This window comes from Chryseobacterium lacus, assembly GCF_003336205.1.
Lineage (GTDB): Bacteria > Bacteroidota > Bacteroidia > Flavobacteriales > Weeksellaceae > Chryseobacterium_A > Chryseobacterium_A lacus.
The window spans coordinates 288357-346027 of record NZ_QPIE01000004.1 but is presented as its reverse complement, the minus strand read 5'-3'; the positions used below and the strand labels follow the sequence as shown (position 1 = coordinate 346027).

At 40.7% G+C, this 57671-nt stretch carries 57 protein-coding genes, 1 tRNA gene and 2 pseudogenes (2 of these 60 cut by a window edge); 30 read left to right on the top strand and 30 right to left on the bottom strand.

The genetic code is table 11. The annotated features are described in order from the left end of the window. The 3 genes from DQ356_RS07090 to DQ356_RS07080 form a co-directional block, all read right to left on the bottom strand. Positions 1-32: the start of a tetracycline-inactivating monooxygenase Tet(X2) gene (locus tag DQ356_RS07090; protein WP_008651082.1), read on the bottom strand. It extends 1135 nt beyond the left edge of the window; the window shows 32 of its 1167 coding nt (coding positions 1-32); its start codon is at positions 30-32; its stop codon lies off the left edge, out of view. A 153-nt stretch (positions 33-185) separates the two neighbouring features. After that, positions 186-956 carry a lincosamide nucleotidyltransferase Lnu(I) gene (gene lnu(I), locus DQ356_RS07085; protein WP_114303769.1) on the bottom strand — a complete coding sequence of 257 codons (771 nt, stop codon included), beginning with the start codon at positions 954-956 and terminating at the stop codon, positions 186-188. Positions 957-1235: 279 nt separating this feature from the next. Next, positions 1236-1865 (bottom strand): hypothetical protein, encoded by a 630-nt coding sequence (locus tag DQ356_RS07080; protein ID WP_228420676.1) that lies wholly within the window; start codon positions 1863-1865, stop codon positions 1236-1238. Between the two features lie 216 nt (positions 1866-2081). On the opposite strand from DQ356_RS07080, the gene DQ356_RS07075 reads away from it, so the two are divergent. The 4 genes from DQ356_RS07075 (at position 2082) to carB (ending at position 9551) form a co-directional block, all read left to right on the top strand. Then, positions 2082-3152 carry a tyrosine-type recombinase/integrase gene (locus DQ356_RS07075; protein ID WP_114303767.1) on the top strand — a complete coding sequence of 357 codons (1071 nt, stop codon included), beginning with the start codon at positions 2082-2084 and terminating at the stop codon, positions 3150-3152. 1048 nt (positions 3153-4200) lie between these two features. Continuing rightward, positions 4201-5085 (top strand): aspartate carbamoyltransferase catalytic subunit, encoded by an 885-nt coding sequence (locus DQ356_RS07070; protein WP_114303799.1) that lies wholly within the window; start codon positions 4201-4203, stop codon positions 5083-5085. A 58-nt stretch (positions 5086-5143) separates the two neighbouring features. Continuing rightward, a complete protein-coding gene (locus tag DQ356_RS07065) occupies positions 5144-6226 on the top strand; it encodes a carbamoyl phosphate synthase small subunit (RefSeq protein ID WP_114303766.1) in 1083 nt (360 codons plus the stop codon). Positions 6227-6371: 145 nt separating this feature from the next. Further along, positions 6372-9551: a carbamoyl-phosphate synthase large subunit gene (carB, locus tag DQ356_RS07060; protein ID WP_114303765.1), complete on the top strand. Its 3180-nt coding sequence runs from the start codon at positions 6372-6374 to the stop codon at positions 9549-9551. Between the two features lie 99 nt (positions 9552-9650). Here the strand turns inward: carB and azu are convergent, their stop codons facing one another. Then, the gene (gene azu, locus DQ356_RS07055) at positions 9651-10184 is read right to left on the bottom strand and encodes an azurin (RefSeq protein ID WP_114303798.1); all 534 of its coding nucleotides are present in this window, start codon (positions 10182-10184) and stop codon (positions 9651-9653) included. Between the two features lie 197 nt (positions 10185-10381). On the opposite strand from azu, the gene DQ356_RS07050 reads away from it, so the two are divergent. From DQ356_RS07050 to DQ356_RS07035, 4 genes are all read left to right on the top strand, one after another. Beyond that, positions 10382-10999, top strand: coding sequence for a helix-turn-helix transcriptional regulator (locus DQ356_RS07050; protein WP_114303764.1), 618 nt, complete (start codon positions 10382-10384; stop codon positions 10997-10999). Positions 11000-11413: 414 nt separating this feature from the next. Beyond that, positions 11414-11833, top strand: a complete 420-nt coding sequence (locus tag DQ356_RS07045; protein WP_114303763.1) for a c-type cytochrome — start codon at positions 11414-11416, stop codon at positions 11831-11833. Further along, positions 11787-13118: a cbb3-type cytochrome c oxidase subunit I gene (locus DQ356_RS07040; protein ID WP_114303762.1), complete on the top strand. Its 1332-nt coding sequence runs from the start codon at positions 11787-11789 to the stop codon at positions 13116-13118. Before DQ356_RS07045 ends, DQ356_RS07040 begins: the two co-directional genes overlap by 47 nt. Positions 13119-13155: 37 nt before the next feature. Beyond that, positions 13156-13740: a DUF2911 domain-containing protein gene (locus tag DQ356_RS07035; RefSeq protein ID WP_114303761.1), complete on the top strand. Its 585-nt coding sequence runs from the start codon at positions 13156-13158 to the stop codon at positions 13738-13740. A gap of 22 nt (positions 13741-13762) precedes the next feature. On the opposite strand, the gene DQ356_RS07030 is transcribed toward DQ356_RS07035, so the two are convergent. Both DQ356_RS07030 and DQ356_RS07025 read right to left on the bottom strand, forming a co-directional pair. After that, positions 13763-14266 (bottom strand): GNAT family N-acetyltransferase, encoded by a 504-nt coding sequence (locus DQ356_RS07030; protein WP_228420674.1) that lies wholly within the window; start codon positions 14264-14266, stop codon positions 13763-13765. A gap of 95 nt (positions 14267-14361) precedes the next feature. Further along, the gene (locus tag DQ356_RS07025) at positions 14362-14589 is read right to left on the bottom strand and encodes a DUF2007 domain-containing protein (protein ID WP_114303759.1); all 228 of its coding nucleotides are present in this window, start codon (positions 14587-14589) and stop codon (positions 14362-14364) included. 216 nt (positions 14590-14805) lie between these two features. Between DQ356_RS07025 and DQ356_RS07020 the strand changes: the two genes are divergently transcribed. From DQ356_RS07020 to DQ356_RS07010, 3 genes are all read left to right on the top strand, one after another. Next, on the top strand, positions 14806-15285 hold the full coding sequence (locus DQ356_RS07020) for a BON domain-containing protein (RefSeq protein WP_114303758.1): 480 nt from the start codon (positions 14806-14808) through the stop codon (positions 15283-15285). 6 nt (positions 15286-15291) lie between these two features. Continuing rightward, a complete protein-coding gene (locus DQ356_RS07015) occupies positions 15292-15711 on the top strand; it encodes an SH3 domain-containing protein (RefSeq protein ID WP_114303757.1) in 420 nt (139 codons plus the stop codon). A gap of 102 nt (positions 15712-15813) precedes the next feature. Next, on the top strand, positions 15814-17367 hold the full coding sequence (locus tag DQ356_RS07010; RefSeq protein ID WP_114303756.1) for a M20/M25/M40 family metallo-hydrolase: 1554 nt from the start codon (positions 15814-15816) through the stop codon (positions 17365-17367). A 71-nt stretch (positions 17368-17438) separates the two neighbouring features. Here DQ356_RS07010 and DQ356_RS11225 read toward each other — a convergent pair whose 3' ends face one another. Beyond that, positions 17439-17591: a hypothetical protein gene (locus DQ356_RS11225; protein WP_166413071.1), complete on the bottom strand. Its 153-nt coding sequence runs from the start codon at positions 17589-17591 to the stop codon at positions 17439-17441. A gap of 183 nt (positions 17592-17774) precedes the next feature. Between DQ356_RS11225 and DQ356_RS07005 the strand changes: the two genes are divergently transcribed. After that, a complete protein-coding gene (locus DQ356_RS07005) occupies positions 17775-18749 on the top strand; it encodes an SDR family oxidoreductase (protein ID WP_114303755.1) in 975 nt (324 codons plus the stop codon). 13 nt (positions 18750-18762) lie between these two features. Here the strand turns inward: DQ356_RS07005 and DQ356_RS07000 are convergent, their stop codons facing one another. Next, positions 18763-21432, bottom strand: coding sequence for a cation-translocating P-type ATPase (locus DQ356_RS07000; protein WP_114303754.1), 2670 nt, complete (start codon positions 21430-21432; stop codon positions 18763-18765). Positions 21433-22230: 798 nt separating this feature from the next. On the opposite strand from DQ356_RS07000, the pseudogene DQ356_RS06995 reads away from it, so the two are divergent. Together DQ356_RS06995 and DQ356_RS06990 are read left to right on the top strand one after the other, a co-directional pair. Next, positions 22231-22785, top strand: a pseudogene (locus DQ356_RS06995) (type I restriction-modification enzyme R subunit C-terminal domain-containing protein); the annotation flags it as partial. A 326-nt stretch (positions 22786-23111) separates the two neighbouring features. Then, positions 23112-23909, top strand: coding sequence for a tetratricopeptide repeat protein (locus tag DQ356_RS06990; RefSeq protein ID WP_114303752.1), 798 nt, complete (start codon positions 23112-23114; stop codon positions 23907-23909). Positions 23910-24045: 136 nt separating this feature from the next. Here DQ356_RS06990 and DQ356_RS06985 read toward each other — a convergent pair whose 3' ends face one another. From DQ356_RS06985 to DQ356_RS06965, 5 genes are all read right to left on the bottom strand, one after another. After that, positions 24046-24447, bottom strand: coding sequence for a cytochrome C (locus DQ356_RS06985; RefSeq protein ID WP_114303751.1), 402 nt, complete (start codon positions 24445-24447; stop codon positions 24046-24048). Positions 24448-24458: 11 nt separating this feature from the next. Beyond that, positions 24459-24719 (bottom strand): hypothetical protein, encoded by a 261-nt coding sequence (locus DQ356_RS06980; RefSeq protein WP_114303750.1) that lies wholly within the window; start codon positions 24717-24719, stop codon positions 24459-24461. Position 24720: 1 nt separating this feature from the next. After that, positions 24721-25713, bottom strand: coding sequence for a cbb3-type cytochrome c oxidase subunit II (locus DQ356_RS06975; RefSeq protein WP_114303749.1), 993 nt, complete (start codon positions 25711-25713; stop codon positions 24721-24723). Next, positions 25713-27449 (bottom strand): cbb3-type cytochrome c oxidase subunit I, encoded by a 1737-nt coding sequence (locus tag DQ356_RS06970; protein WP_114303748.1) that lies wholly within the window; start codon positions 27447-27449, stop codon positions 25713-25715. The genes DQ356_RS06975 and DQ356_RS06970 overlap by 1 nt, the downstream gene beginning before the upstream one ends. Before the next feature lie 95 nt (positions 27450-27544). Beyond that, positions 27545-28138 carry a Crp/Fnr family transcriptional regulator gene (locus DQ356_RS06965; RefSeq protein ID WP_114303747.1) on the bottom strand — a complete coding sequence of 198 codons (594 nt, stop codon included), beginning with the start codon at positions 28136-28138 and terminating at the stop codon, positions 27545-27547. 688 nt (positions 28139-28826) lie between these two features. Here DQ356_RS06965 and DQ356_RS06960 point away from each other — a divergent pair. The 5 genes from DQ356_RS06960 to DQ356_RS11175 all read left to right on the top strand — a co-directional run bounded on the left by DQ356_RS06960 (position 28827) and on the right by DQ356_RS11175 (position 33156). Beyond that, positions 28827-29906 (top strand): glycosyltransferase, encoded by a 1080-nt coding sequence (locus DQ356_RS06960; protein WP_114303797.1) that lies wholly within the window; start codon positions 28827-28829, stop codon positions 29904-29906. After that, positions 29906-31045: a UDP-galactopyranose mutase gene (gene glf, locus DQ356_RS06955; protein WP_228420672.1), complete on the top strand. Its 1140-nt coding sequence runs from the start codon at positions 29906-29908 to the stop codon at positions 31043-31045. The genes DQ356_RS06960 and glf overlap by 1 nt, the downstream gene beginning before the upstream one ends. Continuing rightward, positions 31026-32213 (top strand): glycoside hydrolase family protein, encoded by a 1188-nt coding sequence (locus tag DQ356_RS06950; RefSeq protein ID WP_185123774.1) that lies wholly within the window; start codon positions 31026-31028, stop codon positions 32211-32213. The genes glf and DQ356_RS06950 overlap by 20 nt, the downstream gene beginning before the upstream one ends. Beyond that, a complete protein-coding gene (locus DQ356_RS06945) occupies positions 32182-32667 on the top strand; it encodes an adenylyltransferase/cytidyltransferase family protein (RefSeq protein WP_114303796.1) in 486 nt (161 codons plus the stop codon). Before DQ356_RS06950 ends, DQ356_RS06945 begins: the two co-directional genes overlap by 32 nt. Positions 32668-32970: 303 nt before the next feature. Then, entirely contained in the window at positions 32971-33156 is a 186-nt protein-coding gene (locus DQ356_RS11175; RefSeq protein ID WP_126723247.1) for a hypothetical protein, read from the top strand. A gap of 20 nt (positions 33157-33176) precedes the next feature. Here DQ356_RS11175 and DQ356_RS06940 read toward each other — a convergent pair whose 3' ends face one another. The 7 genes from DQ356_RS06940 to DQ356_RS06910 form a co-directional block, all read right to left on the bottom strand. Then, positions 33177-33587: a hypothetical protein gene (locus DQ356_RS06940; protein WP_114303745.1), complete on the bottom strand. Its 411-nt coding sequence runs from the start codon at positions 33585-33587 to the stop codon at positions 33177-33179. After that, positions 33584-34561, bottom strand: a complete 978-nt coding sequence (locus DQ356_RS06935) for an RHS repeat-associated core domain-containing protein (RefSeq protein ID WP_228420670.1) — start codon at positions 34559-34561, stop codon at positions 33584-33586. Before DQ356_RS06935 ends, DQ356_RS06940 begins: the two co-directional genes overlap by 4 nt. Positions 34562-34621: 60 nt before the next feature. Further along, positions 34622-35185, bottom strand: coding sequence for a hypothetical protein (locus tag DQ356_RS06930; protein ID WP_114303744.1), 564 nt, complete (start codon positions 35183-35185; stop codon positions 34622-34624). Beyond that, a complete protein-coding gene (locus tag DQ356_RS06925; protein WP_114303743.1) occupies positions 35167-36420 on the bottom strand; it encodes an RHS repeat-associated core domain-containing protein in 1254 nt (417 codons plus the stop codon). The genes DQ356_RS06930 and DQ356_RS06925 overlap by 19 nt, the downstream gene beginning before the upstream one ends. Before the next feature lie 69 nt (positions 36421-36489). After that, positions 36490-36846, bottom strand: coding sequence for a hypothetical protein (locus DQ356_RS06920; RefSeq protein ID WP_114303742.1), 357 nt, complete (start codon positions 36844-36846; stop codon positions 36490-36492). A 3-nt stretch (positions 36847-36849) separates the two neighbouring features. Continuing rightward, positions 36850-37929 carry an RHS repeat-associated core domain-containing protein gene (locus tag DQ356_RS06915; RefSeq protein ID WP_114303741.1) on the bottom strand — a complete coding sequence of 360 codons (1080 nt, stop codon included), beginning with the start codon at positions 37927-37929 and terminating at the stop codon, positions 36850-36852. A gap of 3 nt (positions 37930-37932) precedes the next feature. Continuing rightward, positions 37933-39672 carry an RHS repeat domain-containing protein gene (locus tag DQ356_RS06910; protein ID WP_114303740.1) on the bottom strand — a complete coding sequence of 580 codons (1740 nt, stop codon included), beginning with the start codon at positions 39670-39672 and terminating at the stop codon, positions 37933-37935. Positions 39673-40315: 643 nt separating this feature from the next. Between DQ356_RS06910 and DQ356_RS06905 the strand changes: the two genes are divergently transcribed. The 4 genes from DQ356_RS06905 to DQ356_RS06890 all read left to right on the top strand — a co-directional run bounded on the left by DQ356_RS06905 (position 40316) and on the right by DQ356_RS06890 (position 43097). Further along, positions 40316-41038: a hypothetical protein gene (locus DQ356_RS06905; protein WP_114303739.1), complete on the top strand. Its 723-nt coding sequence runs from the start codon at positions 40316-40318 to the stop codon at positions 41036-41038. Between the two features lie 198 nt (positions 41039-41236). Continuing rightward, positions 41237-41497: a DUF2089 family protein gene (locus DQ356_RS06900; protein ID WP_185123773.1), complete on the top strand. Its 261-nt coding sequence runs from the start codon at positions 41237-41239 to the stop codon at positions 41495-41497. Positions 41498-41501: 4 nt separating this feature from the next. After that, positions 41502-42080, top strand: coding sequence for a hypothetical protein (locus DQ356_RS06895; RefSeq protein ID WP_126723245.1), 579 nt, complete (start codon positions 41502-41504; stop codon positions 42078-42080). A gap of 324 nt (positions 42081-42404) precedes the next feature. Continuing rightward, complete coding sequence (locus DQ356_RS06890) at positions 42405-43097, top strand: HAD family hydrolase (protein WP_114303736.1); 693 nt, start codon at positions 42405-42407, stop codon at positions 43095-43097. A gap of 30 nt (positions 43098-43127) precedes the next feature. On the opposite strand, the gene DQ356_RS06885 is transcribed toward DQ356_RS06890, so the two are convergent. The 6 genes and pseudogenes from DQ356_RS06885 to lptB all read right to left on the bottom strand — a co-directional run. Continuing rightward, complete coding sequence (locus DQ356_RS06885) at positions 43128-44519, bottom strand: type III PLP-dependent enzyme domain-containing protein (RefSeq protein ID WP_114303735.1); 1392 nt, start codon at positions 44517-44519, stop codon at positions 43128-43130. Positions 44520-44789: 270 nt separating this feature from the next. Continuing rightward, complete coding sequence (locus DQ356_RS06880) at positions 44790-45422, bottom strand: thiamine diphosphokinase (RefSeq protein ID WP_185123772.1); 633 nt, start codon at positions 45420-45422, stop codon at positions 44790-44792. Between the two features lie 103 nt (positions 45423-45525). Further along, positions 45526-46095 carry a cob(I)yrinic acid a,c-diamide adenosyltransferase gene (locus DQ356_RS06875; protein ID WP_114303733.1) on the bottom strand — a complete coding sequence of 190 codons (570 nt, stop codon included), beginning with the start codon at positions 46093-46095 and terminating at the stop codon, positions 45526-45528. Positions 46096-46130: 35 nt separating this feature from the next. After that, entirely contained in the window at positions 46131-46712 is a 582-nt protein-coding gene (locus DQ356_RS06870; RefSeq protein ID WP_114303732.1) for a hypothetical protein, read from the bottom strand. A 63-nt stretch (positions 46713-46775) separates the two neighbouring features. After that, positions 46776-48494, bottom strand: a complete 1719-nt coding sequence (locus DQ356_RS06865) for an ABC transporter ATP-binding protein (protein WP_114303794.1) — start codon at positions 48492-48494, stop codon at positions 46776-46778. Positions 48495-49039: 545 nt separating this feature from the next. After that, a pseudogene (lptB, locus tag DQ356_RS06860) lies at positions 49040-49765 on the bottom strand (LPS export ABC transporter ATP-binding protein); the annotation flags it as partial. A 129-nt stretch (positions 49766-49894) separates the two neighbouring features. On the opposite strand from lptB, the gene DQ356_RS06855 reads away from it, so the two are divergent. Next, entirely contained in the window at positions 49895-50221 is a 327-nt protein-coding gene (locus DQ356_RS06855) for a TM2 domain-containing protein (protein WP_114303730.1), read from the top strand. A gap of 22 nt (positions 50222-50243) precedes the next feature. Here the strand turns inward: DQ356_RS06855 and hemB are convergent, their stop codons facing one another. After that, complete coding sequence (gene hemB, locus DQ356_RS06850) at positions 50244-51236, bottom strand: porphobilinogen synthase (RefSeq protein ID WP_114303729.1); 993 nt, start codon at positions 51234-51236, stop codon at positions 50244-50246. A gap of 130 nt (positions 51237-51366) precedes the next feature. On the opposite strand from hemB, the gene DQ356_RS06845 reads away from it, so the two are divergent. From DQ356_RS06845 to DQ356_RS06830, 4 genes are all read left to right on the top strand, one after another. After that, positions 51367-51717, top strand: coding sequence for a T9SS type A sorting domain-containing protein (locus DQ356_RS06845; RefSeq protein ID WP_114303728.1), 351 nt, complete (start codon positions 51367-51369; stop codon positions 51715-51717). 82 nt (positions 51718-51799) lie between these two features. Then, positions 51800-52201: a VOC family protein gene (locus DQ356_RS06840; RefSeq protein ID WP_114303727.1), complete on the top strand. Its 402-nt coding sequence runs from the start codon at positions 51800-51802 to the stop codon at positions 52199-52201. Continuing rightward, positions 52198-52545 (top strand): hypothetical protein, encoded by a 348-nt coding sequence (locus DQ356_RS06835; RefSeq protein ID WP_114303726.1) that lies wholly within the window; start codon positions 52198-52200, stop codon positions 52543-52545. The genes DQ356_RS06840 and DQ356_RS06835 overlap by 4 nt, the downstream gene beginning before the upstream one ends. Before the next feature lie 51 nt (positions 52546-52596). After that, positions 52597-52670: transfer RNA gene (locus DQ356_RS06830), tRNA-Pro, on the top strand. Positions 52671-52753: 83 nt separating this feature from the next. Here the strand turns inward: DQ356_RS06830 and DQ356_RS06825 are convergent. Continuing rightward, positions 52754-53578: a CvfB family protein gene (locus DQ356_RS06825; protein ID WP_114303725.1), complete on the bottom strand. Its 825-nt coding sequence runs from the start codon at positions 53576-53578 to the stop codon at positions 52754-52756. A 50-nt stretch (positions 53579-53628) separates the two neighbouring features. On the opposite strand from DQ356_RS06825, the gene DQ356_RS06820 reads away from it, so the two are divergent. Further along, positions 53629-53853 carry a KTSC domain-containing protein gene (locus DQ356_RS06820; protein ID WP_114303724.1) on the top strand — a complete coding sequence of 75 codons (225 nt, stop codon included), beginning with the start codon at positions 53629-53631 and terminating at the stop codon, positions 53851-53853. Continuing rightward, complete coding sequence (locus tag DQ356_RS06815; RefSeq protein WP_114303723.1) at positions 53825-54862, top strand: catalase family protein; 1038 nt, start codon at positions 53825-53827, stop codon at positions 54860-54862. Before DQ356_RS06820 ends, DQ356_RS06815 begins: the two co-directional genes overlap by 29 nt. Positions 54863-54938: 76 nt before the next feature. Here DQ356_RS06815 and lpdA read toward each other — a convergent pair whose 3' ends face one another. Then, positions 54939-56342, bottom strand: coding sequence for a dihydrolipoyl dehydrogenase (lpdA, locus tag DQ356_RS06810; RefSeq protein WP_114303722.1), 1404 nt, complete (start codon positions 56340-56342; stop codon positions 54939-54941). A gap of 190 nt (positions 56343-56532) precedes the next feature. Continuing rightward, positions 56533-57671 carry the 3' portion of a glutamate-1-semialdehyde 2,1-aminomutase gene (gene hemL / locus DQ356_RS06805; RefSeq protein WP_114303721.1) on the bottom strand. The gene runs 145 nt beyond the window's last position, so only the last 1139 of its 1284 coding nucleotides appear in the window; its start codon lies beyond the right edge, outside the window — the gene reads right to left on this strand; the stop codon is at positions 56533-56535.

The window sequence follows — 57671 nt, the reverse complement described above, 5'->3', positions numbered from 1 at the left end:
ATTTGTTTGTCTGTATCTATTCGCATTGTCATTCAAAAATGGCACATAACGGTCAAGTATAAGCGTAGTGCGGGATTTCGGAGCAATTCACTGTCCGCCCACCACAAAGTTTCTTAGGAGCAAAAATGCTCAAATTTAGCAGTTCAGCCCGCATTACGCTTATACAATGTTGGCGGTAGTTTTTTTTATTCAATTCTCCTTAATACCCCCTTTAATTTTGCTTCAACTCCAAGATTATCAAAAAGTTTTTCAGTCAATGTTAATGTCTTCTTGAAAGCTGTTTTAATATCTGTCGGATCTAATTCTGATGTTGTCTCCTGAAATAACGAATACCAATCTGGGTCTATGTCTTTTTCCAAGCTTTTTGTTGGACTTTCCCAATGTTTGGTTTGGTATGTTTCAATTCTTATTAACCAAAGTAAATATTTTTGAACATTTGATAAGCTTTGGTAAGCGTGAGCAAATTCCTGTCGTTTAATTAAGTTGCTTGTTGTAAGTAAAACATTCAACAATGATTGGCTCAACCACAGGATATTTTCATTTGTTGTTCGATCAGGTACTTTAGTTTTTATTTCTTTGAGCGTGTTAGTCAATAAATCTTCTTTATCTACTAAAATCATCTTGCCAAAGTCGCTAAACTCTACCAAACCGTCCCACGATTTGATAACTTCCATTTGGTCGTTTGTCAAAAAATGAAACTCCCCCCTTATCATATTTTCAAAAATGGCAACTTCACTTCCATACTCGTTGGTAAAATATAATGCCAAAGGATGAATTTGGCTTACCCAATTTTCAGCGGAAAAATTTTCTTTATCCTTCAAGAAGATGTAGAATTCAATATCTGAATATTTGTCCCCTTCATTTTTGGTAAATGACCCGTACATAAATACGGCAGAAATATTTTTATCATTTTTAGCTATTGACTTTGTTTTGTCAATCATTTGTAACTGTGTCATTTTCTAATTTTTTAATATTAACAATCGCCCTTTCTACTTTGCGTATTAAAGGATATTTCAATTCTTATTCTATCTTACAGTTACTTATAGCTTCATTTTCTTGAATGTTTTTCGTTGTTAATTGTTTCTTCAAATTACCGCCAACGTTTTCGGGCTTTGCGTTCGGGCGGGTTTTGGAGCACAAAATTGTCAACTAGCAATGCACTTGAATAGAAGCACAAAGCTCTAAGTTTGCACGTCATCCCGCCTGACGCAAAACCCGTGTTAGCAGATGGTTTTTTATTGCCAATTTACTGGATATTGCATATAATCGAGAAATCCATTAGTTTCAAAAAGTATATCATAACCTTGACTTGTCAAATAATAATGACAAACTTTCACTTCATTATTTCTTTTCGGAAAAGTCAAAACAGCAGGGCATAATTTTGCTTTGTCAACTTTCATAGCAAAAACTTCGTAATTTTCGTCAATTTTCTTCTTGCTGAAAAGACCTAATGAACGATCATTAATGAATCTAGCAATTTTAATATCTTTTATTGAATATTTAAACATTTCATATTTTATTCCTTCATATTTTGCTGTATTTTCATTCATTGTTGAAGAAATTGTTATAGAATCATTTGCTATATTTTTGATTACTCCAGATTTATATCTTTTTCCATCAGAAAATTCAAGGTCATAAATCCCTTCCATTCTTATTGCAAATCCATCTTTAGCAGGGTTCCAACTTTTAGAAGGATCAATTTTTTTACCTTTTTTTTGGATTATTAAAACATTTCCAGGCTCATATTTACAATCAAAATGTTTCCCATAATTTTCCATGTAATCCAAACTGTCCTGAACAGATTCAAATTGGGCAAATGTTGAATTTGAAATAAGTAGTAATAAAATTTTAATTATATTTTTCATAGTTGTTTCACGGTTGTTTGAATAAACTTTCTGCTAACACCCAAATGTACGCATATATTTTAAATAAGCAACAATAAGTGTTAAAATTAATAAATAAATGCAATCCATTGTTTTTTAAATAATTATATCTACTTTTGATCGGGGAAAGGGAATACATAACAGGAATACCTGAGTGATATTAAGAAATTTTAACACATACAAAATACGCATCTTTTTATGAATTTTTCTGACAAATATTTTCAGTTTGCATTGGGATATCATCACGGAAAAGAGGTGATATGGATAACATTTGATAAAAATAATGAACTTATTCAATTTCTGCGGCAAAATACGAGGGCACGATGGTCTGCATCACAAAGAAAATGGTATGTAGCCGACAACAAACACTACCGCCAACTTTTCGGCTTGGAAGAAAAGATTACGGGCAAAGAAGTTATTTCAAAAATACATTTGGTGAATCTTCCGGAGTTCACGCGCTTCCAGGAGCACCTGAAACTGAAAGCGTACAGTCCCAATACCCTCCGCACCTACTCTATCGCATTTGCACAGCTGCTGTATCTTCTGAAAAATTTCCCCGTACAGAACCTGAGCCCGGAACGGTTGCGCTCCTACTTCCTCTACTGTCATGAAAAACTGCAGCTGTCGGAAAATGAAATCCATAGCCGCATCAACGCAGTAAAGTTCTACTATGAACAGGTGTTGCACCAACCGAAAATGTTTATTGATATCCCCAGGCCGAAGAAGAAACAAACGCTCCCAAAAATGCTGAGCAAAGCTGAAGTGAAAAAAATACTCAACCAGGTAGATAATCCCAAGCACAGACTGATGTTGCAGATATGCTACGGCATGGGACTTCGGGTAAGCGAAGTGGTCAATTTAAAAATTGCCGATATTGACAGTCATCATAAAACAGTGAGGATAGAACAGGCGAAAGGAAAGAAAGACCGCATGGTGGTATTGCCTGAAATTATTTTGGTTGATCTGAGAAATTATTACCTACAGTACCGACCGAAAATTTTCCTGTTTGAAGGACAATACGGTGATGCTTATTCCGTACGTTCACTTCAAGCTGTCTTTAAAAATGCAATGAACAAAGCGGGAATTATAAAGAACGTAGGCATACATGGCTTGCGCCACAGTTTCGCTACTCACCTCTTGGAAACAGGAACCGATATCCGTTTTATTCAGGAACTTTTAGGCCACAATTCCATTAAAACCACACAGATCTATACCCATATTACCGATGTCCAGAAATGGAACATTAAAAGTCCGCTTGATATGCTGTAGACATGCTTTTCGACGCACAGTATTCTTTTTATTTATTAACCTGTATAGTTATTTCAGGACGGGTCAAGGACAGGTCACTCGGGTGGGTCATAAGGTAACTACGGGGTAACTACGGGGTATGTACGGGGTATGTACGGGTGAAGTATGGAGGTAAAGAATTTTGGGGATGCAAAGTCCCTGTTTCAGGGGTTTTATGGGAGCTAGGAAAAGGATTTGCACAACCATTTACACCCAAATGTTCCGAAGAAGACAACCGATCTAGGAGCTTTTTTTTAGCAAAAGGGTCCAGTCTTGAAACCTAACAAAATGGTTCGCCGATTCCATTAAAAATAATATACAAGGAGAGAGATAAAAGTCGGATATAAAAAATACCCATCCTAAATCCGCGCTGGCTTCGAGAGCCTCAGCCACCCGAGCCGACCAAGGCAACCTTCACCATTCACCATTCACCAGTCAAGTCTTTTCCCCTTTGCCTTTTGCCTTTTACATTTTAACTTTTACCTTAGAAGAGCAAATCAGCAAATTCGCTCCCTAAACAACTAATCGATTAATCAATTAACCTTCTCAAAACAATAACCCGCTTCAACTCTTTGCCTGTTTTAAATCTTTGCCTGTCTTAAATCTGTGAGAATCTGCAAAACTTGTGAGAACTAAAATCCGCGCTGGCTTCGAGAGCCTCAGCCACCCGAGCCGACCAAGGCAACCTTCACCACTTACCATTCATTAGTCAAGCCTTTGCCTTTTGCCTTTTACATTTTACCTTAGAAGAGCAATCAGCATGTTCGCCCCCTAAACAACTAACCGATTAATCAATTAACCTTCTCAAAACAATTAACCGATTAAACTATTAACCAGTTTTCTTTTTTTCAACTCTCCCTCTTTTTATTTTTTTCGTTTTGAATATATTCCTATCTTTGCAGCCAATGGAAACATTGCAAAATACATTTCCGGAAACACATTCAGAAAACGGCTTTGCCGATAACAACAATATTTATTTTAGGTAACGAAGCCATTGCGGCTTCGTTTTTTTTTGAAAAAGAATAAAAAAATGAACACGATTTCAGAACTTTCCAAAGAACAAATACTCCGCACTTTAGACGATGCACTGGAGTTTGCAAAAGGCAAAACAATGAAGATAGCCGGACAGGTTTTTGTATCCAATCTGTTTTTTGAAGACAGCACCCGCACCAAAATCAGCTTTGATATGGCGGAAAGAAAACTGGGCCTTGAAGTCATCCCTTTTGACACCGCTACTTCCTCTGTCAATAAAGGCGAAACACTGTACGACACGGTGAAAACTCTGGAAAGCATCGGCGTTCAGCTGGCCGTCATCCGACACAGCAAAAATGAATTTTATCGTGATTTGAAAGGAATTTCTATCCCCGTCATCAATGCCGGCGACGGTACCGGAAACCATCCCAGCCAAACGATGCTGGATCTCATGACCATCCGCCAGGAATTCGGAGATTTTAGGAATCTGAAAATAGCGATTGCAGGAGATATAAAACACAGCCGCGTGGCCAATTCATTTTCTGATGCGCTCCGAATGCTGGGAGCCAAAGTATATGTTTCCGGTCCCCGGGAATGGTTCGATGTCGGTAGCTTTATGAACGGTTCTTACGTGGATATGGATGATTTAATTCCTGAAGTAGATGTCATCATGCTCCTTAGAATTCAGCACGAAAGACATGCTCAAAGCTTCAGCACAGAGGAATATCTTCAACGCTACGGACTGACCAAAGCCAGAGAACAGAAAATGAAACCGAATGCCATCATTATGCATCCCGCACCTGTAAACCGCGGTGTGGAAATAGACAGCGATCTGGTGGAATGCCCGCGTTCCCGGATTTTTACCCAAATGGAAAACGGTGTTTATGCAAGAATGGCGATCCTGAAAAACACCCTGGAAAAGAACGGATATAAGTTTTCGTAAATCAAAATAGCTCTTCATTAAAAAACGTCACAGGCACTTAGATCACTAATAAAAGAGAATGAAAAAGAAATTAATATTGGCCTCCGGAGAAGTTTTTCATGGTACCGGATTTGGAGCACAAGCCGAAACAGAAGGAGAAATCGTATTCAACACCGGAATGACGGGATATCAGGAATTGATTTCCGATCCGTCTTACTGTGGGCAGATCGTTTGCATGACCTATCCGCTCATAGGAAATTACGGAATCAACCGTGATGATTATGAAAGCATGGAACCCGCCATTAAAGGGCTCATCGTAAAGGAACTCTGCGACTTGCCGTCCAACTTCAGGACCCAAATGACGCTCGATGAACTTTTTAAAAAGAAAAACCTCTCAGGAATCTCAGGAATCGATACCCGAAGACTAACCCGCATCATCAGAAATCAAGGTTCTGTAAAAGGGAAAATTGTAGATGTCAATGCCGATGAACAAACGGCCATCTCATACCTGAATACAGCAGAATCCCCTACCAATCAGGTGGAAACAGTTTCTACAAAAACAGCCTATGCAGCCCCGGGAAGAGGTTTGAAAGTGGTTCTGGTTGATTTCGGTTCCAAACTGGGAATCATCCGTGAACTCTCTCAGCGGGATTGCGACATAACGGTGGTTTCTCAAAACACCACGGCGGAAGAAATTCTGCTGATGGATCCAGACGGCGTGATGCTTTCCAACGGACCTGGAGATCCGCAGGATGTGAAAGGTGCCAAAGAAATGATCAATAAAATCCTTGGAAAAGTGCCCATTTTCGGAATCTGTCTCGGACATCAACTCATTGCCTTGGCGTGTGGCGCAAAAACCTTTAAACTGAAATTCGGACATCGCGGTGGCAATCATCCCGTGCTGGATCTTGAAAAAAATAAAGTGGCCATCACTTCTCAGAATCACAGTTATGCTGTGGAGCAGAAATCTCTTGAAAATACCGATCTCATCGAAACCCATATCGCCCTGAACGATAGAACCAATGAAGGTCTAAAACACAAAATACACCCCTGTTTCTCAGTACAATATCACCCCGAAGCCAGTCCCGGACCGGAAGATGCCAACTATCTATTTGATGAGTTTATTGAAATGATGCACCAATTTAAAAATGTAACAGTGTAACAATTTCACACCTCACAATATAACAATTTATCATATTGAATATTGTGAATTGTAATTTACAAATATTAAGGACCAGCTTAAAAAATGACAGTTAATGCAATGGTTGCATTGCTAAACTGCTACATTATTACATTAATATATATTTATGAAAAGAACAGATATAAAAACCATCTTAGTAATAGGTTCCGGCCCCATCATCATCGGTCAGGCAGCAGAATTTGATTATGCGGGAACACAGGCCTGTCTCGCACTGAAAGAGGAAGGATACCGCGTCATCCTCATCAATTCCAATCCTGCTACCATCATGACGGATGTGGAAATTGCAGACAAAGTCTATATAGAACCCATCTCACTTCCTTTCGTGAGCCACATCATCAGAAAAGAAAGGCCGGATGCGCTGTTGCCCACGTTGGGCGGACAAACCGGGCTGAATATGGCGGTAGAATTGCAGAATTCCGGTATTCTGGAAGAGTGCGAAGTGGAGGTTTTGGGTACAAAACTTTCAGCCATCAATCAGGCAGAAGACCGCGATCTTTTCCGGGAATTAATGAAAGAACTCAATGAACCCGTCCCCGACTCCGATATCGTAACCACAGTGGAAGGTGCTTTGCATTTTGCTGAAAACATCGGCTATCCTGTAATTGTTCGCCCCGCATTTACCATGGGAGGAACAGGTGGCGGAATTGCAGACAATGAAATCCAGCTTCGGGAAATAACCGAGCTTGGTTTGAAACATTCACCAGTAACGCAGTGTCTTATTGAGAAATCCATCGCGGGATACAAAGAAATAGAATACGAAGTAATGCGGGATGCCAATGATAACGCCATCGTGGTGTGTAACATGGAGAATATCGATCCCGTCGGCGTACACACCGGCGACTCTATTGTGGTAGCACCTTCCCAGACTTTGTCGGACAGAGAATATCAGTTATTGAGAAACGCTTCGCTGAAAATCATTCGTGCCCTCGGAATTGAAGGAGGTTGTAACGTTCAGCTGGCATTAGATCCCCACTCTTTTAATTATTATATCATTGAAGTAAATCCAAGAGTTTCGCGTTCATCGGCATTAGCGAGTAAAGCGACCGGTTATCCGATTGCCAAAATTGCTGCTAAAATTGCGGTCGGCCTCACCCTCGATGAAATCATGAACCCCGTCACCGGGAAAACATACGCCTGTTTCGAACCGGCACTCGATTACGTGGTAACCAAAATTCCGAGATTCCCTTTTGATAAGTTTGAAACGGCTGACAGAAGGCTTTCTACGCAAATGAAAGCGACCGGCGAGGTAATGGCCATCGGCAGAAATTTCGAAGAAAGTATCCAAAAAGCCATCCGTTCTCTGGAAACGGGAATGCGCCACTTGGGTTTGAAAACCAAACAGGCCGAAGCCCTCACAGATGAAGAAATTGAACGCAGAATAAAAGTGTGTGACGATGAAAGATTATTCATTATCGGAGAGGCTCTGCGCAAAGGCTACGATTGGGAAACTATTGTGGAATGGAGTAAAATAGATAAATTCTTTATCTGGAAACTGAAAAAGCTGGTTGATTTTGAAAAAGTAATCGTTGAGAATAAATTCGATGTTGAAATTTTAACAGAAGCCAAGAAATTAGGATTCTCCGACATCAATATTGCGCACCACTGGGGCGTAAAACAGCGTGAAGTGTTCAATTTCAGAAAGGAAAACGGAATCATGCCGGTGTACAAAATGGTGGATACCTGCGCAGCTGAATTTGAAAGTGAGACACCGTATTTCTACGGAACGTATGAGGAAGAAAACGAAAGCGTTGCTTCTGACAAAGAGAAAATTATCGTTCTGGGTTCCGGTCCTATCAGAATTGGGCAGGGCGTGGAATTCGATTATGCTACGGTTCACTCAGTTTGGGCCATCAAGGAAATGGGATATGAAGCGATCATCATCAACAATAATCCCGAAACTGTTTCCACAGACTTTTCTATTTCAGATAAATTATATTTCGAGCCTTTAACAGAAGAAGATGTCATGAACATCATTGAGCTGGAAAAACCGAAAGGCGTCATCGTTCAGTTCGGCGGACAAACTGCGATTAATCTGGCGGATAAACTGGCTGCACACGGCGTTCAGATTTTGGGAACTTCGCTGGAAGATCTTGACCGTGCTGAAAACCGCGATAAATTCGAGAAAGCTCTGGAAGAAATGGGAATTCCGCAACCCAAAGGCAAAACTTCGTACTCCAAAGAAGGCGCGGTGGAAATTGCCAACGAAATCGGTTATCCAGTGCTGGTTCGCCCAAGTTATGTTTTAGGCGGACGTGCCATGGAAATCGTATATAATGAAACTGAACTGTCGCATTACATGGAACATGCAGTAGAAGTGGATCCAGAAAAACCAGTGTTAGTGGACAAGTACATGATCGGTAAAGAAGTGGAAGTAGATGCCATCTGTGACGGCGAAACCGTCGTGATTCCCGGAATTATGGAACACATCGAAAGAGCCGGCGTTCACTCGGGCGACTCGATTGCGGTGTATCCGCCACAGAATATCAACGAAAAATGCATGCAGCAACTCGTGGATTACACCGAAAGGCTTGCAAAAGGCCTGAATGTCATCGGTTTAATGAATATTCAGTACGTTCTTTTTGAAAATCAGGTGTATGTCATCGAAGTGAATCCAAGATCTTCGAGAACCGTCCCTTTTCTTTCTAAAATCACCAATGTCCCGATGGCAAATCTGGCAACCAAAGCCATTTTAGGACAGAAACTGAAAGAATTGGGTTACAAAAACGGACTGGTTCCGGAAAAAGAAGGCGTGTTTGTAAAAGTTCCCGTATTCTCTTTCTCAAAACTGACCAAAGTAGATACTTCTCTCGGCCCGGAAATGAAATCTACCGGCGAAGTAATGGGGAAAGACACAACGCTGGAAAAAGCACTATACAAAGGTTTCGTGGCTGCAGGACGAAAAATGCCACTGCACGGCTCTATCCTTTTTACAGTGGCCGACAAGCATAAGGAAGAAGTTTCCGAATTTGCGAGGCGCTTCCATGAAGTGGGATTCAGGATTTGGGCCACAGAAGGAACGGCAAAATTCTTCCAGGAGAAAGGAATTCCTGTAAAAATCGGTTACAAAATCGGTGAAGAAGACGTTAACCTGATTGACCTGATTCAAAAAGGAAAAGTCCAGTACGTGGTGAATACCACCACCAAAGGCAAACAAGCCGAAAGAGACGGCTTCCAGATCCGCAGAATGTCGGTAGAAAACGGCGTTCCCTGTCTCACTTCCATGGATACCGTCGAAGCGATTCTGAAGGTGATTGAAAGTATGAGTTTTAAAATGGAACAGATGTGATGATGATGCCACGCTGAGACATGCATAGAAAACGCGCCTGAATCATCGGGCGCGTTTTGTTAATATGATGTTTTTATCCTTATTTCGGATCTCGTGTGCTTATTCTACAATCAGTTTACCATTCATCATGGAAGCATGCCCCGGGAAGGAGCAGATATAATCGTAAGTGCCTGCTTCAGGAGCGGTAAACTCAATAGTTACGCTCTCTCCGCCCCCGATGGTTTTGGTATGTGCAATCACTTCTGTTAACAGACTTTCCGGAACTTCAAAATCAGGAGCTTTACCTTCCTGTACTGCTTTGGTCGCGAATGCATTAACATCGGTACCTTGGCTCAGCAATACAAAATTGTGGCCCATTGATGATTTCGGCAGTTTGCCCACATGGTTCAGGGTAAGGCGAACCTGTTGTCCTGCATGGACTCTGATTTCGTTTTTGTCGAACTTCATCGTGTCTTCTGCATTCAGTTCCACTTCTATGGTATCCTGAACTTGCGAAGTAGCTGTTTCATCAGCCACCGTTACTGTTTCGGTTTCCTGTGCCGAGCTTACCTGCTCTTCCTTTTTATTCTGTCCACAGGCAACAAGCATCATCCCAGCCATGGCTACTACTGAGAGGTGTTTTAATTTTTTCATAGCGATAAGATATTTATAGTTATATTTCTGTTTAAAGTAGGGCAAAGATACTTTTAGAAAAGCAATAAAACAAGAAAATGCTTGGTTAATCAACAGGATTTTCATCATGTTTATTCACTTTTATATTTTAAAAGGTTAGGAATGAATCGGATTGATTATATTTGTCGATCATTATTTAACAAGTATTTCAGACAGAAATGAAACAAAGTTTAGGCGATCGGATTTTAATGATTTTAAAGGAGAACGACGAGATTTCTGTAGCCGCATTGGCAAATGAATTGGGAATAACCAAGGAAGGTGCCCGGTTACATCTCTTAAAACTCACAGAAATGGACTTGGTTAAAAATATCCGGAAAAATGAAGGCGTAGGCAGACCGGTTACTTATTATTCTTTATCTCATAAAGGACATTCGAAATTCCCCAATACCCATGCCACGGTAACGGTAGAACTGCTGCGTTCTGTGAAAAAACTCTTAGGTGAAAATGCGGTAAACTTACTGATCAACGATCGCGAAAACCAGATTTACCAACGGTATGAACAAGAGATACAGAACAGCAATACGATGGAAGAACGGCTAGAGTATCTCAGTAAAATCCGTTCAGAGGAAGGCTATATGGCAGAATGGAAAACTGAAAACGGAAAATACCTTTATATACAAAACCATTGCCCCATTGGTGCGGCAGCTGCAGAGTGCCGAGGGTTTTGTAATGCCGAGCTAACAAGTTTCAAAAAACTGATAGGCGGCGAATTTCAGATTGAAAGGGTTCAGCATATTCTTTCAGGAGCGCATCGCTGCATCTACAAAATTTATTAAACAGCAGAACATATTTACAAAAACCTGTTAATCATTCCCTTTTAGCAAACTTTATGAGATTGGTAAACGGTCAGCCATTTCTATATAATAATAAGAAAAGTATAAAGTGAGTAAATATATAGTAAAAATCCTCAAATCTCGTACTCCTTAAAAATTACATTTTCTTTTGACCGTTATTCCTGCAAAATTCATATCGTCTTTACACCTTTGCGTCTTTCGTAAATACCCTCTAATACCGTGTATAAAAACAGAAACAAACCGCCGAAAATTTGAGTCGCCAACAATACAGATTGAAATAAACGCAAAACTCCGGTGTTTGGCACTGTTAAGTGAATCTCATTCAGTTCATGATATTTTTCATATCCGTTGTTGGATATCAATAAAAGTGATAGATTTGTTCTATTGTTGTTATTTATGAATCACTATAACAAGATAGGAATATTGATATCGTTAGCCATTTTATTTTCTGTCTACACGGTCATTCTTTACAGTAAAAATTCTGAATATCCCGCCGTTTCCGGAACTTCCACAGATCGTGGAAAACGAATTTGGCAGGAAAAAAACTGTATCGCCTGCCACCAGATCTACGGTTTGGGCGGATATCTGGGCCCGGATCTCACCAATACCTACTCTGAAAAGGGGAAAGACTACATTATGGCTTTTTTGAAAAGCGGAACTCAGGTTATGCCCGATTTCAATCTTTCTCAAAACGAAATCAATGATCTGACGGAATATCTGAAAAGCATCGATGCCTCCGGAACCGGAAGGCCTGGTAAATTAAAAATAAATGATGATGGAACCATTGAACAGCCTGAGAAAATCCCCGGCAGGTAAATTCTTCTTTTTCGGACTTTTCCTGCTGGCAACCGCCTTGATTTTCGGACTAACAGGAGCTTTACAATACCTGATTCCGGGATTGTTCAGAGATGATTTCTCATTCGAAAAAGTAAGGCCGCTCCACGTTTCTTCTGCGGTATTCTGGATTATTACAACAGCCATCGGTGGCGTTTACCATTATATTAAAGAAAAATCCGACAAGGGAATTTATTCTGAGAAGCTGATGAATATTCAGTTTTATCTTTTGTCAACAACGGTAATACTCATTTTGATAACTTATGTTTTCGGAATCTTCGGCGGCAGGGAATATTGGGAATTTCATCCTTATCTGGCGATCCCGATTGGCATCAGCTGGATTCTCTTTATTATAAATGTTTTCAAATCATTATCATCACTCCGGAAGAAGCCGGTGTACATCTGGATGTGGATGACGGGTGCGGCATTTTTCCTTTTCACTTTCATAGAATCTTATCTTTGGCTGATTCCTTTTTTCCGGGCCAATATCGTTGGCGACATGATGATCCAGTGGAAATCCTACGGCTCCATGGTAGGTTGCTGGAATATGCTGATTTATGGAAGTAGTATTTATCTGATGGACAGAATCAGCAGGAATGAAAAATACAGTTTTTCAAAAATTGGCTTTCTGCTCTATTTTCTGGGATTATTCAATCTGATGTTCAATTGGGGTCATCATATTTACACACTTCCCGCTCCGAAGTATGTTCAATACATCAGTTATGGCGTCAGCATGACAGAACTTATTCTTCTTGGAAGAATTATCATCTTGTGGCGTTCTTCACTCAGTACCGCAAAGAAAAATTACCATTTGTATTCCTACCGTTTTCTTTTGGCGGCAGACATCTGGATTTTCCTCACCCTTATTCTCGCCATTATGATGTCAGTTCCGGCCATCAATGTGTACACGCACGGGACGCATATTACCGTTGCGCATACGATGGGCGCTACCATTGGTATCAATTCTTTCCTGCTGCTTGCTTTTATTTTTGATGTTTTTGGAGTGAAGGAAAAAATCTCTGCAAAGCGTTTTACAGCAGCTTATTTTATACTGAACATCAGTCTGTTTATTTTCTGGATCGCGCTCATTATTGCCGGAGTTCTGAAAGCTGACTGGCAGATGCATAGCCCCGAAATTCCCTTTGCTGAAATGATGCGCCGCCTGAGGCCTGCATTTATTGTCTTTTTCGTAGCAGGTATTGGGGTAGCCACAGGTTTTTTAATGATTATTTTTAAAATTATAAAACACCACCGTCTCACCAAATAATACCGGGCATTTTATTATCTTTATCAAAATTTTTACAATGAAGGTATTTCCGATCGCTATTTTTTTAGCTTTTTCCGTTTCGATGAGTGCGCAATATACACTGCCGGCCGCCAGTCCGAGACAAAAAATTGAACAGCAATTCTCCGTTTCTAAAATTACAGTCGATTACGGCAGGCCCGGTGTGAAAGGAAGAACCATCTTTGGAGATCTGGTGCCTTACGGTAAAGTATGGAGAGCCGGAGCCAATTCTTCAACCAAAATCACTTTCGGACAAGCGGTACTTTTTGGGGGCAAATCTATTCCTGCAGGAACCTACGGACTTTTTATCCTCCCTTCGGAAAAAGAATGGAAAATTATCCTGAATAAAGACAGCCAGAACTGGGGTACGGTGTATGATGAAAAACTGAATGTTGCAGAAATAACCGCATCTGTTCAAAAATCTGCAGAAAAACAGGAGTGGTTTGAAATAGACCTTAAACCTGTGGATGATCATTCGATGGAAATGATCCTGAGTTGGGAAAATACAAGAACAACCGTTCCTATCAAGGCTGATCAAATGGATAAAACCAGCCGCATTACAGAGAAACTTCGGGAAATACGAACCATCGAAAGAGAAAAATAACAGAGTGGGCTTCGGCTCACTTTTATTTCAACAGCTTCTCAAAAGCCAGTCTTGCCGCGCCTCGAATCTGCACTTCGCCGCAGTGCGTGTAACCCATTTTCCTGAAGACCGCCAGCATAGCAGGATTATCAAAATTGGTATCGGCACGGATGCTGTAAATATTCTGATCCTTAGCGAGCACTTCTACCCTTCTCAGCAACTCTGTGGTAAAACCGCATCCGGCGTATTTGGCAGCAGCAGCAATCCGGTGAAGCACGATGAAATCGCCTTCAGAAAGCCATGCTCCTTCAATATCTTCATACGCGGGTTCATTATTTAAGATCACAGCGCTATATACCGCCATATCACCGTCAGTTTCCAGTACATATCCATACTCTTTTTCGATATCGGAGCGCACCGTTTCGGGATTGGGATATCCATCCTGCCACTGATCGGAACCTTCCTCCTTTCTTTTCAGGATGGCCTGCTGTAAAATCCTCCATATTTTAGGAGCATCTTCGGGCGTTGCTTTTCTTAATGTAATCATGTTTTTGAGGTAGAATACCGTTACAAAAAAGCCGGAAATCATCGTTCCGGCTCAAACAGTAAAATTTAAAATATAATGATTGGATTTGATGATGATTATTGTTCATTCTCCTGAAGCCAGGTATCGATAATTTCAAAAGCTGCCGGTTCGTCTTTCAGATCCACCATTACTTTTAATGTAGTTGCAGTAGGAGTCGTGGTAAATGTCATATAATTGTTTTCTACGGAGTTTTCTATTCCTTTTTCATCCAGCTTGGATTTGATCCGCTGAATCTCCTGCTGTACATCGCTCTCAAATACTGATACTTTTGTCGTCCTTTCCATAAATTCTGTTTCTTCTGACCACTAATATAGTAAATATTTGAAAAACACAAGTAACCTCTATAATATTTAACAAAAATTTAATAAAAGAAGTTTATTTAATTGATATCACAAATAGTTTCTTGCGCTAAAGGGTGTGAAAACCTAAGGAAATCCAGTGAATTTACCATTTTGGCACTAATTTTATTGTTATTTTTGATCACATTAAAATCTAAACATATGAAAAAGACTTTGGCAACAATGTTCATTGCGCTGGCCGTTCTGGCCGGGAACACCTCATGTAAAAACAAAACCAACGACGCAGAACTGCAGACTTCTGCTACGACTATCGTTTCTTCCAATCCTGAAGCATCAGTAGAAATAAAAGACGGAACAGCACACCTGAGCGGTACTTTTGAAGATGAAGCTTCCAGAGATGCCACCATCGCACAACTGAAAGCCATCCCGGGAATAAAAGATGTACATGACATGACGACGATCCGTGAAGTGGTGGCTGTGGAAACCGTTTCTCCGGTAGATCCGGCAGTTCAGCAGAAAGTGGCAGATGCCATCAAGGATTTCCCTTCGGTAAAAGTTGAAGTAATCAATAATGAACTCACGATTACAGGAGATGTTTCTACTGCACAGGCAAGAAGAATTAAAGAATCTGTAGATGCTTTACAGGTAGGCAATGTAAACTATAATTACAACGTAAAATAATTTACTATGAGTACATTACAGCAAAAATATGCAGGAGTTATTTCTGCAGCGCAGTCATCCGGAATTACCGGACTTCAAGTACAGGAACAGGACGGTATTTTGTATATTTCCGGAAATGCTTCTTCTACAGCTGAAAAAGACGCTGTGTGGAATGCGTTGGGAGCTATTGATTCAACCTATTCCGCATCTGATGTGAATCTTAATATAAAGATCTCCGGGCTTACTTCGGGAACAGCTCTGACGGTCGCTACAGAACAATCCAACCTGAATCTGCGGAACCTCCCGTCTACCGACGCTGACGTCATCGGGAAAGCAGCGAAAGGAGACACCGTTACCTTAATAGAGCAATCTTCTGATGACTGGTGGAAAGTAAGAACTTCCGACGGCAAAGAAGGCTATGCCTATGCAAGATATTTGCGGGTGTAATAAAATAGCCCGTACTTTACCCAAAACCCTTCTGAATCTTATGTCAGAAGGGTTTTTATTTGGAACCATTTTTTTATTATCTTCATCGCTTAAAATTAAAAAATGAGATACTTTACAAAAATTGCTTTGTTAACCGTGGCGGTTTCAGTCACTCCTCTCTGTGCGCAGCAGAAAGACCCGATGATCGACCATATTATGAATGAAACCTATCAGAATTCCCAACTTGAACAGCTTGCTTATGAACTGATCGACGGCATCGGGCCGAGGCTTGTTGGAAGCCCGAAAATGCAACAGGCTCACGACTGGGCGGTGCAGCGTTTTCAGAACTGGGGAATTGCAGCGTCCAACGAGCAATGGGGCGAATGGAAATCATGGGAAAGAGGAACTTCCAGCATTGAAATGGTGGCTCCTTATATAAAATCTCTGGAGGGAACACAATTGGCCTTTAGCCCCAAAACTCCGGCGAAAGGAATTACCGCAGAAGTGATTGCGTTGCCTCTTTTCCAAAGCAAAGCAGAGTTCGAAGCATGGCTTCCAAAGGTGAAAGGGAAATTCGTGATGGTTTCCCAATACCAACCCAGCGGAAGACCGGAATACAACTGGAAAGAATTTGCCACTGCTGAATCTTTTGAGCGGTATAAAGCCGCCACTACAGAAGCTACCTCCGCCTGGAACCGTTCGATGGAAAACATCGGACACACGTGGCGTTCACTAAACAAACCTTTTGAGGAAGCCGGAGCTGCGGGAATTATCTGGAGCAACTGGAGCCGCGGATTCGGGGTGAATAAGATTTTCAGTGCCGGAACCAAAAAGATTCCCGTCGTGGATGTTTCTCTGGAAGATTACGGTCAACTGTACCGGATGCTGCAGCACGGCACTGTACCCAAACTTAGAATCAACGCGCAGTCCAAGGATCACGGAACTGTTGCCACCTTCAATACGGTCGCGGAAATAAAAGGTACGGAAAAACCTGAAGAATACATTATCCTTTCTGCCCATCTGGATTCCTGGGACGGCGGCACCGGTGCTACAGACAATGCTACCGGTGTGATCACCATGATGGAAGTGGCCCGGATTTTAAAGAAATATTATCCTTCTCCCAAAAGAACCATTGTGGTCGGACTTTGGGGCAGTGAAGAACAGGGCCTCAACGGAAGCCGCGCATATGTTTCTGCCCACCGGAACAAAATGCCGCATATTCAGGCTGTATTTAATCAGGATAACGGAACCGGAAGGGTGCAGAATATCAGCGGGCAGGGTTTTCTGCACGCCTATGATTATCTGGGAAGATGGCTGAACGCAGTTCCGAGAGAAATCACCAAAGAAATAAAAACAACTTTCCCCGGCTATCCGGGCAGTGGAGGCAGCGACCATGCGTCGTTTGTCGCTGCCGGAGTACCCGCTTTTATGCTGGGCTCACTTAGCTGGTCTTATGGAAATTACACATGGCATACCAACAGGGATACGTATGATAAAATTGTTTTTGATGATGTTAAAAGCAATGTAGCACTGATTGCGATTCTCACGTATATGGCCAGCGAAGATCCTGAAAAGGCATCCACAGAAAGAATAAAATTACCGATTGATCCAAGAACACAACAACCGGCGCAGTGGCCGGAACCAAAAGAACCGACCCGAAAAGGCGGATTTGAATAAAAGTCAACACATAAAAGAACAGCCGTTTTTCTTTGGAAAAACGGCTGTTTCAATCAATATATATGAATACATTATTCCTGAACAGGCATGGCATCACCGGTACTTAGATTTTGAAATAACTGAGGAAACATGGCCTCCATTACAAAATAGAAAAGCACCAACAGAATAATAACCGAGACGGCAATGATAACACCTTTGGGCGGAGTATTTTTTAAATCGGACATATCTATATTTTTTGTAAACTTAAGATTATTTCCTCCCGCACGTTTTATAAAATTTCACGAAAATATTAAAGAATCAGAAGGGATGAGATTATACAATTTTACCTACTTTTTATAAGTATTAAAGAGCGATTCCCACGACATCACTTATTTCTCTATTTTTATGTTCTGAAAATCTAAATAAAGATGGGAAATATATCATTAAAAGGAAAAACAGTGGTCATTACGGGAGCTTCGAGCGGTATAGGACGCGCTGCAGCTGAAGCATTTGCAAGAAGAGGCTGCAATATGGTATTGGCCGCAAGAGGAAAAGAAGGTTTGGATGAAACGCTTCGTCTTTGTCACGATCTTGAAGTTCCTGCCATTGCAGTACTTACCGACGTTTCCGTTCCTGAACAGGTACAGCAGCTGGCAGAACAGGCACTTCAGTTTAATGGACGTATTGACATCTGGATCAATAATGCGGGCGTAATGGCGACCGGGCGTCTGGAAGATATGCCCACCACTGCGATAGAACAGATAATCAAAACCAATTTATTGGGATATCTCTACGGTGCGCACGCAGTACTTCCCTATTTTAAAAAACAGAACGAAGGAATTCTCATTAATAATATCTCAATTGGCGGATGGATGCCTGCTCCTTATGGCACAGCGTACGCTGCTTCCAAGTACGGCACACGCGGTATGGTAGAAGGCTTACAAGGAGAGGTTTCTGATTATCCCAATATTCATATCTGTGCGCTCTATCCGGGCATTCAAAGATCTACAGGGAATATGCATTCTGCCAAATATTCAGGATTTTCAACCAAGATTCCACCGCTTTCTTTCGATCCGCGCGAACTGGCTGCTTCAATGGTAAAGATGGCTGAATCGCCCAGAAAGTCAATGTTCACTGACTGGTCTGCAGTTGTTTTCAAAAACCTGTACAGCCTGTTTCCCAGAACGATTATCAATACGGCTTCAGCAGGTGTACGGATGATGATGGACAAAGATAAAACTCCGGAAACCAACGGAAATATTATGGTTCCGTCCGCTGAACCACACCGCATTTATGGAGAAACCATGTTACCGGTTCCGTCCCGAAATACAAAAAAACTGATGTTGGCAGGACTTTTTACAGGACTAGCGCTGCTGTTATTCAATAACAGCAAAGGGAAATAACTTTTCTTTTGTTTCATGACCAGGAAGGATTCCTTAACCGAAGTCTCTTTATAATTTTAAGAATTTCACTGGCGATCAGCGGAACAGTTCCCAGAAGAATGATCATAAACCATCCATTGCCGTCGGGTATTTTCAGGCGAAAAGCTTCGCGCATTACCGGGATGTAAATCACGGCAATCTGCAACAGGACACCCAGAACAATAGCTCCCGCAAGACGACGGTTGGTGAACAACCCCACCTGAAACACCGATCTTGTCTGGCTTCTTACCGCTAATGAATAGAAAAGCTGCGCACATATCAAGACCATAAAAGCCAGAGTCCGGGCATTTTGTAATGCCGTTTCGGGAACCTCATCATTCCAGGGCTGAAATCCATATTCGTAAAATCCAAACCAATACGCGAAACCTGTCAGCGCACCAATCAGCAAGCCTCCGGAGATAATTTGCCCTGCTGCACCATGGGAAAAGAAGCCTTCATTGGTAGCCCGGGGTTTTTCCTTCATCACTTCCGGATCGTCGGGATCCATACCCAGCGCAATGGCCGGCAAGGAATCGGTTACCAGATTGATCCACAGCAATTGCGTGGCCAGCAAAGGAGCGGGCCAACCCAGAAGCAGACATCCGATCATGGCTACCACTTCGCCCAGATTACAGGTCAGTAGGAAAATAACAGCCTTTTTAATATTGGAATAGATATTTCTACCCTGTTCCACTGCTTTTACAATGGTAGAAAAATTATCATCGGTCAGGATAATATCCGCAGCACCTTTGGCCACATCCGTCCCCGTAATTCCCATGGCGATACCGATATCTGCAGCCTGAAGAGATGGCGCATCGTTCACTCCGTCACCTGTCATGGACACGATATTGCCTCCTTTTTTCAGTGCATTGACAATCTTAACTTTATGTTCTGGGGAAACCCGGGCGAAGATCCGGTACTTCTCTAAAATTTCCTGCCATTTATCTTCCGGAATTTTGTCCAGTTCAGTTCCGCTGAGCACTTCCTTTCGGTCTGAAGCAATGCCCAGTTCTGCCCCAATGGCAAACGCCGTATTTTTATGATCTCCGGTAATCATGATGGTGGTGATTCCCGCCTTTCTTGCTTTTTCAATAGACGGTCTGGCTTCTTCCCTCGGAGGATCCAGCATTCCGGTCAGGCCGATGAAAATGAGATCCTTTTCCATTTCCTCTGCGGGTATTTCGGAGTTTGAAACTTTGTAACCCAATGCCAAAGTTCTTAAAGCCTGATCTGACAGTCCGTCTGCCTGACTTTTGATAAAATCCCGATGTTCATCGGTCATAGGAACTGGCTGTTCCTCCGATAAAAAATGAGTCGATATTTTCAGTAGACTTCCCAAGGCTCCCTTTGTAAAAACAAAATACTGCTCTTTATTTTTCACCAGTACCGACATCATTTTCCGGATTGAATCAAAAGGAAGCTCGCTGACCCTCTGAAACTCTTTCCGGAGCTGCTTTCTGTCCAACATGAGATCATCGGCCAACATCAGCAAAGCTATTTCTGTAGGATCGCCGGTACTTTGGTCTCCGTCCAAGGTCGCATCAGACGCTAACACCATTCCCTTCGCTAAGAGCTGTACTGTTTCAATAGCTTTATTCTCCTGTCCGCGGATTATTTCCACTGCGCCTTCTGAAGTTACTACCTGTGTTACGGTCATTTTGTTCTGGGTGAGCGTTCCGGTTTTATCGGTACAGATCATGTTCACCGAACCCAGAGTTTCTACTGCAGGAAGTTTTTTCACAATGGCATTATTCTTCGACATTCTGCTAACACCCATTGAAAGAACGACCGCCACGATGGCCACAAGCCCTTCCGGAATGGATGCTACAGCCAGAGACACCGCAGTAAGAAACATCTCAGCCAGATCTCTTCCCTGAAGCAGCGACAGCAGAATAATAAATACACAAATTCCTCCCGCTGCCCAGCTCAGCAACCTGCCCAACTGCGCCATTTTAAGTTCCAAAGGTGTTTTGTTCTGAAGGTGGTCTCCGATAAGGTTGGCGATCTTTCCTATTTCTGTCTGCATTCCGGTGGCTACGACAACTCCTTCTCCCCGGCCATGGGTAACGGTGGTGTTCATAAAAGCCATATTGATGCGGTCGCCTATCGGCATTTCAGAACCGTTGACCATTTCAGAAGCGTCTTTATCTACCGGAACCGACTCTCCGGTGAGTGCAGATTCTTCCACCTGAAGACTTTTGCTTTCGGTAAGTCTCAGATCGGCGGTAATCAGCTGACCAGCCTGAAGCATTACCAGATCTCCGGGCACCAGTTCGGAGGCATCAATTTCTGTTATTTTACCATCGCGTTTTACAGTACTTTTAGGGAAAGTCAGTTGTTGCAAGGATTCAAGGGCTTTGCCGGCTTTCTTTTCCTGATACACTCCCAGCACTGCATTCACGGCAATTACGACAAAAATAATGACTGCATCAATATATTCCTGCAGCATTACCGTTACGATAACAGCTGCAAAAAGAACATAAATCAGTGCGTTATTCAGTTGTTCTGCAAACATCCGGAGCAGCGATTTTCCGGCCTTCTGTTCCAATTGATTAAGGCCGTACTGTTTCAGCCGTGAAAGGGCTTCATTTTCCGGCAAGCCTTTTTCGGGATTTGTTTTTAACTGTTGCGTGATTTCCTGAATCTTTTGGGTGTGCCAGTTCATACGGTATGTTTGCTGTGATTTCAAATTTAGCTAATTTCAGGGAAAAGCGAAGAGAAAAAGCAGAAAGATAATTTCACGTAAAGATGGTGTAACGATGACGGATTGAGTTCTCACAGATTTCACGGATTTTCAGATTTTAAAGTAGAGAAACGGGAAAAGGGAAAAGCAGAAAGATAATTTCACGCAATGATTCAGTGTTTAATGTAAAAGTCAAATGAATACACCGTATATACTGTAGGGTAGCCTTAGATAGGCGGGAGAGTACCGGGAGGGTACCGGGAGCTACGCCGGAACTACGGTACAACTATGGTGGAACTATGGTGGAACGTTCGGGGAGCCTTTATTGCTGGGATTTCTGAAGAATACAATATAACGAATCAGCCATAAAGTACAAAAACAGCTTAAAATAAGGCCGTCTTGCAGCGGTGATTTCCAAAGATACGAAAAGACAGATAATCAGCAAATTTATTCTGTGCTTTTGCAATAATTAATATTTTGAACGCTTGCTTACCCTCTTAAAATTTTGAAATTGTTGGGATTCTTCCGCAGTTTTTTACTTCTAACTCCGTTTTTTTTTGCTGTTTGTTCGGATGGTCTTCGGGTCGTGTTCGGTAGACCTTCGGTAAAACCCCCATTTTACCGAACACGACCCGAAGGAGACCCGAACAGTATTCGAAGAAAGAGGGTTGGAAATAGTTTTTTGACCCGTCCTAAAAAAAGGATGTTATGACGAACTACACCAAATATATTAGAGGATCTTGAAGGAAATATCCGATTACATTTCTTTGATTTCATATTCTGGCAGACGGTAAAGTCCGTCAGCTACAGTCAATGACAACAACCTCTTTTTGGTCAGCAGACGGCACCCCAATTACCGCTTCAGAATTCCTGAAACAACTGTACGGCGAACTGCCTTCCTTTTTCACCAGCGAAGCCGATCTTAAAGAACAGTGGAGCGTTCCGGCAACGCGTAAAAAACTTCTGGAAAAACTATCAGAAAAAGGCTTTACCAAAGATCAGCTCATTGAATTTCAAAAGATTCTTAATGCAGAAAACAGTGACATCTTCGATGTACTTTCTTATGTTGCCTACGGTAGCAAAATTCTTGAGCGTGTGGAACGTGCTGAGAAAGCACGGCTTCAGTTTGACAGTATGGATGCCAATTACAGAGAGTTTCTGGAATTCGTGCTTTCGCAATACATCCGTAACGGTGTGGAAGAACTAGATGATGAAAAGATCAGTGCCTTCATTCAGCTGAAATACAACTCTATTCCGGATGCCAAGTATAAACTCGGTGACGTGAAAACGATAAGAAATACTTTTATTGATTATCAGAAGTATTTGTATGTATAAATATCCTTGGTAGTTTACTGTATGTAAGTTACCTTATTTTTATGATGAAATTCATCTATTTGTATTGTGTGTTATAAAGCTTGCGAAACAGTATTGCTCTCAGAAGGAATAAAAATATTGCAAAAATCATGACACTAAAAGATTTTGGAACCAATCATCAAACCGGTTTTTGATAGTGGATTCCTTTTCAACGGCCTAATGGAGTTCTAAAGGATTTTAATATTTTTTTTTCTCTGAATGAAGGTTTTAAGTATATTTGATCAGATGCTTTTCAACCTTTACCTTACAGGCTCTGAACCACTCTACTGAATGATAAACCTACCTCTATGAAAATAAAAGTTTTATTTTTTCTTTTATTGGGCTTACTAACGCATTTAAATGCTCAATCCGAACTTACAAAAAACTTCGATTTTAAAAGCACTACCTGTACTTTTCCGGATACCCAAAGAGCAAGAGACATTTTCCCGCTTGGAATTGAATTGATTCAAAAAAATCTTTATCTCGGTTCAGCTGCAGAAATTATGACAGAAATGATTACAATAGATTCTGCATTCTGTGATGCTTATTACTGGGCCGGATACGTTTTCAGAAAAAGCAATATGAACAAAGAAGCGGTAGTAATGTATTATATAGCAGACAGCCTGGCTCAGAATAAATCTTTAGAATATAAACAAAATTTAGCGTCCATAAGTATGCTCGTGGGTGCAGATAAGGTCGCACGTAGAAAATATGAGGAAATAAAAAAATACTTTCCAAGGAGTCCGGAAGGGTTCTATGGTGTCGCTTTAACTTCAACCATTATTGGAGACGTAGAGTATGGTCTGGAAAACATTCATATAGCAGAAGAAAAGTATAAGGAACCCAATGCCGACACGCAATTATTGAAAGCCATTCTCCTAACCTTAAATGGCCAACACGCGGAATCATTACTATATTATGAAAAAGTGAAAAATAAGCTTGCCAAAACTGACCATTATAACGGAAACTATGCACTAAGTTTATATGAAGTAGGAACCATGAATAACGATGAAAAAATGCTGAAGCTTGCCCGAAAGCTTTATAACAAAGTGAAAAATAAAGATGAGCTTACTGAATATATCCGAAGTAAGTTTGAAAAGAAATAAATCTGCAGAATGATCTTGACTCACATGATTTTGACTAGACAAAACGGCCATCATTTCAACAAATACCTATGATAACTATCAAGATACCTCATCTGTAAAACACCTGAGAAGTCATTTAGACTCGACACCCCCTGCACTAAAGGCTAAAATTAGTCACGAGATAGAAAGCGGCCCACGCCACGAAAACAAGCGCAATGAGCCACACCCAGACGGGAATGGTTCTCGGGTTCTCGCTTCCCTTGATGATGAAACTCTGCTTTCTTCCGGTATCGTACGCATTCAGCATCAAAGGCAAAGTGCCGCTCACGGTTTCGTTTTCGCTAAGGCCTTCGATATGGATAATGGGCCCGTTTCGTACCGTGAATGGAATGATTTTCAGGCCTTCTTTCTGATCGAACTGGCTGACGATTTTCAGGGTGTGTACTCCGTCGGTTAGTTTCGTGGTATCGAGGTTGAAGACCACAGGGGTATTCAGCGCCGCTACCGGGTGAGTCCCGTCGTCTATATACAGATACACCATGGCATTGTTTTCCGGCATCTTTTTAATTTTTAAAATTCCAGCACTTCATTTTTAATATGCTCTTTGTTTTTCTCACCCGGCCTGATCAGGTATTTCAGTGCATAAAAAAGCGTATAGAGGGTAATGGCGGCAATGAGGGCAACGATCAGCCAGTCCCAGCCGGAATTAGGGCCGGTTCCGTGAGTCAGTTCCTGCGTTATCTTGGGTTGCTGCAGTTTGCACGCTTCACAAGCTGCGTACCAGACAGATCCGCCGAGGAAAAACAATAAAGTCCACAATATTTTTTTCATTTTATTTAATTTTATCCATAATGGCTTTTACTTGTTCAGCTGTCACGGGCTCTGCGCTGTTTCCCCAACTGCTTCTTTCGTGGTTGATGAGTGCTGCGACCTGTTCAGGCGTCAGTGATGCATTGGTTCCCACGGCCGGCATGGCGGCATATTCAGGCCGCGGGTCGTAACCTTTCATAATGATCGTTACAAACAGTTCCAGATCCTCTCCTACGACTATTGGGCTTCCTTTTAGGGGCGGAAAAGCACCGGCAAGTCCTTCCCCACTTGCCTGATGACAGCTGGCACAGTTGGCGGTGTACAGTGTACCGCCGTCCGGCAAGTTGCTTCCTCCACCGCCGGCTGCAGCTGGTTTTTCTTTTGCTTTATACAGAAACTCCCTCGGCACAATACTTTTCGGAAGTTCCGCCTGCTGAAGGCTCAACAAATAGGCCACCAGATCTTCCGCATCTTTTGACGGGACAATCTTGCCTTTTATCCCGGATCTGAACTGCTCAGGAATATTTACCTCCACATCTCCCGGACCCAGCTGGTCTTTCACGATAAAAAGCCATTTATAGGAGGGCATGATAGATTCCGGGACTACGGCCCTCGGGTTGTACAGATGGGTATACTGCCATTCTTTACTTGGCTGCCGTGTTCCGATGCTGATGAGGTCGGGGCCGGTTCTTTCCGTTCCCATCAGGGTGGCGGTATTCTGCCAAATGTTCAGTCTTTTGTTCCGTGCGTAATCCACGGCCAGGCTTGGGCGGTTTCCGAAAACCTGATCCATATCCACATTGCGCACCTGCTGGGTATGGCAAGCCACGCAGCCCTCGCGGATGTACACTGCCCTTCCGTTATATTCACTTTCCGTGAGTGCCTTGCTTCCGGGCAGCGGCTTGTTTATCTTCTCATTATTCAACGCAGGCAAAATACATATAATCAGGGTGAGCACCAGAAAAAAGGCCAGTGCCGAAGAGAAAAGTTTTGTATGGTTGTTGTAAAAATTCATTATTTATCTGAAGGTTTTAATTTGATGCTCTGCAGAATTTCAGCCGGCGTCTGAGGCACTAAGATTTCTTTCCGGGGTTTTATCATGCGGTAAAAATTGTAGGCGAAAATGATATGGGATATCCACATCATGGTACCGCCAATGGCCCTCCACAACCAATACGGAACCATGAGGACCACGCTTTCAATAAATGGTTTTTTCGCCATCCAGAGCATTCCTTTTTCGGTGCTTCCAATCATCAGGGAAATGGTATAGAGCAGCACTCCGATTAAAGCCATCCAGAAATGCAGCCCTACCGTCAAACTTGGCGGTTGTAAGGAAGTGAGCCTCGGAATCAGGGTATAGGTAAATGAAAACAGCATAAAAGTGATGATGCCATACATGGTTAAATGCGAATGTGCCACCGTAAAATCGGTGAAGTGCCACAACAGATTGGTGGTGCGGAAGGCTTCCACTGTTCCCTGCATGGATCCGGTGAAATAAAAAATAATAGACACTACATAAAACGGAAGCACATAACTGAGCTTCAGGCGGTGCCATGATCCGCGAATGGTCATCATGAAATTCACACTTCCGGCCGCTACGGGAATAACCATTCCGACACTTGCTACGATGGCGACCGTCTGCATCCACCAGGGAATGGCACTGAAGATAAAATGATGCGTTCCGATAAGGGTATAGAAAAGAATCTGGGTCCAGAATGCCAAAATGCTCAGGCTGTAAGAATATACGGGACTGTTGAGTTCCTGAGGGAGAAAATAATACATCAATCCGAGGTTCAGAAACATGAACCACATGCCAACACCCTGGTGCATGAAATACCCTTGGACAATCGTCTCTCCCAGCCCCTGTTGCCAGAAAGGAAGGTAGGCTACCACGAGAATGGTAATTACAAACATCATGGCTGCTACGATGTACCAATTGGATACATAAATTTCTTCTGTTTTCCGGGCAGCTATGGTTTTCAAAAGATTGTAAACGGTGATAATAATGCCTACAGCAAAAAGGGACATGACCGGCCAGATGTATTCGCGGTATTCTCCGCCACTGTTGTTAATTCCAGACATCAGGAAGATACTGCCAATTAATACTGCAGCGTTCATCAGTGCTAAGGTGGTGTATCCTGTTCTGACACTGAAAATACGGGTGTTTCCTACCCGAGGAACAACATAATAGGAAAAACCCACCATCGCCATCGATGACCAACCCCAAAACACCATATTGGTATGCACCGGCCTGAGTCTGCCGAAGCTGAGCCAGCTGATGTGATCGGCATCCGGAGCAACGAATTTTATCCCAAGGTAAAAACCCACGGAAGTTCCTACAAAAAGCCAGAAGATGGCACAAGCCAGATACCAGAGAATGAGTTGCTTTTCTTCCGTTGGAATTTCTATTTTTCCACCTGCTGATTTCCTCTTGGTATGGAGAAACCGGATATCGGTAACATCCGCTGTTTTAGCAATAATCCCTTTCGGGTCTTTTACGCGGGTTTCGGGAGAAAGTTCGTTCCCTGAAAGCTGAAACTCCAGTTCCTGCCGGCGGGTCTCCAGTGCGGAAATTTCCTCAGGCTGCATCCCGGCAATTTTTTCATTCACTGATTTTAATTCGATTTTTCTCATCACATCTTTAATCATCCGGTTGACCCGAATCAGCATAAGAATGATGGCGAAAATAATCGGTATAGCAAGAAGTATGATGGTGAGCTGCAGTCCGGGCTCATTGAAAAGTTTATCCATGATGTACTTTGAGGAGAGATCAGTCTCATTCCAAACCCTAAAATTATCGTGATTAAAAATGGGTCCTTATGACCTCAATCATAAAGCGTCTGGCCTCAATAGTAGATTTTATGATCTTTGATCTGAAGTTCTCCTTTTTTTTCCATCAGTTTAACCGTCCGGATGACGGTTTCGACCCTTAGGCCAGTAAGGTTGGCCATCTGCTGCCGCGTTAAAGGAATACAATACGGATCTGATAAACTTGTACTATGTATTTGTTTAAAATAATCCATGAGTACCGTAAGACGAACATGGGGATCTTTTGAGAAGATGTTCTGTGACATCAGCATTTTATAATAAAGCCGTTGTGCGAGATTGCGGTTTATTTCAAGAGAATATTGCGGATGCTCTTCCAGTAAAGAGAAGAATTTTGCTTTCGGAAGTTCCAGAATTTCGCAGTCGCAGAGGGCGATAGCATTGGACGGATATTTTCTGTTTAGAAACAACAGGGCTTCTCCAAAACACTGCCCTTCTTCTAAAATATGCTGAATAAACTCTTTGCCCTCACCCTCGAAGTTATTCAGTTTCACTTTACCGGAAATTATTTGGAAATAGTATTCTACCTCCTGATTTTCTTCATATATGAAATCCTGTGGCTCATAGCGATGTACCAGGGCACCGTGTTTTCGTAAGAGTTCTTCAGAAATCATGCTGAAAGATAAGGAATAGTTTTGGAAACCGGGACGTGTTTTTTTGCTTACACGGGAGATTTATATAAACTTTTTATTTACTGTTAATTGTAGATTGTTTGTAAAATTATTCATCATCTCTTTCTATTCTGAAAATATTTACATCTACTATCTGAACACCATCGCAAGACACATGATCTTGTTGTAGCAAGAAGAATCTGTTGACTTGTGTAGGCTGAATTTGGTTTACAAAAATCGTGTACCCTTAGCATCAGACTAAATTAAAATAAAAAAATGGCAAAAAGTAATCTGTCAGAAATGAACAACATGGTGCCATTGTACATGATACTGTTCATTCCGATGCCGCCATTCCCGAAACTATATGACTTTTTAATCCGATTTACCTTTACAGTTATAATTTCTTGTAATATGAGCGGAACTTAATTTAAAACACTTATAAGCTCAAAAACAAGCTTTAAATCCCTGATATACCTTTATCTTATTTGAATAAATAAATTATTCTTTTAGCATATAATGACGTGAATTAAAAATAACGTTACACATTTATCATATATATTTCTTATTTACTCACTTTATGTTATGATGGCGTTATCTTTGATGCTGCACAATGGAACTTTCATGTGCATTACATAAAGTTCGGGATCGCCCCAATTATCTCATTTCAAAACAAACATTAAATATCAATATTATGGAAACTACAGTAAAGTACTATTCCGGGGAGGAATATGACATGATTGTCTTTTGTCATCTTCGCTGGGATTTCGTTTATCAGCGACCGCAACACCTTATTTCAAGGCTTGCCAAAAACCACAAAATCTTGGTTGTTGAGGAACCTGTGCAAACAAAACTCAATGGAAAAGGCCCTTTTGAAATCAAAGAAATCAATGCAAACCTCCATGTTTGTCAGCCACCTGTGAACGACATTGAAGATATTGGGCCTTATCTCCAAAAAAGACTCCACTCCAAATCTTTTGAAATCGGCTGGTTCTATTCGCCGGCCTTCGTTTCTGTTTTGGAACATCTTGATTTTGAAACTATTGTTTATGACTGTATGGATGAGCTGTCCTTATTCCGGGGTGCTCCGAAAAAATTAATAGAACAGGAAAACCAACTGTTACAGGCGGCTGATGCAGTGTTTACAGGAGGAAAATCGCTCTACGAATCAAAATCCCAAAAGCACCATAATGTATTTTGCTTCCCGAGTTCTGTAGATATGGATCATTTCTCCAAAACAGATGTAGAAAAACCTAAAGACATGCGTCATATCCCAACTCCTATTGTGGGATATTATGGCGTTATTGACGAGCGAATTGATTTAGATCTTCTTCAGAAAACTGCGAAAATGACTCCTGATGTTTCTTTCGTTATGGTAGGACCGCTTTGCAAAATCAGCGACGCAGACCTTCCGAAGGAAAAAAACATTTATTATCTCGGCATGAAATCTTATGAAGAACTTCCTGCCTATCTGAATTATTTCGATATCGCCATGATGCCGTTCGCTTTGAATGATGCCACGAAATACATCAGCCCAACCAAAACCTTAGAATACATGTCGGCCTCCAAGCCTATTATTTCAACAAAAATAAAAGACGTGGTTAGAGATTACAGCGATTGCATTATGCTGGTGGACACTGCAGAAGATTTCCATAACGCCGTTCAGAATCCGAACACCCGGTTCCAAAAAAGATATAATGAAATTCTGGAAAAAACTTCCTGGGATACAACGGCTGAGAAAATGAGTACCATCATCGAAAAAATACTGGTATAATGAACGCAGACATACTCATTATTGGTGCCGGAATTTCCGGTGCAACCCTCGCAGAACGATATGCATCCATCGGGAAAAAAGTTTTAGTTCTGGAAAAAAGAGGACATATCGCAGGTAACTGCTACGATGAATACGACGAAAACGGCATTTTGGTTTCCAAGTATGGCGCTCATTTGTTTCATACCAACGACGACGGCGTTTGGGAATACGTACAGCGTTTTGCAGAATGGTATCCGTGGGAACATGAAGTGATTGCCCGTGTAGACGATAAAACCGTTCCTATTCCCGTGAACATCAATACCGTCAATATTCTCTTTGGTGAAAACATTACGACTGAGGAAGAAATGAAAGCCTGGCTGGACAAAAACCGTATTCCTTTTGATGTACCCAAAAATGGCGAAGAAGCGGTATTGAACCGTGTCGGTCCTGTATTGTATGAAAAAATGTTCAAACATTACACCAAGAAGCAATGGGACAAATATCCGGAAGAACTGAATGCTTCAGTATTGGAAAGAATTCCGGTGAGATTCAACCATGACGGGCGTTATTTTTCGGATACTCATCAGGCGCTTCCAAAAGGGGGATACACGAAAATTTTCGAAAATATGCTGAATCATCCGAATATTACGGTGATGCTCAATACGGATTATTTCGATGTAAAAGACCAGTGTGAAGGATTTGAAAAACTGTTCTACACGGGACCCATTGACCGCTTTTTTGAATTTAAAGATGAGATGATGGAAAAGCTCGAATATCGATCCATTAATTTTGTTACCGAACATCTGGATCAGGAATATTTTCAGGAAAATTCGGTTGTCAATTATCCCGGACAAGAGGTTGACTATACCAGAATTATCGAATATAAACATTTCGGGAATCAGAAATCTGCAAAAACCAGTATTGTGAAAGAATATACCGTAGATACCGGCGAACCCTACTATCCGGTTCCCAACGAAAGAAATCAGCAGATCTACGAGAAATACAAAGAAAAAGCCGACCAGCTTCAGAATGTGTACTTCGTAGGAAGACTGGCTAATTATAAGTATTTCAATATGGACCAAGCGTTCAGAAATGCGCTCGACCTGTTTAACAGCATTGAAGCATCAAATCTAAAACCACATGAGAAAGCCTTTATTTAACAGTTATTTTATGGGAGGATTTGAGTGTGCCGATCATATCAACCGGCATGGCCAGCGTGTCAACCTCCTGAAAGAAACCCAACATGACCTTCGTGCTGAAGAAGATTATATTCTGCTAAAAAATTTGGGAGTCCTGACTGTACGGGAAGGAATTTGCTGGAGTGCTGTGGAACAATATCCCGGAATTTATGATTTTTCAGAAATCGGGAACAGGATAAAAGCTGCACAAAAACATGGAATTCAGCAGATATGGGATTTGATTCACTTTGGCTATCCGGACGGGCTGTACCCTACTCATCCCCATTTTACAGACCGTTTTGAAAACCTGTGCCGTGCTTTCACAAAGTTTTATCTTGAAAACAGTTCTGATCCCTTGTTTGTTGTCCCTGTAAATGAAATTAGTTTTCTTTCCTGGCTTTCGGGAGATAACCGGGGAACGGTACCTTTTGCCGTGAACAGCGGCTGGGACATGAAATATCACCTGTGCAAAGCCGTCATTCGGGGAATTAAAGCCATGAAGGAAGAAATCCCTGACTGCAAAATTGTACTGGTAGAACCCTTAATCAAAATTCACAGCGCCGGCGAATCTGAAGAAGAACTTTTTAGAAAAAACGAATATCAGTTTGAAGCGATGGACATTATCGGAGGACGAATGTGCCCTGAACTTGGTGGTGATGAAAGTTTTCTGGAAATACTCGGCTTCAATTATTACTGGAACTGCCAGTGGCGCGGAACTGCCGATAGCCTTTGCTGGCCCGATGAAAACAACGAACGCATTCCATTGAGTGATCTTCTTGCTGCAGCTTATCACCGTTACGGAAAACCCATTTTTCTTTCAGAAACCGGCAACTTCGGAGAAGGAAGAGTTCGTTGGCTGGAAGAAATTACTGAGCAATGCCGAATTGTTCTGGAAAACGGAATCGATTTTCAGGGCATTTGTATTTACCCCGTGACCGATCGTCCCGATTGGGATGATCTTAGCATTTACAGCCAGTGCGGAATTTATGATCTGGACCGCCACGGAAACAGAATACCCCATCAGGAATCTATTGCATTTCTCCAAAAAGAAACTGCATTCATGAAACAACACCCTCACCTTTTCAACTTAAAAAAAGAACATTATGGAATCGAGAAAAATAAAAACCGGCATCACATTCAGCTGCTTTGATTTGCTGCATGCCGGACACATCAGAATGTTAGCCGAAGCGAAATCGCAGTGCGACTATCTTATTGTAGGCCTTCAAACCGATCCCACAATTGACCGGCCGGAAAAAAACCAACCGGTGCAAACCGTGGTAGAACGCTATATTCAGCTGAAAGGCTGCCAGTACGTAGATGAAATTATTCCCTACACTACCGAGAAAGATCTGGAAGATATTCTGAGATTGTATCCGATAGACGTCCGTATTCTGGGGGACGAATACAAAGACAAAAATTTTACGGGAAGGAATTTCTGTGAGGAAAAAGGAATTACCCTTTACTTTAATAAAAGACATCACCGGTTTTCCAGCACCTTATTGCGGACTGAAGTTTATAAAAAAGAGAAAGCAAAACAAGTTGCCCGAAACGGACAGTCCGAAATGGCCTCCGTAGAATTTTCCCAGAATGGCAAAATCACGTAAAATAAAGGATCTAAAATCATGTGAAACCGTCTCAAAACAATGATTGAGACCGTTTTTTATTTTAAATAAAGCAAATCCAATAGCCACTATTCCGGCATATAGTTTCGCCACTTAACTGGATAAAAACCGGTCTCTTGTAGTTCCTGCTCTTGGTATTTGTAATTGTAAAAACTGCCTACGCCCAACTTAGCTTCCTCATCTTAGCTTAATCTCACCGAGCTTCGCTCCCAATCTTCGCCCAAAGTTGCACTTTGTTCTCGCTTGTCAAGGTGATCTTTGCCTCTCTGTTTTTTATTATTTTTAATGGAATCGGCGAACCTCCTTCGTCGGTTTGTACTGGTAAATATATTCATTATTTTCAAAATCTTAAAAGCCTTCTGTGGTGGGAAAGAACTTCAATACATCCGCGAAATTGGTTTCGGTGGTGAAGGCGATAAAAGCTTCCATTTCGTAGGCATTGTCACCGGCATCCTGAAACATTTGCCATAAAAGAATTCCTGTTTATCACATTAAAAATCCAAGTTTCCTTTTAATGGTGGTACAGATTTTTTATCGTAACAATACTTTTGGAAGTTTCTTATCACATAGTAATTGTTGTAGTCCACAAAGATGCTATCATTATAAAGATATTTTCTTGGAGATTCTATTCCTCCTTGTACGAGATCACTTACAGGTTCAACCTTAAATCGGTATTTTTTATTTAATACAATTGTCTTGCATAAAGTCTTTGAACCAAACGGATCTTTAAAAACTTCTATAATATCATCATTATCAGTAATTAAAACATATACCCTTTTTGTTTCATAAACACCAATAATTTTTCTATTGATTATAAATGGCTTACTACTTATTGTTTTTTGTTGAGAAAAACAGTTAGTAAAAAATATTAATATAAATAATAGATATAAATAATTTTTCATTTTTTTAGCTTTGGATTGTCATAATAAACTTTAAATAATGGCTTTGTGATAAGTTTACCATTTAATAATTTCCCAGTATATCCCTCATGAAACCACCTAACCTTTGTTCCTTGTAATTCATTATTAGGACGTGTCAAAATAACAATTTTGTCTTGAGGCATCATAGCAGCTGTAGTATCATGCGCTTCCTGATATATCGAACTCGGGCTAGATCTGGTGTGAATGGGTACTGAGCTTTTCGTTTCCAATGATTTTGAAGCTATCAAAACATTTTCCACTACCTCATGGGTTATTCCCGTACCTTTCGGAGTTCCCGAAAAACTTTCCGCTTCTCCCAACACTGACGGATTAGTATATTGATTACTGATAACCTTACCGCTCGAACTATCGTAAGACGCTCCACCGAAAGCTCCACCTGGAATTAGACCTCCTGTTGGTGTAATATTATCATTCTCGGCATAAATTCTTGAATCAATATTGGTGTTTTTTATCCCATTGTATAACACCTGATCAGTAGAAGATAATTTATTATAATCGGAAGTGCTTAAATTAGTTGTGTTAAGTTTACCATTACTATCCATTGTCATATTTAGCTGACTGTTGGCTTGCAATTGATCGAATGCATCTCTGGCAAGTGATCCTAGAATGTGGATGTCTAAATTTTCACGCCCATCAGGATCAATAAATCTTATAGGATTGTTGTAAGCATAAGTATAAGGTGACCATCTTCTCGAAGTTTCCGCAAGTTCGTCTATGACTCCCCACCTTCCAATATCCGGCATATAAAACCTCGCACCATAATCATACATCCCAGTCTCCTGTAATTCTTTTCCGTTGTATTTATAATTAAAATAACTTCCAGTTCCAAAATGAGCATCTTCCTCAGAGTTTCTCACAAAACTCATCCCGAAGGGATAATAGTCATTACTATCGGTTACTATTTGGTTTTGGTTTCCTTCATTTTTATAGCTCAATCTCACTTTTCCTAAATGGTTTTTGTCTCACGGATTATCTGAATCGATTACACTCTTTTGTCAGTTTATACTAATAAAATAATTGGCATTATATTCTTCGACTGTCATTGGTGGATCATATACTTTATCGACAATGATCGTATCTGTTATGGTGTCAAGAATAGTGTGCCGTATTAAAAACTCCTTTTTATCGTTATGTTCAAAAACCATTATCTCAGATATTTTCCCATCTTCAGTATAATAAATAGTTCCGCCTCTTTTCAAAAAAGTTTTGTCTTTCATAAAAAAATCCGACTCGCCTTTACTTTTTATTTTGCCATTTTTCCGATATAAAACGTTATAAAAATGATTAGGACTCTTAATCAACTCAGAAACTGTTTTTACTGTTTGGTCTGGATAGTATTCGATACCTTTTTGTAATTTTCCATTTTTGTATTCTGCATGCCAAATTAGCTTCTCATCCTCAAATGTTTTAGAGGAGATCAACCGATTATTTTTGTAGACTTTTTCTATCTTATATTTATCCTGATATTCAATATCTATTCTATCACTCTTTGCACAGGAAACCGTTAGTAATAGTAGAACGAAGATACTTGTTTTTGTATTTATTTTCTTGAATTCCATACGCTATCCATTTGTCTTTTAATATCATCATTGAACATGTCATAACCATTACCTTTAGATCCACGATACATACTTGGATGTCTTAAAGGAGTTCCAAAATTCATCGTGGAATCTCTAACTACGGGTTTACCATCTTGAAACTTTACCCCTACAGGAACTTGTACACTAACAACAGTATCTTTGGACTGTATTTGGTTTAGAGATTCGGCTACACCCAAAATATTTTTTATTCCTTCAGCCAGAGCAGAGAACCTCTCCCCAAAACTATTTCCTCCTGGAAGGCTTTGTGGTGCTACGAAACTTCCCCAATCAATAGGGATAATCTTATCATTAGCAAATTTCTTGTCATGGGTGCTTGCATCAAAGTCAGTTCTCGCTAATCCTCCATAATTCGTTATCTGAAGAAAGGTCTCTTCCGGCCAGGTGGTTGCAGAATTTCCCCCTATCGTCTGTCCTAACATGGCTAAAGAATTTGTGATCTTATCTTGTGTGGAACTGTTTGGAAGCCAATCAACATTTCCCCCTTCATTCAATCTTGCATATCCACCATCACTATATTGGACTAATGTGCCATTGGCAGCAAAACCGCTAACACCGGGAGTATTCTGAGCTTGTGTTACAGACGTAATATTTTCGTCATATTTCCAGGTTCCATTTCTTAATATCCAATCCTGCCCCGTTCTTCCATCAGGATCAATATAACGAATAGGATTATTAAACGCATAAGCATAGGGCGAAAATCTTCTGGAAACTTCTGCAAGTGGATCATGTTGTCCCCAAATTACAGCATCCGGCATATAAAACCTCGCGCCATAATCATACATCCCGGTTTCTTGCAGTTCCTTACCATTGTACTTGTAGTTATAATAACTTCCCACTCCAAACTTAGCTTCCTCATCTTCATTCCTTACAAAGCTCATCCCGAAGGGATAATAATCGTTGGAGTCAGTTACAATTGGGTTTTGGTTTCCTTCATCTTTATAGCTTAATCTCACGTTTCCGAGGTGGTCTTTATACTGGTAAATATATTCATTATTTTCAAAATCATAAAAGCCTTCTGCGGTGGGAAAGAATTTCAAGACATCTACGAAATTGGTTTCGATGGTGAAGGCGATAAAGGCTTCCATTTCGTAAGCATTGCCACCGGCATCCTGAAACATTTGCCATAATTCATCATCTCCTACCGAGGAAGCGTAATGAAATCCATCCAGGTATTCTGTAGAAGAAGAATACATTTGACCCTCAGGTCCGGTGGAAAGGAAGTTTTTCTTCAGTTTTATGTCATTCCGTTGAACACAATTAAATTATTTATTGGTATAGGTATGCTTTCCCTTGCCGTCATAGCACACCCATTCGTGTGCTATGACAGTGTCTTTCTTATGGATATAAAACACTAAATCCCCTTTCTTTTTAACAATAGTATCTCCCTCTTCAATCTCTTTTTTATATAAGCTCCACCATCTACTATCATTATGGCAAATTTTCACTTCTTTTGTAATAGGATCATAGCCTTTGGCTTTAAATAAATATGGATATTCTGTCGGTGATATCTCTACAACTAAATTACATTCTTCATTATATGCCGTATCAGTATCTCTTTTACAATCAATACAGGATTGAAAAAACACAAACAAAAAAACAAGTATTATTATATTTTTCATACTCTAATCAAATTGTGGTTTATGCTGAACCCAGTTAAATTTTAAAAAACGATTAAGCGAAGGGGTTAAATCGGTAGTATAAGTCCTTGAAATCCCTCCTCCTACAGATGTACCTAAACTAATATTTACCGCCCTTGTTCCAAAAGTTGTAGGGAGTCCAGTAGTAGCATTGGCACTTGTATTTGCTGAGCCTCCAAAAATATAAGAGCCTGAAACTTCGGTGCCGTGCCCCAAAGCTTGGCCAAAAACATCCGTATTACGAGAGCCATCTGTGTTTGTTCCATACGCAGACAAAATGTTTAATTGAAAATTGAATCCGTAACTTTCTTTAGCTAAACCCGTTAAAGCTGTACCGAATAATTTAGCTTGGCCTGTACCAAAGTTTTGAAGCAAAGAAAGGGTATATCCAGTTGTACCATATGTATAACCTACTGACATCCCATACGCATATCCTCCAAACATTTTAGCCTCTGCATCACGCAGTCTATATCTTGCTGCTTCTGCATTTCTTTTTGCGATCGCATTTGGATGGTTAATGATTACTTCTTCAATATGCTGCATTTTTCCGCTTTCAATAGCTTTACCTCCACCAGAAGCAGAATCATCATAAATGTAACCGTTGGCAGCATAATGCATATAACCCATCGTATTACTTTCAAAAGCATATTTGGCACCCTCTATACCGTTATCTTTGAAAAATTGGGTGGCATTATCTCTGTTTAAGCTCTTATCATATAGATACTGCCCATCATTTGTATAATACCAATCTCTTCCATCAGGATCAAAAATAAGGATAGGATTGTTACCTACATAATTGTAGGGCGAGTTGCTTGAAAATTTTTCAGCCAACTGGTCGATCCCGTTCCATCTAGCGATATCCGGCATATACATGCGCCAGCCGTAATCGTACATCCCGGTCTCCTGTAGCTCTTTCCCGTTGTACTTGTAATTAGTATAACTTCCTACGCCAAAATGAGCATCTTCTTCAGAGTTTCTAACAAAGCTCATCCCAAAAGGATAATAATCATTGCTGTCCGTTACGATCGGGTTTTGGTTTCCTTCATCTTTATAACTTAATCTCACGTTTCAAAGGTGATCTTTATACTGGTAAATATACTCACTATTTTCAAAATCATAAAAGCCTTCAGCGGTTGGGAAAAAGCGTAAGGCAGTTTCATTGGGGCTCAGCTGCATTTCTTCAATAAAGGCTTCCTGCTCATACGCAAAATACACGGGGTTCGCATTGTTGTCAGGCGCACCTTGAGTGGTAAGATAATGAAACCCGTCAATATATTCGGTGATGGTAGCAAACTCCCCGTCTTGTTGCGTAAGGTTTGTGAGCTTTCTAAGTTTGGTACCGTCTGCACGGTACAGATACAGAAATTTAAACTTATTTTCATGTATTCCTATAGCATTAGGAAGGTTCAAATAATTATACCCTATTTGATTGATGTATTTATCCGGCATCGTAAGCATATTGCCGTTGGCATCATATTCCATAGGATTTCCTCCGCCTTCATATCCTGTGGGATTTCCGCTGCCATCATTCACGGTGATCAAGCGGTTTCCGTTGTATTCGTAGGAAAGTTCATCAATCTGCTCTGCATAATTGCCGTAAAACGAAGGGGCATTACGTAAAAGATGCTGGATATTCCCGTTCAAGTCATAGGAAATATTTTCATTGTAAAATTCATTATTGGGGAAAGCGGTATTGGGTTCGGAAAAGTTGGCGTTGGCAAGCCGGTTAATAGCATCATAAGAATAACTGTATCTTCTGATGGTAGGTTCATTAAAACCGGTGGCCTTTGCCCAGTCTATTTCGGCAATATTTCCGTTAAACCGTGCAGTGGCCTCCTCGGGATTGGTATATTTTATCTGATACCCGAACAATTTTCCATTAAGATCTGTAGGTTCATTGATTTTTGTCATCCACCCTCTGATATTATACTCGTAATCGATGCTCTGCAAACCGTTGCCTACTTGTTTGTTGGCAAGCTGAGAAAGCTCGTTGTATTCGTTCTGGGCAAGGATTTCTTCAGGCTGAGAATCCACCTCATGTTTGTGCTCCAGCAGCCTGTTCTGGTGGTCGTAAGTAAAGGTCTCCTCAATCACTTTTTCGGCATCGCTGTTCAGCCTTTTGTGGTAGGTGTAGGTTTGCTGTGGGACTCCCGCAAAATCCAGCAAAGATTCCGTTCTGGTGTAGCCTCCGAGATGGTTGATGCTATGGGTGGCGACGGCCCTGCCTTTTTTATCATACCAGGTATAGGTTTTTGTCCAGTTGTCATCTTCTATGTTCTTTACATAGCTTGCCGTAGGCAGCGACTTGGTGCTCTGGTTATGGCTTTGCGCATCCTGAGAAAGAATATCCTGACCTAAGATCTGTGCAGGAAGCGCAGGGCTGCCTGTGGGATAGGTGTCGTAATAGTTGACAGACAGAACTGTTTGGATATTGGTAAAATACCCATTCGTGTAGTACACCTGCATGCCGTTCTTTGAAAACCCCGCGGTATCTCTTGTTTCGGTGATCACAAGATTCGTGATCTGGTTCTGCATGCTGATTCTGTTACCTCCCGGCAGAATCCCGGTATAAGCCACCCTTCCGAAAATATCATACTTGGTAATCATCCATTTTCCCTGTTGTTCCAGATTGGCATCCTGGGTGAGAATCAGGCGGTCTGCTTTGTCATACACCATATATTCCCAGCCTTTTCCGGGAAGCTTCTTTTCCACCAGCCGGTTCCGGCCATCATAGCGGTATTGGTAACAGAGTTGATCCAGAATGGTGGTGGTAAGCGAAGGTGGAACGGCAGCCAGTGGCGGAACCACAAAGGCGAGCTGGTCGTATTCGTTATATACGTAGTAGGTATGCAGAACCCCTCCTATACCCCATGAATCGATGAACCCTCTCGCGTCTCTTTACCCGTACCATACCTATAGACATACCGAGGGGTCACCGCCGGTAAGAGCAATACAACGACATTACAAGTCCAATGCAAGTGCAATAGGTCAGAGATAAAAATAAATAAATAAATGAGAAAAAAGACAGCCGAAAATGCATAACACAGGATCATGGATCCTGCATGTGATCAGAATAAGAGATGAAAGGTACTAAAAAAAATGTAAATGGAGAAAAAAAACATAGATTTTTAGGTGCCTGTTTAACTTTATTGCTTGAGTTTTTGTAATTATTTTTTGAAAAAACTACTAATACGCTCCCTTCGCATCGATCATAAAAAAAATGTATCTTTAAGAGCTTGTTTAAATTTTACAATTTTCAATTTTTATCGCTATTTCTGGATGGATTTTGCTCTTTTAGATTGAAAGGTTAGCGGGTTAAAAGGGTGAAATACGCCGAAAAGAGCATAAAAGTGTAATTCAGAATGATTAAAATATCTATACTAAAAATATCGATAAAATGTAAACAGGCTCTAAGAACGTAATTAAAAAGAGAAAACTCAAACTGAATAGTATGGCCAATATTAACAAAAAAGGAAATTTGAGCGGTGCCCTCGGAGAGATCGTATTTGTAAATGATGGCGACCGGAAATATACACGGTTGAGACCTGACTTGGTAAGGCAGTCGGAGCGTACCAAGGCTGCTTCAAAAGTTTTCGGGATGGTGAGCAGTCGGGAAAAAAAATTCAGAACTAAATTGCTTAATCGACTGCAGATGCCTGCTATACAGTATCTGGCAGCACAACACCGGGGCAGGCTGCAGAAATGTATTACGCGTGGGCGCAACGGTGCGCAGCAAGAGGAGCCGCAGTTCGGAAGTCCGGAAGCACTGATAGGCTTTGAGTTTAATCGGAAACTGAAATGGCACGAACGTACGAATTTTTTTCCCTTTTTTAAAGGAACCGCAAACGGAGCACTGAAGGTAAGCCTGCCCGCCATAAAATGGGGCAGGGAAATCAAAACACTTCCAAAAGCAACTTCTGCGTTGCTGACCTTCACAGCAGTGTCGGTCAACCTGAATTCAACGGACGTACCGCTTAAGATAGTCTCCACGTTGACGATGGAGGTCGGCCGTTCTTCTGAAAACCCGGCTCAGGAATGGACAGTGCCTGCGGATGACGCTCCGGGATGGCTTCTGATTATAGGCATGGTGCAGTACAGCGGTAACGGGTTATCGGAAAAAAGATCAGAAACCTTTTCGGCAACTTACCTTTGGACCGGAATAAATAGGATATAGCATCCTAAAATCCTTCTTATAAAGCCGCCTCAGTTGTGAGACGGCTTCTTTTCGTATCACAAATGACTCTCGGTGAAGTGGGATATTCTAGAAATCAATAAAAGTGTCCATTTAATAAATTAAAATCCAAAATGATTTGTTAATATTAAAACATTATTTAACTTTGTGCAATAAAGTATTAATTAAATTAAAATAACAATGAAACTTCCTGTACATTGTCCCAGTTGTGAAACTGCACTTAACGTTCACCAATTGAAATGCAACCTGTGTGAAACGAGCGTAAGCGGAAACTATGATTTGCCACTTTATCTCCAACTTTCTCAGGATGAACAGGAATTTATCCTGAATTTTTTTCTTTCCTCCGGAAGTATTAAAGAAATGGCAAGACAGGCCGACCTCTCCTACCCAACGATGCGAAATAAAATGGATGACCTGATCAAAAAAATTAAAAACCAATAACAATATGAACTGGAAATTATTCTTTAACCCATTTTCTAAATTCTCTGAAAAAGCCCTGTTGATGGCAGGAGTTTTCTTTCTTTTGGGGGGCAGCTTCATCGGATATTATTTCGGGGTGACGTACGACGGCATTTTTGATGTACACATTTCTCCGGTCACTTTTACAGAAAGCCTGACAGAGAACGTGATCAATGTTGTGATTTTAAGTCTGCTTCTTTTTATTGCCGGAATAATAATCAATTCCAAAACCAGAATTATCGATATATTAAATGTGGCACTGATCAGCAGATTTCCGATTTATTTAGCCGGACTTTTCGCTAATAACCAGCGTATTTCAGAAATTTCGGAGCAGTTAATTGACAGTGTTCATCAGGAAACCCCCGCGTCGGTATCTTCTTCAGATATGATGATTCTGATGCTATTTTCTGCAGTATTAATTTTATTTCTTGCCCATGAGCTAACGCTGATGGTTTTCGGTTTCAAGACTGCTGTGAATGCACGAAAGTGGCAACATTGGTTGCTTTTCGCCTTCGCACTTATTGCAGCAGAAGTTATTTCCAAAGCAATCATTCACTTTATCTAGAAGAATTTTAATATTATCCATTTCCAATTTAACTAGTGAATATTTTCTTATCGAAGCATTTTTCCAGAAAAAATTAAATCCTTGATCATACCGTTATTGGCAAAAACTAAGAGATAAAGCGCTCTGATTTATTGTAGATTTGCCGATATTTGTTAGATACTTGCCTTACCGCTCAGGATCAGTACAACGCTATTCTTCAGTATTTTGAAATAGCGTTTGATTAGATAAGGGAATCACCTTGTTTAAATAAAAAGATAAACCCTCTATTACTCTCTCCAGTCAAAATCAAAAAAAAAGGAAAACGTATCTTTGTAAAAAATACAAATGCCTTTTAAAGCAGTACTTTTCGATATGGATGGTGTCATTGTAGATACCGAACCGCTTCATCGCAAAGCTTATTTCCAAACGTTTCATGATTTAAATATTGATGTTTCTGAGGAACTTTACGCTACCTTCACGGGCGCTTCGACCAAAAAAGTATGTGATACGGTGATACAACATTTTGATCTTTCACAAACTCCGGAAGATATCATCAGTTCCAAACGGCGTTATTTTAAAGATTATTTCGATCACGATACCACTTTTGACCTGATTCCGGGTGTTCTCGATCTTATCCAAAACTACCATCGCAATAATATCAAACTTGTCTTGGCCTCTTCCGCCAGCATGAATACGATACGCTGGGTATTTGAAAAATTTGATCTGGATCAGTATTTTATCGCAAAAATAAGCGGTGCCGACTTGAAAGCTTCGAAACCGCATCCTGAAATTTTCCAGAAAGCAGCAGAACTGGCCGCAGAACCCCGCGAAAACTGTATGGTGATTGAGGATTCTACCAATGGTATCCATGCAGCACACGCTGCCGGAATATTTTGCGCAGCATACACCAGCGAACACACGCATCAGCAGGATTATTCCAAAGCCGGAATAGTGGTTTCTGATTTTTCGGAACTGAAAACAGAAAATATCGCTCCTCTTTTTAACGGTTCAGGCAGAAAAGCGTCCGCTTTAACCTAACGAAACGCAAAAGTTTTAAAAGCGGGAAGATTAATATCCCAGCAGTTTCAGCACATCTTCAGGTTTTTGTTCTTCGCGGAAAATTTCATACTGAAACTCCCCGTTTTCATCTTTCTGAATGAGGATATGTCTTGGCTGTGGCATCAGACAATGATGTACACCACCGTATCCGCCTATAGTTTCCTGATACGCACCCGTATGGAAAAAACCAATATACAAAGGCTTTGTATCGCTGAATACCGGTAAATAAATCGCGTTGGTATGCTGTTCAGAGTTGTAATAATCGTCGGAATCGCAGGTAAGTCCGCCCAAGAACACCCTTTCATAAGTATCATCCCACCGGTTGAGCGGAAGCATAATAAAATGTCGGGAAATGGCCCAGGTATCCGGAAGGGTAGTCATGAAAGATGAATCAATCATGTTCCATTTTTCTCTGTCGTTCTGGCGCTTCTGCGAAATAATTTTGTATAGATTGGCACCACTCTCTCCTACCGTAAAACTTCCAAATTCCGTATAAATATTAGGTTCATCCACACCTTCTTCTTCGCAGAACTTTTTGATTTGGGAAACAATTTCCTCCACCATGTACTGGTAATCGTAATCAAAATTCAGGGAAGTTTTAATAGGAAAACCGCCACCAATATTCAGGGAATCTACTTCCGGAGCTATTTTCTTCAGCCTTGCATACACCCGAAGACATTTGTACAGTTCGTTCCAGTAATACGCGGTATCTTTCATTCCGGTATTGATAAAAAAATGGAGCATTTTCAGCCTTGCGTTGGGATGTTCAGCAATTTTCTGGGAATAATAGGGGATAATATCCTTGTATCCGATTCCTAATCTGGAAGTATAAAATTCAAACTTAGGTTCTTCTTCTGAAGCAATTCTGATTCCGATATTAAACGTAGAATCGATACTTTCCGTCAGTTTATCCAGTTCGCGATAGTTGTCCAGAATCGGTGTGATATTGCTGAAACCGCTGTTCACCATTTCAGAAATTTTCTGCAGATAATCATCGGTTTTAAAACCATTGCAGATCACTTCTATTTCCTTATCCGCTTTTCCTTTATCATACAACGCTTTCACGATATCCATATCATAAGCGGAAGAAGTTTCGATGGAAATATCATTTTTCAACGCTTCTTCCAGCACAAAATTGAAGTGGCTGGATTTGGTACAGTAACAGTACCTGTAGGTTTTTCTGTAATCATGTTTTTCAAAAGCTTCTTTGAACCAGGCCTTTGCACGATTGATATTGTGGGAAATTTTTGGTAAGTAACTAATTTTTAAAGGTGTTCCGAATTGTTCAATGACGTCCATTAAAGGAATATCATGAAAAAGCAAGTTATTTTCAGCAACATTAAATTCTTCTGTCGGAAAATACAAGGTTTGATCAATCAGCTCGGAATATTTAATTTTCATTTCTGGAATAAGATTTAATCTGCAAAAATGCTAAAAAAGATTGAGTTTCTGTTTTAAGAGCCTGTTTAAATTTTACAATTTTCAATTTTTATCGCTATTTCTGGATGGATTTTGCTCTTTTAGATTGAAAGTTAAGCGGGTTAAACTAAAAATAAAAGGGTGAATACGCCGAAAAGAGCATAAAAGTGTAATTGAGAATGATTAAAATACCTATACTAAAAAAATATGTCGTTAAAAATTTAAACTGGCTCTAAAATCTTCTTAAAAAAATCAGAGGTATTGCTTTCCGATAAAAATCAGCAGATCCCCAGACTCATACTCGATCGTCACCTCATCTTCGGAAGCGAAATTCCGCGTCCCGATTCTGGAAGTAATGCTCAGGTCATCAGCATTTAACGGCCAGTGAAGCCCGGAAGTGGTAATACGTTCGGCGGCCGGAAAAGGATACAGGGAAATCATTTTGTTTCTTACACCTTTCAGAGAAATAAATTTCGGAATAAAATAATAGGTTGAAAACTCATCATAGAAACGGATTTCCAGACGGTTTTTAAAACTGAAAGCTACCGAAATATTGCCTAAAAAATGATCCATTTCGCCACCGCTTCCTCCGTAAACATCCACTGTCGCTGCACCTTTCTGCTTCAGAATTTCAAGAGATTTTTCGAAATCGGTTTTGTCCTGATCCGGAGTATAAATGAATTTTTCCTGATAAATAAGAGCGTCGTTTCCAGAATGCGAATCGAAATCGCCGAAAATAAAATCCAGTTTTTTCAGGGGAAATCCCAAAGACTTTAAGTAATGGAATGCGCCGTCAGAGCACGCTATCAGATCATAACTTTCAAAAACAGGAAGTTTTTCGGGTGGTTCTCCATTGATGAAAAGGAGTGCTCTTTTTTCTTTCACGGATTTGTTACTCTCTAACAGATTAATTTTCTCTCACAGATTACACAGAATGGCACGGATATTTTTTAATTTTCGTTCATTAATTGGTATCCATTTTCCAGAATTATCTGTTGTTCGGATTCCAATACTCTTCCTCTTCTCCGTTGATTTTGGAAATATACCGCGCCGCGATAAAAAGATAATCGGAAAGGCGGTTCAGATAGCGGATGAGTTCCGGACGCACTTCTTCTGATTCATTAAGAAAAACCAAAGCCCGTTCTGCCCTTCTGCAAACGGTTCGGGCAACATGAAGCGCTGTTGCGGCTTTGCCACCACCCGGAAGAATGAAATATTGCAACGGTTCCAGATTTTCATCCAAAACATCCATCCATTGCTCAAGTTCTTCAATTTCCTGATCAGAAATGATGAGCGGAAGCCTTGATTTTCCGTTGGCCAATAACAGTTTATCCGCAGGTGTAGCCGATTCTGATCCAACGGTAAAAAGATCAAACTGAATTTTCTTCAGCTGTTGTATTATTTCAGCATCGTGAATTTTACTTTTTGCCTGTCCTATGAAAGCGTTCAGTTCGTCTATCGTTCCGTAGCTTTCCACTCTTATGCTGGCTTTTGAAACTCTGGTTCCGCCGTAGAGTGCCGTTTCTCCTTTATCTCCGGTTTTCGTGTAAATTTTCATTGGACTAATTTACTGAATTTCGAATCAATGTTATTTTACTGCTTTTTTACATCAACAAACTGATACACCGTACCATTTTTCGGATTGTAAATGATGGTGCTGGAATGTGGAAATCTTTTCACTTTATAATATTCTGCAGTCGGGTTATTTTTCAGCTCCTCAATAACTGCCCCTCCAAAAGCATCAGCCGGAAGAAACTTTTCAAAAAAGCTTAATTTTTCGACGAATAATGCGCCGTCAACTTTCTCAAAAGTCTTCATTGATTGTGCTTCATCAGTGGTTTCCTGTTCATACAGCATTTTCAGTAGTGCGTCTTTATCGGAAGTTTTATATTTAAAAAAGTAAAACGGAGCTCCGTTAGGAAAAACTACTTTCTTTCCCGAGTCTTCCTGTACCAGATCCGGCTGCGAATGCGGAAAAACACTGTCGAAAGACAACGCTTCGGCATCCACTAGTTTTCCCAACTGATCTGTAACCGCGTTCTGAACCAATTCTTCTGTTTTCTGCTGTACTTTTTCCTGAGTACTTGTAACGGTACTGTTGACCTTTTCTTCAATTTTGCTGCACGAAATGAACAATAAACCAAGAATGCCGACTCCGATGAACACCTGTTTCATAATGATAAATTTTAGCGTGTAAAGAACGGAAAAAAAGTCTTTGTGTTGTGTATCTGACGCGTTTTATTTGTACGCATTCACCATTTTTTCCAGATTCAGGCTTCTTGCGGAAGCGTCAAAAATCTGTCTGTAAGCTCCGTTTTCATTGAATAATTTTTCGTGAGAACCGTGTTCCACCATTTTGCCACTTTCCAGAACATAGATGGTATCTGCATCCAGAATCTGCGACAGCGAATGGGATATGATGACCACAGTTCGGCCTTCTTTTATGGCATCTAGGGAATTTTTAATTTGTTCAGTTGCTACGGCATCCAGACTTGCAGTGGGTTCGTCCAGAAAAATTACCGGGGGATTTTTCAGAAAGAGCCTTGCGATGGCAATTCTCTGTTGTTGTCCGCCGGAAAGCTGGGTAGCATCATGTGCGTATTGTTCCGGAAGTTTCATGATCTGATCGTGGAGATAAGCTTTTTCTGCAGCCTGTTTTATTTCACTGAAAGAAGCCTTCATATTTCCATAGCGAATATTGTCTTCTATACTTCCCTGAAAAATGTGGTTTTTCTGCAACACAAGCCCAATATCATCTCTGAGCGAATGATTATCATACTCCGAAAGCGGAATTCCATCCAATAGGATTTCACCGGAATCGGGATCATAAAATTTACAAAGCAAATTAATGACTGTCGATTTACCGGCACCGCTAAGTCCCACTAATGCAGTGGTTTTTCCTTTTTCGATTTTCATAGAAACGTTCTGCAAAGCGGCAGCACCATTAGGATAAGAAAAAGTTACATTTTTCAGTTCAAATGTTCCTTTTATTTCCGTCGACTTCGTTCCGCTGGCTTCTTTTTCACCATCGGCATTTAAGATTTCAAAGTATCCTTCAGCATAAATGATGGCATCGTTCATATCGTCATAAATCCTGTGAAGCTGCCTAATGGGAGCAGATACATTTCCAAACAGCATGATGTGAAGCATGATAGCACCAATGGTCATCTGCTGGCCGAGTACGAGATACACCGTGAGGAGGATTACCAAAACAATCCCGAACTGTTCAATAAAAGTTTTCAGTCCGTCATAGAGAAAATTGGTTCTCCGTGTATGGAGCTGGCTTTCCATGAGCTGCATCTGAAGATCATACTGTTTTTTTCCTTCAAATTTTTCACGGACAAAACTTTTAATTACCATGATAGAATTGATAAGATTCAAAAGCCCGGACGTTTTTTGCTCTCTCTGATTTCTGAGCTGTCTCCGCACACCACTCAATTTTTTAGCTTGCAAAGAACTCACCCAGAAAAACACGGGAATTACAAAAGTAGAAACCAAACCAACATAAACATTTTGAAGATACATCACCACGAGGGCAATAGCTGCATTGGCAAAGAGGGGAAGAATATCAATGAAAAAGTTCTGAACCAGCCGTGTAAGACTTTCAATACCGCGGTCTATTCTCGTCTGAAGTTTTCCAGAATGGTGATGTTCATCCGTAAAATAAGAAACCCGGTAGTCCAAAATTTTGTCTATCACCGTTTGCGCCAGCACAGAACTGGTATTGATCCGTATTTTCTCGCCATAAAATTTCTGCCCGAAATTGATAAAAATATGCACCAGCTCTTTACCCAAAAGAATGGATGCGATGATGACCAAAACATGAATTCCTTCAGTCATAGGATCCGGAAGTTTCATGATTTGCTCCACCTCGTCGATGGTGTATTTCAAAACGAGTGGATTTACCTGTGCTGCGAGTGCACCGATAAAAGTGAGGCTTAAGGTTCCGAAAATCATCCACCGATACGGTTTGATGAAAGGAAGAATCTGCCGGTAAATCTCAAGCAGGGTAACGGTTCTTCGAAATGGTTTTTTGGCCATTGGCAATGAATGAAAAAATAAAAAGAAAAATGAATCTGGAGATCATCCAAAAACACACCAAAACGGTAATTATTGGCTTTCTAAGTATTCCTTATGCAGAAAGGAAACAAGAAGTTTCAAAAATTTTACCCTTCAAAAGAATAGCAGGTAAGATAATGCAAATCATCCCGACTCAGTGCTTTTGCATGCTGTTCAGCCTCCTCCAGACTGTAACTAGAATTGATATCTGTTTTCTGAAACAGGAAGGAATTATTCGCATTTTTATCCACCACTTCATTAAAAATATATTCAATTTCGGAATTGGCAAGAGAGGCAAAACTGATGTCTTCAAAACCGTAAAACAGACGTAAATTCGGTTCTTCTGAAAAATTATCTTCTACATATTGCTGAAAACTGGATTTGCTTTCAAAATTGCCGGCCCATATTTTATAAGCCATTTTCTTCTTTTTAGGCTTGCTCAAAATATCCTGATAGACAAAATTCTCTCCCAAATAAGCCTCTCTTACCTGCGGATCATTCGCAAGATCGGCGGGAAGCCCTTCCTTCAGAATGCGCCCTTCAAACATGATGTAGGTTTTATGAGTAATGGCCAGGGTTTGCTGCACATTATGATCGGTAATCAAGATTCCGATATTTTTATCTACCAGACTGCGTACAATCTTCTGAATATCTTCAACGGCAATAGGATCTACTCCTGCAAAAGGTTCATCCAAAAGAATAAAATTCGGGCTTGTTGCAAGACACCTTGCAATTTCAGTTCTTCTTCTTTCGCCACCGGAAAGCAGGTCGCCCCGGTTTTTCCTGACATGCTGAAGTGAAAATTCTTCGATGAGTTCATCACATTTAATGTGCTGTTCGCGCCTGCTCAGTTTGGTGAGCTGAAGCACTCCCATGATATTTTCTTCTACAGAAAGTTTTCTGAAAACGGATGCTTCCTGAGCCAGATACCCGATTCCTTTCTGGGCACGACGATACATGGCATCTGAAGTAATTTCTTTATTGTCGAGGAAAATTTTCCCGGAAGTGGGCTTTACCAATCCTACAATCATATAGAATGTGGTGGTTTTTCCGGCACCATTTGGACCTAAAAGACCTACGATTTCTCCCTGCGAAACCTCTACAGAGACGCCTTTTACCACTTTCTTCGGACCGTATTCCTTTATTAAATTTTCTCCCCGTAAAATCATGGGAACAAATATATCATTTTTGTTTGAAGTTGCAGGCCGGGCCGTTAAATTTAAGAAAGCTTTGCGTCGTGTTGTAACATCACTTTTCCGGCTGCGACTTATCAGGTTCACCACATTAAAATATCAACGATGGAAACGTATGGTTATCATAATCCTGAAGGACAAAATCTCCCACCCTACCGTTCAGAAAAGAAACTGACAACGGGAATCCTCGCTATTTTATTAGGAGCGTTGGGAGTTCACAAATTTTATCTCGGATATTCGACCGAAGGCGCGATTTTATTGCTTTCTACACTGATTATAATTCCTTTGCTTACCCTTATTACCTGTGGAATAGGAAGTGCTTTATTTCCCGCGGTGTTCATTATTCCTGTCGTAGAAGGTGTCATTTATCTCACGATGAACGACCGCCAGTTTGATGAAACGTACCTGAAAAATAAGCGTCCCTGGTTTTAATTTCTGAATTTACCTAGTAACTTTATTGATTTAAGAGCATTGCAGCTTCTTTTGCAGCATAAGTAAAGATCATATCGGCACCGGCTCTTTTGATGCAGGTGAGGCTTTCGATGATCGCTTTATCATTATCCAGCCAGCCGTTTTGTGCCGCAACTTTCAGCATGGCATATTCTCCGCTCACGTTGAACACGGCAATGGGCAAATCGATCGCTTCACGAACTTTTGAAACGATATCCAGGTACGGCATACCGGGTTTTATCATAATAATATCCGCTCCTTCTTCAATGTCTTTCATGACTTCATCCATCGCTTCGCGGGAGTTGTGAAAATCCATCTGATAGGTTTTCTTATCCTTCGGAATGTCATTATTTTCTTTCGGAGCACTATCCAGAGCACTTCTGAAAGGCCCATAAAAAGAACTTGCATATTTAGCCGCATAACTGAGAATTCCCACGTCTGTAAATCCGTTTTCTTCCAAACCAGATCTGATGGCAGCTACTCTTCCGTCCATCATATCACTCGGTGCGAGGACATCTGCTCCTGCTTCAGCATGAGACAAAGACATTTTCACCAAAGCTTCATTGGTTGCATCATTATCAATTTTTCCATTGGTAATAATTCCGTCGTGACCGTACATGGAATAAGGATCCAGCGCAACATCCGGCATGATGACCATTTCCGGAACTGCATCTTTGATGGCTTTGATGGCAGACTGCATCAATCCGTTGCTGTTCCATGATTCCTTTCCGGTGTTGTCCTTCAGATTTTCGGGAACTTTCACATACAAATTCACTGCTTTTATTCCCAGACTGTATAATTCCTTGCATTCCTGCACCGCCAGATCCAGAGTTCTGCGATAAATTCCCGGCATGGATGCGATGGGTTCCTGGGTGTTTTTTCCTTCCATAATGAACATTGGCATTGCGAAATCGTTGGTTGTAAGGACAGTTTCCTGAACCAATGAACGCAGCGCAGGTGACATTCTCAATCTTCTGTTTCGTGAATATAGTATCATTTCGATAGGGACTTTTGTGGTATTATTTTTGAAGATACAAATTTACGCATACTTCATGTAAAAAACTATTGCAAATTATTTTAATAATGAGTACATTCGCAATGTTAATACGTACTGCAAAAAAGTGTCTATGAAAAAATATTTATTCCTTATACTCTTTTTAGGGTTCACTTCCAGTGTATCAAACTGGAGCGCCCAAAGCATAAAAGAGCCTTCCTTCAGCCAGCAAAAGGCTGATGACGGCGGCCTTACGGTATATCCGAACCCTACCAAAGATGTTCTTTTCCTGAAAACAAAAGACCAATCGCTGAGGGTAAAATCTGTTACTTTTTATTCCATTCTGGGAATGCCTGTCGCAATGTATAATGTCAACATGAACGCTGCTGAAATTAATGTAGAAAAATTAAGACCGGGGAAATATCTTATGAAGTACACCCTGAGCGACAATACGACGAAGATAAAACAGATCATTAAACAATAATGTAATCTACTGACTTAAAACTTATTATTATCCGCTTCCTGAAGCGGATATTTTTTTTATCTTTGATGTAAATCCTTTGACGATGTTTGGTTTCAATAAAATACATTTTATTCTTTATGTGGAAAATCAGCAATCGAGCACCGTTTTTTACGAGAAAATATTCCGAAAAAAGGCTCGGCTCAATGTTCCGGGAATGAGTGAATTTGAAATTGCAGACAATATCGTTTTGGGTTTAATGCCGAATGCAGGAATTGCGAAGATTCTAAAGGATAAAATGCCAGCTCCCGAAACCGGCACCGGAATTCCACGCTGCGAACTGTATCTGTATTCCGATCAAATAGATTCGGAATATGAGAATGTTAAAGCTTTGAATATTGACATCATCAGTCCTTTGCAGGACATGAACTGGGGAGATAAAGCTTTTTACTTTGCTGATCCTGACGGTCATATTATTGTTTTTGCGCAGAAAATTAATGGAATATGATAACTTGTTTGGAATGTGGTGACAGGATTATAGGAAGAGCGGATAAAAAATTCTGCAATGATGCCTGTAGAAATTCTTATAACAACAAGCATAATAAAGATGTTACTAATCTGATGCGGAATACTCATAACAAACTCCGCAAAAATTACAGAATACTTTCAGAAAACCGGTTTACCGAAGGGAAAGTGAAGACTACCCGAAAAAAACTTTCAGAGGAAGGTTTTGATTTTGAATATTTTACCAACTTAAAAGTATATAAAAACGGTGCAGAATATCGTTTTGTATATGATATTGGTTATAAATTTCTGGAAGATGATTGGATTCTCTTGGTGAGAAAAGAATAGTATTCTCGCTTTTCCAAATCACAAAAAATTCTTATTTTTGTAGTCCCAAAGCGGGATGTAGCGCAGCCCGGTAGCGTACTTGCATGGGGTGCAAGTGGTCGCTGGTTCGAATCCAGTCATCCCGACAAAAAAAGCTCTCATCTTATGAGGGCTTTCTTATTTATGAATATTTTCACCTTCCCGATCGGCTTCGGCTTCCTAAAAAGTCTTACAGCAACCGGATTTTATCATCCAGAATTTCGATTTTCTTGTCTTTGTATAAACCTCCGATCGCTTTTTTAAAATTCTTTTTGCTCATTTGGAGTTCATCTTTTATTTCTGCCGGAGTAGATTTGTCGGAAACATACAACAAGCCATAATTTCCTTCCAGTTTTTCCAAAATTATTTTCTGAAATTCATCTATATTGGCGTACCCTTCAGGTTGCAGGGAAACATCGATTTTACCGTCTTCGCGGATGGTTTTAATGTAGCCTGTTTCTTCGGACAAAGGATAGAGTTTTTTATATACATCCGAAGCATAAATCAAACCGATATATTCTTTATTAATAATGACATTCCAGCCCAACTCTCCTTCTCCCATCAAAATAAGACTCACTCTGTCGCCTTTTTTGAAAGGCAGATCTTCATACTGCGGATTTCTTTTGAACTTGGTTGTTCCGGTGATCAAACCTGTAGGTTCATCAACATAAACATACACCAAATAGCGTTTGCCTTCTACAATCTTGGCCTTCTGTTGCTTGTACGGAATGAACAAATCCTTGATGATTCCCCAATCCATAAATGCACCACTAGGCAGACTTTGCACACAACTCATAACCGCAAATTCACCTACTTCGGCCAAAGGTTTTTCAGTTGTGGCTTTCAGTTTGTCATCATCCTGATAAACAAACACCTCTATTTCATCGCCTTCTTGCATTTCATCGCGAACGAAAATCTTCGGCAGAAATGCCTTCTCTTCCTGATCATCTACCAGTATATATCCGGAAGTATTTTTTTCTGAAACCTTTAAAGTCTGTGTTTTGCCAATGTTCATGTTGCAAAGTTAAGATAATTGCTCGGAACAGTTATTGCTGAAAAACGAATATGCCTTCCACTGTGATTAAAAAATATGAGTATTTTCCCGAAAAGATGATTCTTCGCATTGAGTTTCTGTCGGGTAAAATATATGATTATATGGAAGTTCCGAAGATTGTCTTTGATGAATTCCGGGGCGCTTTTTCAAAAGGCACATTTTTAAATAAGAAAATAAAAGGATTTTATCCGTTTAAAAGAATATCCAATGGAAAACCTGATCCGTTACCGTTCTGAGTTTGACGAACTCAACTCAAAAGAAATAAAACTGTTGGAAAAAGCCGCCGTTTCCGTCAGGGAATTTATTCAAATATCAAAAAAAATAAGTCATGTTTCCTATGCTACCAGAGCTGCACATTCCAAAAGTTATGCTGTAGCATGGGGAACATTACAGATTCACCCAAATATTCCTAACTGGCTGCGGATGATTTTTCCTGAAGAGAATTATGAAACGACTGCAAGATTTTCTCACTCCAATCCCATTATTTTTAAGTCAAAACATGAAGTTCCGGCTTATGGAATATCGCTAAAAATAAAAGCTCCTGATCGGAATATTCTTTTTCCACTGGTTAATTTTCCTCTTTTTCCCACCAATTCGGTAGCAGGATTTCTGAAGTTTTTCATATCAATGAACACTTTTCTCACGACCAAAGCAGATAATTTTGTCGTGTCTGCAATGGATCTTCCTGCACTGCTGATTCACAGCAGGACCTTTTTTCCGGGCATATTTTCTCCCGACATTATGAAACATGCGGCACAACTGTTATTCAGAAAAAATGATTTTATCTTGTCTTTCCCTTTTCATTCCATCGGTTGTTTTAGGCTCGGAGATTTTATCATGAAAATAAAACTGATTCCGATAGAAATTGAAAAGAATTTTGCCAAAAATGAACGCGGAGAAGACAGAATATGCAAATACTTCAGTCAACAGGAAGCGCAGTACAAGTTGGTATTTCAATTGTGCAGCGACCTGAACCGCCATCCGGTCAACGATCTTACCAAAATGTGGAGAAATGCGACAGAAATAGAAATCGGAATCCTCACTTTACCGAAAAACTCGTTGCTAAATGTTCAGGATCCTGAAGTAGAAGCGCTGGTTTTTAATCCTTTTGATAATCCTGAACAATTACAGCCTGTGGGAAAAATACAGCAGTTGCGGAATATTATTTATCAGACGGCTGCGGAAACCCGAAATGAAATTAATTCTAAAGAAAACATAAAAGAACAACATAAAAAGACGCCATAAAATGGCGCCTCAATTAATTTTACAATAAATTTTCACACTGTGAAAAGCGCCGTCAATATGGGCCCTACGTGAGAATTTACATGTGAATGGCAATTTTACCGGTAGCATCCAATGCTGCTTCTTTGATCGCTTCTGCGAACGTAGGGTGAGCGTGCGACATTCTTGCGATGTCTTCTGCAGAAGCCCGGAATTCCATCGCGGTAACTGCTGCTGCAATCATATCTGCGGCTCTGGCACCGATCATGTGAACACCCAAAACTTCATCGGTTTTCTCATCAGCAATAATTTTTACGAAACCGTCAATATCTCCTGAAGCACGGCTTCTTCCCAAAGCTCTCATCGGGAAATTACCTACTTTTATTGCTCTTCCGGCTTCTTTCAGCTGTTCTTCAGTTTGTCCGACTCCGGCTACTTCAGGCCAGGTATATACAACACCCGGAATTAAATTATAGTTGATATGTGGTTTTTGTCCTGCCAACTGTTCTGCTACCAAAACTCCTTCTTCAGACGCTTTGTGAGCCAGCATCGCACCTTGAATTACATCACCAATAGCGTAAATATTCGAAACATTGGTTTGGAGATGTTTATTTACTTTTACTCTTCCTCTTTCATCCAGATCAACACCCGCTTTTTCAAGAGCCAATCCTTCTGTGTAAGGCTTTCTTCCTACAGAAACGAGAACGTAATCTGCTTCAAAAACAACTTCTTCGCCTTTTTTATTTTTTGCTGTTACTTTCACAATGTCACCGTTTCTTTCTACAGCGGAAACAGCGGTGGAAAGTTCAAACTTCATTTTTTGTTTTCTCAGAACCTTCTGAAGTTCTTTAGACAAAGCTCCATCCATTCCCGGAATAATTTTGTCCATATATTCAATCACGGTCACTTCGGAACCTAATCTTAAACATACGGAACCAAGCTCAAGGCCGATAACGCCGCCCCCAATAACCAGCATTTTTTTCGGGATTTCCTTTAGATTTAAAGCTTCTGTGGAAGTGATGATTCTTTCTTTGTCGATATTGATGAATGGCAGTGACGATGGTTTCGAGCCTGTCGCAATGATGACATATTTCGTATCCAGAATTTCTGACGAGCCATCGTCTTTTGTCACTTTTACCTGTGTAGCACTTTCAAAAGAACCAACACCTTGGTACACGGTCACTTTATTTTTGTCCATCAGGAACTGGATTCCTTTGGTTGTTTGGTCTACCACTTCGTTTTTACGCTCTACCATTCTTGCAATATCGGCAGTCGGAGATTGTACTGAAATTCCGTGGTTTTCAAAATTGTGAACCGCATTGTGGAAATGCTCCGAACTGTCCAGCATGGCTTTGGAAGGAATACACCCAACATTGAGGCACGTTCCGCCCATGGTGGGATATTTCTCAATAATAGCTGTTTTGAAACCCAACTGTGCAGCTCTGATTGCCGCAACATAACCACCGGGCCCGGAACCGATAACGATAAGATCGAATTGACTCATTTTTATTTTTTAGTATATTATTAATCGTTTTATCTGCACAAAATTACGAAAAATATCCTTCCACTTTTGTGTGAATTGAATTGTGAATTTAAATAATTTTCAAACAGCGACTTGATCTCAATAATGGTTAAAACTCGTTTTCAATTTGTTTTTTTAAGCCAAACCTGTTGAATAATTTAGACAAAAAATCTTAAGAATATTCAAATTTCCGGACGGCTTCCAGGGTCTTTTCTATTTCGTTTTCTGTGATGGCACTGCTGATGAAATAGGTTTCATAACCACTTGGCGGAAGATACACTCCGTTTTTAAGCATATGATGAAAGAAATTATTGAACAAAGCATGATTTGCGTTTTGAGCTTCATCAAAATTACTCACGGCTCCAATGTGAAAAAAGATGCTCATCATGGATCCTACTCTGTTGATCCTGTGTCTGATATTTTTAGAATTCAGAATTTTAGCTATTTCAAAATCCAGGATTTCTGTCGTTTTGTCCAAACGGTTAAAAAAATCAGAATCCTTCTTAATAATTTTCAAAGTTTCGAGTCCACCTCTCATGGCCAGCGGATTTCCGCTGAGCGTACCTGCCTGATAAACGGCTCCTTTCGGTGCAAGATGATCCATAATTTCACTGCGTCCTGCAAAAGCTCCAACGGGCATTCCCCCACCGATTACTTTACCATACGTTACCAGATCGGCTTTCACATTGTAGCGTTCCTGAGCTCCTCCGAAAGCGAGCCTAAAACCGGTCATCACTTCATCAAAAATCAATAAAGTTTTATGTTCATCACACAACTCACGCAGTTTCTGAAGGAAATTATTTTCAGGCAATACACAACCCATATTTCCGGCCACCGGTTCTATGATGATGGCAGCAATCTGTTCGGGATTATTGCGAAACAAATCCTTTACCTGGTCAAAATCATTAAATCTTGCCAGCAAAGTATCTTTTGCTGTACCTTGTGTAACACCGGGAGAATTTGGATTTCCAAATGTCGCTGCCCCGCTTCCGGCTTTAATTAAAAAACTGTCGGAATGGCCGTGATAACACCCTTCAAATTTGATAATTTTATCTCTTCCGGTAAATCCTCTTGCAAGGCGAACCGCACTCATACAGGCTTCTGTTCCCGAGGAAACCATCCGGATCTGATCAATATTCGGAACATTTTCAATGATGAATCTGGCGATTTCCGTTTCAAGTTCTGTTGGAGTTCCAAATGAGAATCCTTTTTCGGCCTGCTTCTGAACTGCTTCCAAAACTTCAGGATGGGTATGGCCCAAAATGGCCGGTCCCCAGGAATTAATATAATCAATGTAGGTTCTGTCGTCTG

What these genes read in the sequence shown, in the direction of transcription:
- DQ356_RS07080 (WP_228420676.1), bottom strand. Translation starts at nt 1,865, where the DNA reads ATGAAAAATATAATTAAAATTTTATTACTACTTATTTCAAATTCAACA.
- DQ356_RS07075 (WP_114303767.1), top strand. Translation starts at nt 2,082, where the DNA reads ATGAATTTTTCTGACAAATATTTTCAGTTTGCATTGGGATATCATCAC.
- DQ356_RS07070 (WP_114303799.1), top strand. Translation starts at nt 4,201, where the DNA reads ATGAACACGATTTCAGAACTTTCCAAAGAACAAATACTCCGCACTTTA.
- DQ356_RS07065 (WP_114303766.1), top strand. Translation starts at nt 5,144, where the DNA reads ATGAAAAAGAAATTAATATTGGCCTCCGGAGAAGTTTTTCATGGTACC.
- carB (WP_114303765.1), top strand. Translation starts at nt 6,372, where the DNA reads ATGAAAAGAACAGATATAAAAACCATCTTAGTAATAGGTTCCGGCCCC.
- azu (WP_114303798.1), bottom strand. Translation starts at nt 10,184, where the DNA reads ATGAAAAAATTAAAACACCTCTCAGTAGTAGCCATGGCTGGGATGATG.
- DQ356_RS07050 (WP_114303764.1), top strand. Translation starts at nt 10,382, where the DNA reads ATGAAACAAAGTTTAGGCGATCGGATTTTAATGATTTTAAAGGAGAAC.
- DQ356_RS07045 (WP_114303763.1), top strand. Translation starts at nt 11,414, where the DNA reads ATGAATCACTATAACAAGATAGGAATATTGATATCGTTAGCCATTTTA.
- DQ356_RS07040 (WP_114303762.1), top strand. Translation starts at nt 11,787, where the DNA reads ATGATGATGGAACCATTGAACAGCCTGAGAAAATCCCCGGCAGGTAAA.
- DQ356_RS07035 (WP_114303761.1), top strand. Translation starts at nt 13,156, where the DNA reads ATGAAGGTATTTCCGATCGCTATTTTTTTAGCTTTTTCCGTTTCGATG.
- DQ356_RS07030 (WP_228420674.1), bottom strand. Translation starts at nt 14,266, where the DNA reads ATGATTACATTAAGAAAAGCAACGCCCGAAGATGCTCCTAAAATATGG.
- DQ356_RS07025 (WP_114303759.1), bottom strand. Translation starts at nt 14,589, where the DNA reads ATGGAAAGGACGACAAAAGTATCAGTATTTGAGAGCGATGTACAGCAG.
- DQ356_RS07020 (WP_114303758.1), top strand. Translation starts at nt 14,806, where the DNA reads ATGAAAAAGACTTTGGCAACAATGTTCATTGCGCTGGCCGTTCTGGCC.
- DQ356_RS07015 (WP_114303757.1), top strand. Translation starts at nt 15,292, where the DNA reads ATGAGTACATTACAGCAAAAATATGCAGGAGTTATTTCTGCAGCGCAG.
- DQ356_RS07010 (WP_114303756.1), top strand. Translation starts at nt 15,814, where the DNA reads ATGAGATACTTTACAAAAATTGCTTTGTTAACCGTGGCGGTTTCAGTC.
- DQ356_RS11225 (WP_166413071.1), bottom strand. Translation starts at nt 17,591, where the DNA reads ATGTCCGATTTAAAAAATACTCCGCCCAAAGGTGTTATCATTGCCGTC.
- DQ356_RS07005 (WP_114303755.1), top strand. Translation starts at nt 17,775, where the DNA reads ATGGGAAATATATCATTAAAAGGAAAAACAGTGGTCATTACGGGAGCT.
- DQ356_RS07000 (WP_114303754.1), bottom strand. Translation starts at nt 21,432, where the DNA reads ATGAACTGGCACACCCAAAAGATTCAGGAAATCACGCAACAGTTAAAA.
- DQ356_RS06990 (WP_114303752.1), top strand. Translation starts at nt 23,112, where the DNA reads ATGAAAATAAAAGTTTTATTTTTTCTTTTATTGGGCTTACTAACGCAT.
- DQ356_RS06985 (WP_114303751.1), bottom strand. Translation starts at nt 24,447, where the DNA reads ATGCCGGAAAACAATGCCATGGTGTATCTGTATATAGACGACGGGACT.
- DQ356_RS06980 (WP_114303750.1), bottom strand. Translation starts at nt 24,719, where the DNA reads ATGAAAAAAATATTGTGGACTTTATTGTTTTTCCTCGGCGGATCTGTC.
- DQ356_RS06975 (WP_114303749.1), bottom strand. Translation starts at nt 25,713, where the DNA reads ATGAATTTTTACAACAACCATACAAAACTTTTCTCTTCGGCACTGGCC.
- DQ356_RS06970 (WP_114303748.1), bottom strand. Translation starts at nt 27,449, where the DNA reads ATGGATAAACTTTTCAATGAGCCCGGACTGCAGCTCACCATCATACTT.
- DQ356_RS06965 (WP_114303747.1), bottom strand. Translation starts at nt 28,138, where the DNA reads ATGATTTCTGAAGAACTCTTACGAAAACACGGTGCCCTGGTACATCGC.
- DQ356_RS06960 (WP_114303797.1), top strand. Translation starts at nt 28,827, where the DNA reads ATGGAAACTACAGTAAAGTACTATTCCGGGGAGGAATATGACATGATT.
- glf (WP_228420672.1), top strand. Translation starts at nt 29,906, where the DNA reads ATGAACGCAGACATACTCATTATTGGTGCCGGAATTTCCGGTGCAACC.
- DQ356_RS06950 (WP_185123774.1), top strand. Translation starts at nt 31,026, where the DNA reads ATGAGAAAGCCTTTATTTAACAGTTATTTTATGGGAGGATTTGAGTGT.
- DQ356_RS11175 (WP_126723247.1), top strand. Translation starts at nt 32,971, where the DNA reads ATGGAATCGGCGAACCTCCTTCGTCGGTTTGTACTGGTAAATATATTC.
- DQ356_RS06940 (WP_114303745.1), bottom strand. Translation starts at nt 33,587, where the DNA reads ATGAAAAATTATTTATATCTATTATTTATATTAATATTTTTTACTAAC.
- DQ356_RS06930 (WP_114303744.1), bottom strand. Translation starts at nt 35,185, where the DNA reads ATGGAATTCAAGAAAATAAATACAAAAACAAGTATCTTCGTTCTACTA.
- DQ356_RS06925 (WP_114303743.1), bottom strand. Translation starts at nt 36,420, where the DNA reads ATGTATTCTTCTTCTACAGAATACCTGGATGGATTTCATTACGCTTCC.
- DQ356_RS06920 (WP_114303742.1), bottom strand. Translation starts at nt 36,846, where the DNA reads ATGAAAAATATAATAATACTTGTTTTTTTGTTTGTGTTTTTTCAATCC.
- DQ356_RS06905 (WP_114303739.1), top strand. Translation starts at nt 40,316, where the DNA reads ATGGCCAATATTAACAAAAAAGGAAATTTGAGCGGTGCCCTCGGAGAG.
- DQ356_RS06900 (WP_185123773.1), top strand. Translation starts at nt 41,237, where the DNA reads ATGAAACTTCCTGTACATTGTCCCAGTTGTGAAACTGCACTTAACGTT.
- DQ356_RS06895 (WP_126723245.1), top strand. Translation starts at nt 41,502, where the DNA reads ATGAACTGGAAATTATTCTTTAACCCATTTTCTAAATTCTCTGAAAAA.
- DQ356_RS06890 (WP_114303736.1), top strand. Translation starts at nt 42,405, where the DNA reads ATGCCTTTTAAAGCAGTACTTTTCGATATGGATGGTGTCATTGTAGAT.
- DQ356_RS06885 (WP_114303735.1), bottom strand. Translation starts at nt 44,519, where the DNA reads ATGAAAATTAAATATTCCGAGCTGATTGATCAAACCTTGTATTTTCCG.
- DQ356_RS06875 (WP_114303733.1), bottom strand. Translation starts at nt 46,095, where the DNA reads ATGAAAATTTACACGAAAACCGGAGATAAAGGAGAAACGGCACTCTAC.
- DQ356_RS06870 (WP_114303732.1), bottom strand. Translation starts at nt 46,712, where the DNA reads ATGAAACAGGTGTTCATCGGAGTCGGCATTCTTGGTTTATTGTTCATT.
- DQ356_RS06865 (WP_114303794.1), bottom strand. Translation starts at nt 48,494, where the DNA reads ATGATTTTCGGAACCTTAAGCCTCACTTTTATCGGTGCACTCGCAGCA.
- DQ356_RS06855 (WP_114303730.1), top strand. Translation starts at nt 49,895, where the DNA reads ATGGAAACGTATGGTTATCATAATCCTGAAGGACAAAATCTCCCACCC.
- hemB (WP_114303729.1), bottom strand. Translation starts at nt 51,236, where the DNA reads ATGATACTATATTCACGAAACAGAAGATTGAGAATGTCACCTGCGCTG.
- DQ356_RS06845 (WP_114303728.1), top strand. Translation starts at nt 51,367, where the DNA reads ATGAAAAAATATTTATTCCTTATACTCTTTTTAGGGTTCACTTCCAGT.
- DQ356_RS06840 (WP_114303727.1), top strand. Translation starts at nt 51,800, where the DNA reads ATGTTTGGTTTCAATAAAATACATTTTATTCTTTATGTGGAAAATCAG.
- DQ356_RS06835 (WP_114303726.1), top strand. Translation starts at nt 52,198, where the DNA reads ATGATAACTTGTTTGGAATGTGGTGACAGGATTATAGGAAGAGCGGAT.
- DQ356_RS06825 (WP_114303725.1), bottom strand. Translation starts at nt 53,578, where the DNA reads ATGAACATTGGCAAAACACAGACTTTAAAGGTTTCAGAAAAAAATACT.
- DQ356_RS06820 (WP_114303724.1), top strand. Translation starts at nt 53,629, where the DNA reads ATGCCTTCCACTGTGATTAAAAAATATGAGTATTTTCCCGAAAAGATG.
- DQ356_RS06815 (WP_114303723.1), top strand. Translation starts at nt 53,825, where the DNA reads ATGGAAAACCTGATCCGTTACCGTTCTGAGTTTGACGAACTCAACTCA.
- lpdA (WP_114303722.1), bottom strand. Translation starts at nt 56,342, where the DNA reads ATGAGTCAATTCGATCTTATCGTTATCGGTTCCGGGCCCGGTGGTTAT.